Source organism: Streptococcus oralis subsp. dentisani (genome assembly GCF_002096335.1).
Classification (GTDB): Bacteria; Bacillota; Bacilli; order Lactobacillales; family Streptococcaceae; genus Streptococcus; species Streptococcus oralis_Z.
In genome coordinates this window covers 1-57,671 of the sequence record NZ_NCUW01000030.1, presented here as the reverse complement: position 1 = coordinate 57,671, position 57,671 = coordinate 1, and the positions used below count along the sequence as shown (strand labels likewise).

53 protein-coding genes, 1 tRNA gene and 5 pseudogenes are annotated in these 57,671 nt (G+C 37.5%); 15 read left to right on the top strand and 44 right to left on the bottom strand.

The window, feature by feature from the left end:
• Nucleotides 1–291: 291 nt before the first annotated feature.
• The 30 genes and pseudogenes from csm6 (B7709_RS06785) to B7709_RS06640 form a co-directional block, all read right to left on the bottom strand.
• Nucleotides 292–1,221, bottom strand: a complete 930-nt coding sequence (gene csm6 / locus B7709_RS06785) for a type III-A CRISPR-associated CARF protein Csm6 (protein ID WP_394334464.1) — start codon at nucleotides 1,219–1,221, stop codon at nucleotides 292–294.
• Nucleotides 1,222–1,578, bottom strand: a complete 357-nt coding sequence (locus B7709_RS10380) for a CARF domain-containing protein (RefSeq protein ID WP_394334463.1) — start codon at nucleotides 1,576–1,578, stop codon at nucleotides 1,222–1,224. It lies immediately after the preceding gene.
• A gap of 16 nt (nucleotides 1,579–1,594) precedes the next feature.
• Nucleotides 1,595–2,755, bottom strand: a complete 1,161-nt coding sequence (gene csm6 / locus B7709_RS06780; RefSeq protein ID WP_084972199.1) for a type III-A CRISPR-associated CARF protein Csm6 — start codon at nucleotides 2,753–2,755, stop codon at nucleotides 1,595–1,597.
• Nucleotides 2,752–3,834, bottom strand: coding sequence for a type III-A CRISPR-associated RAMP protein Csm5 (gene csm5 / locus B7709_RS06775; protein WP_084972198.1), 1,083 nt, complete (start codon nucleotides 3,832–3,834; stop codon nucleotides 2,752–2,754). The genes csm6 (B7709_RS06780) and csm5 overlap by 4 nt, the downstream gene beginning before the upstream one ends.
• Nucleotides 3,831–4,736, bottom strand: coding sequence for a type III-A CRISPR-associated RAMP protein Csm4 (csm4, locus tag B7709_RS06770; RefSeq protein WP_084972197.1), 906 nt, complete (start codon nucleotides 4,734–4,736; stop codon nucleotides 3,831–3,833). The genes csm5 and csm4 overlap by 4 nt, the downstream gene beginning before the upstream one ends.
• 1 nt (nucleotide 4,737) lies before the next feature.
• Nucleotides 4,738–5,400 (bottom strand): type III-A CRISPR-associated RAMP protein Csm3, encoded by a 663-nt coding sequence (gene csm3 / locus B7709_RS06765; protein ID WP_084972196.1) that lies wholly within the window; start codon nucleotides 5,398–5,400, stop codon nucleotides 4,738–4,740.
• A complete protein-coding gene (gene csm2, locus B7709_RS06760) occupies nucleotides 5,400–5,780 on the bottom strand; it encodes a type III-A CRISPR-associated protein Csm2 (protein WP_084972195.1) in 381 nt (126 codons plus the stop codon). The genes csm3 and csm2 overlap by 1 nt, the downstream gene beginning before the upstream one ends.
• Nucleotides 5,781–8,018: a type III-A CRISPR-associated protein Cas10/Csm1 gene (gene cas10, locus B7709_RS06755; protein WP_084972194.1), complete on the bottom strand. Its 2,238-nt coding sequence runs from the start codon at nucleotides 8,016–8,018 to the stop codon at nucleotides 5,781–5,783. It abuts the gene before it with no gap.
• A complete protein-coding gene (gene cas6, locus B7709_RS06750; RefSeq protein WP_084972193.1) occupies nucleotides 7,999–8,730 on the bottom strand; it encodes a CRISPR-associated endoribonuclease Cas6 in 732 nt (243 codons plus the stop codon). Before cas6 ends, cas10 begins: the two co-directional genes overlap by 20 nt.
• 2,578 nt (nucleotides 8,731–11,308) lie before the next feature.
• Nucleotides 11,309–12,040, bottom strand: a pseudogene (locus B7709_RS06740) (ABC transporter substrate-binding protein); the annotation flags it as partial.
• Nucleotides 12,036–12,364 (bottom strand): annotated as a pseudogene (locus tag B7709_RS06735) (type II toxin-antitoxin system HicB family antitoxin). The pseudogenes B7709_RS06735 and B7709_RS06740, both read right to left, overlap by 5 nt.
• A gap of 40 nt (nucleotides 12,365–12,404) precedes the next feature.
• Complete coding sequence (locus B7709_RS06730; RefSeq protein WP_084972190.1) at nucleotides 12,405–12,557, bottom strand: type II toxin-antitoxin system HicA family toxin; 153 nt, start codon at nucleotides 12,555–12,557, stop codon at nucleotides 12,405–12,407.
• Between the two features lie 415 nt (nucleotides 12,558–12,972).
• Nucleotides 12,973–13,974 carry a LacI family DNA-binding transcriptional regulator gene (locus B7709_RS06725; protein ID WP_084972189.1) on the bottom strand — a complete coding sequence of 334 codons (1,002 nt, stop codon included), beginning with the start codon at nucleotides 13,972–13,974 and terminating at the stop codon, nucleotides 12,973–12,975.
• Nucleotides 13,975–14,103: 129 nt separating this feature from the next.
• Nucleotides 14,104–14,466: a hypothetical protein gene (locus B7709_RS06720; protein ID WP_084972188.1), complete on the bottom strand. Its 363-nt coding sequence runs from the start codon at nucleotides 14,464–14,466 to the stop codon at nucleotides 14,104–14,106.
• 94 nt (nucleotides 14,467–14,560) lie between these two features.
• The gene (locus tag B7709_RS06715; protein ID WP_084972187.1) at nucleotides 14,561–15,271 is read right to left on the bottom strand and encodes an MgtC/SapB family protein; all 711 of its coding nucleotides are present in this window, start codon (nucleotides 15,269–15,271) and stop codon (nucleotides 14,561–14,563) included.
• A gap of 2 nt (nucleotides 15,272–15,273) precedes the next feature.
• Nucleotides 15,274–16,965, bottom strand: a complete 1,692-nt coding sequence (locus B7709_RS06710) for an ABC transporter permease (protein WP_084972186.1) — start codon at nucleotides 16,963–16,965, stop codon at nucleotides 15,274–15,276.
• Between the two features lie 11 nt (nucleotides 16,966–16,976).
• Nucleotides 16,977–17,987 carry an ABC transporter ATP-binding protein gene (locus B7709_RS06705; protein WP_084972185.1) on the bottom strand — a complete coding sequence of 337 codons (1,011 nt, stop codon included), beginning with the start codon at nucleotides 17,985–17,987 and terminating at the stop codon, nucleotides 16,977–16,979.
• Between the two features lie 103 nt (nucleotides 17,988–18,090).
• A complete protein-coding gene (locus tag B7709_RS06700) occupies nucleotides 18,091–19,170 on the bottom strand; it encodes an extracellular solute-binding protein (protein WP_084972184.1) in 1,080 nt (359 codons plus the stop codon).
• A 37-nt stretch (nucleotides 19,171–19,207) separates the two neighbouring features.
• Complete coding sequence (locus tag B7709_RS06695) at nucleotides 19,208–19,864, bottom strand: DUF1868 domain-containing protein (protein ID WP_000793817.1); 657 nt, start codon at nucleotides 19,862–19,864, stop codon at nucleotides 19,208–19,210.
• A 143-nt stretch (nucleotides 19,865–20,007) separates the two neighbouring features.
• Entirely contained in the window at nucleotides 20,008–21,021 is a 1,014-nt protein-coding gene (gene galE, locus B7709_RS06690; RefSeq protein WP_084972183.1) for a UDP-glucose 4-epimerase GalE, read from the bottom strand.
• Between the two features lie 11 nt (nucleotides 21,022–21,032).
• Nucleotides 21,033–22,508, bottom strand: coding sequence for a UDP-glucose--hexose-1-phosphate uridylyltransferase (gene galT / locus B7709_RS06685; protein WP_084972182.1), 1,476 nt, complete (start codon nucleotides 22,506–22,508; stop codon nucleotides 21,033–21,035).
• A 16-nt stretch (nucleotides 22,509–22,524) separates the two neighbouring features.
• Nucleotides 22,525–23,163, bottom strand: a complete 639-nt coding sequence (locus B7709_RS06680) for a phosphate signaling complex PhoU family protein (protein ID WP_084972181.1) — start codon at nucleotides 23,161–23,163, stop codon at nucleotides 22,525–22,527.
• Between the two features lie 82 nt (nucleotides 23,164–23,245).
• A complete protein-coding gene (locus tag B7709_RS06675; RefSeq protein WP_084972180.1) occupies nucleotides 23,246–23,977 on the bottom strand; it encodes a protein phosphatase 2C domain-containing protein in 732 nt (243 codons plus the stop codon).
• Nucleotides 23,964–26,192 (bottom strand): glycosyl hydrolase family 28-related protein, encoded by a 2,229-nt coding sequence (locus tag B7709_RS06670; protein WP_084972179.1) that lies wholly within the window; start codon nucleotides 26,190–26,192, stop codon nucleotides 23,964–23,966. Before B7709_RS06670 ends, B7709_RS06675 begins: the two co-directional genes overlap by 14 nt.
• A 482-nt stretch (nucleotides 26,193–26,674) precedes the next feature.
• Nucleotides 26,675–26,746: transfer RNA gene (locus B7709_RS06665), tRNA-Arg, on the bottom strand.
• 41 nt (nucleotides 26,747–26,787) lie between these two features.
• A complete protein-coding gene (gene rplS / locus B7709_RS06660) occupies nucleotides 26,788–27,135 on the bottom strand; it encodes a 50S ribosomal protein L19 (protein ID WP_001068669.1) in 348 nt (115 codons plus the stop codon).
• Nucleotides 27,136–27,253: 118 nt separating this feature from the next.
• Nucleotides 27,254–27,583: a fluoride efflux transporter CrcB gene (crcB, locus tag B7709_RS06655; RefSeq protein WP_084972178.1), complete on the bottom strand. Its 330-nt coding sequence runs from the start codon at nucleotides 27,581–27,583 to the stop codon at nucleotides 27,254–27,256.
• On the bottom strand, nucleotides 27,577–27,951 hold the full coding sequence (gene crcB, locus B7709_RS06650) for a fluoride efflux transporter CrcB (protein WP_084972177.1): 375 nt from the start codon (nucleotides 27,949–27,951) through the stop codon (nucleotides 27,577–27,579). The genes crcB (B7709_RS06655) and crcB (B7709_RS06650) overlap by 7 nt, the downstream gene beginning before the upstream one ends.
• The gene (locus B7709_RS06645; RefSeq protein WP_084972176.1) at nucleotides 27,948–28,214 is read right to left on the bottom strand and encodes a chorismate mutase; all 267 of its coding nucleotides are present in this window, start codon (nucleotides 28,212–28,214) and stop codon (nucleotides 27,948–27,950) included. The genes crcB (B7709_RS06650) and B7709_RS06645 overlap by 4 nt, the downstream gene beginning before the upstream one ends.
• A gap of 116 nt (nucleotides 28,215–28,330) precedes the next feature.
• On the bottom strand, nucleotides 28,331–28,774 hold the full coding sequence (locus B7709_RS06640; RefSeq protein WP_001162125.1) for a flavodoxin: 444 nt from the start codon (nucleotides 28,772–28,774) through the stop codon (nucleotides 28,331–28,333).
• Between the two features lie 103 nt (nucleotides 28,775–28,877).
• On the opposite strand from B7709_RS06640, the gene B7709_RS06635 reads away from it, so the two are divergent.
• The 3 genes from B7709_RS06635 to B7709_RS06625 all read left to right on the top strand — a co-directional run bounded on the left by B7709_RS06635 (nucleotide 28,878) and on the right by B7709_RS06625 (nucleotide 31,131).
• Nucleotides 28,878–29,822, top strand: coding sequence for a DHH family phosphoesterase (locus tag B7709_RS06635; protein ID WP_084972175.1), 945 nt, complete (start codon nucleotides 28,878–28,880; stop codon nucleotides 29,820–29,822).
• 106 nt (nucleotides 29,823–29,928) lie between these two features.
• A complete protein-coding gene (locus B7709_RS06630) occupies nucleotides 29,929–30,729 on the top strand; it encodes a lantibiotic ABC transporter permease (protein ID WP_084972174.1) in 801 nt (266 codons plus the stop codon).
• 159 nt (nucleotides 30,730–30,888) lie between these two features.
• A complete protein-coding gene (locus tag B7709_RS06625) occupies nucleotides 30,889–31,131 on the top strand; it encodes a type B 50S ribosomal protein L31 (protein ID WP_000710762.1) in 243 nt (80 codons plus the stop codon).
• Nucleotides 31,132–31,236: 105 nt separating this feature from the next.
• Here the strand turns inward: B7709_RS06625 and B7709_RS06620 are convergent, their stop codons facing one another.
• Nucleotides 31,237–32,394, bottom strand: coding sequence for a tyrosine-type recombinase/integrase (locus B7709_RS06620; protein ID WP_084972173.1), 1,158 nt, complete (start codon nucleotides 32,392–32,394; stop codon nucleotides 31,237–31,239).
• A gap of 71 nt (nucleotides 32,395–32,465) precedes the next feature.
• Entirely contained in the window at nucleotides 32,466–33,017 is a 552-nt protein-coding gene (locus B7709_RS06615; RefSeq protein ID WP_084972172.1) for a helix-turn-helix domain-containing protein, read from the bottom strand.
• 152 nt (nucleotides 33,018–33,169) lie between these two features.
• On the opposite strand from B7709_RS06615, the gene B7709_RS06610 reads away from it, so the two are divergent.
• The 7 genes from B7709_RS06610 to B7709_RS06575 all read left to right on the top strand — a co-directional run bounded on the left by B7709_RS06610 (nucleotide 33,170) and on the right by B7709_RS06575 (nucleotide 38,371).
• Entirely contained in the window at nucleotides 33,170–33,448 is a 279-nt protein-coding gene (locus B7709_RS06610) for a DNA-binding protein (RefSeq protein WP_084972171.1), read from the top strand.
• A gap of 8 nt (nucleotides 33,449–33,456) precedes the next feature.
• Entirely contained in the window at nucleotides 33,457–33,789 is a 333-nt protein-coding gene (locus B7709_RS06605; protein ID WP_084972170.1) for a replication initiator protein A, read from the top strand.
• 10 nt (nucleotides 33,790–33,799) lie between these two features.
• Entirely contained in the window at nucleotides 33,800–34,441 is a 642-nt protein-coding gene (locus B7709_RS06600; RefSeq protein ID WP_084972169.1) for a thioredoxin domain-containing protein, read from the top strand.
• Between the two features lie 292 nt (nucleotides 34,442–34,733).
• A complete protein-coding gene (locus B7709_RS06590) occupies nucleotides 34,734–35,579 on the top strand; it encodes a replication initiation protein (protein WP_084972168.1) in 846 nt (281 codons plus the stop codon).
• A gap of 282 nt (nucleotides 35,580–35,861) precedes the next feature.
• Nucleotides 35,862–37,289 carry a MobV family relaxase gene (gene mobV, locus B7709_RS06585; protein WP_084972167.1) on the top strand — a complete coding sequence of 476 codons (1,428 nt, stop codon included), beginning with the start codon at nucleotides 35,862–35,864 and terminating at the stop codon, nucleotides 37,287–37,289.
• 454 nt (nucleotides 37,290–37,743) lie between these two features.
• A complete protein-coding gene (gene relB / locus B7709_RS06580) occupies nucleotides 37,744–38,028 on the top strand; it encodes a type II toxin-antitoxin system RelB/ParD family antitoxin (RefSeq protein ID WP_084972166.1) in 285 nt (94 codons plus the stop codon).
• Complete coding sequence (locus B7709_RS06575) at nucleotides 38,018–38,371, top strand: type II toxin-antitoxin system RelE/ParE family toxin (RefSeq protein WP_084972165.1); 354 nt, start codon at nucleotides 38,018–38,020, stop codon at nucleotides 38,369–38,371. The genes relB and B7709_RS06575 overlap by 11 nt, the downstream gene beginning before the upstream one ends.
• Nucleotides 38,372–38,664: 293 nt before the next feature.
• Here B7709_RS06575 and B7709_RS06570 read toward each other — a convergent pair whose 3' ends face one another.
• From B7709_RS06570 to B7709_RS06540, 7 genes are all read right to left on the bottom strand, one after another.
• Nucleotides 38,665–39,999, bottom strand: coding sequence for an Nramp family divalent metal transporter (locus tag B7709_RS06570; protein ID WP_084972164.1), 1,335 nt, complete (start codon nucleotides 39,997–39,999; stop codon nucleotides 38,665–38,667).
• A gap of 205 nt (nucleotides 40,000–40,204) precedes the next feature.
• The gene (carB, locus tag B7709_RS06565; protein WP_084972163.1) at nucleotides 40,205–43,381 is read right to left on the bottom strand and encodes a carbamoyl-phosphate synthase large subunit; all 3,177 of its coding nucleotides are present in this window, start codon (nucleotides 43,379–43,381) and stop codon (nucleotides 40,205–40,207) included.
• 337 nt (nucleotides 43,382–43,718) lie between these two features.
• Entirely contained in the window at nucleotides 43,719–44,798 is a 1,080-nt protein-coding gene (locus tag B7709_RS06560; RefSeq protein ID WP_084972162.1) for a carbamoyl phosphate synthase small subunit, read from the bottom strand.
• Between the two features lie 49 nt (nucleotides 44,799–44,847).
• Nucleotides 44,848–45,771: an aspartate carbamoyltransferase catalytic subunit gene (locus B7709_RS06555; protein WP_084972161.1), complete on the bottom strand. Its 924-nt coding sequence runs from the start codon at nucleotides 45,769–45,771 to the stop codon at nucleotides 44,848–44,850.
• Between the two features lie 18 nt (nucleotides 45,772–45,789).
• Nucleotides 45,790–46,311, bottom strand: coding sequence for a bifunctional pyr operon transcriptional regulator/uracil phosphoribosyltransferase PyrR (gene pyrR / locus B7709_RS06550; protein ID WP_084972160.1), 522 nt, complete (start codon nucleotides 46,309–46,311; stop codon nucleotides 45,790–45,792).
• Nucleotides 46,312–46,520: 209 nt separating this feature from the next.
• Entirely contained in the window at nucleotides 46,521–47,150 is a 630-nt protein-coding gene (nth, locus tag B7709_RS06545; protein ID WP_084972159.1) for an endonuclease III, read from the bottom strand.
• Complete coding sequence (locus tag B7709_RS06540; RefSeq protein ID WP_084972158.1) at nucleotides 47,151–47,693, bottom strand: YceD family protein; 543 nt, start codon at nucleotides 47,691–47,693, stop codon at nucleotides 47,151–47,153.
• Nucleotides 47,694–47,860: 167 nt separating this feature from the next.
• Here B7709_RS06540 and B7709_RS06535 point away from each other — a divergent pair, with 167 nt between their 5' ends.
• Nucleotides 47,861–48,190, top strand: a complete 330-nt coding sequence (locus B7709_RS06535; RefSeq protein WP_084972157.1) for a helicase BlpT — start codon at nucleotides 47,861–47,863, stop codon at nucleotides 48,188–48,190.
• A gap of 337 nt (nucleotides 48,191–48,527) precedes the next feature.
• Nucleotides 48,528–50,087: an ATP-binding cassette domain-containing protein gene (locus B7709_RS06530; protein WP_084972156.1), complete on the top strand. Its 1,560-nt coding sequence runs from the start codon at nucleotides 48,528–48,530 to the stop codon at nucleotides 50,085–50,087.
• A 43-nt stretch (nucleotides 50,088–50,130) separates the two neighbouring features.
• On the opposite strand, the gene htpX is transcribed toward B7709_RS06530, so the two are convergent.
• Nucleotides 50,131–51,030, bottom strand: coding sequence for a zinc metalloprotease HtpX (gene htpX / locus B7709_RS06525; RefSeq protein WP_084972155.1), 900 nt, complete (start codon nucleotides 51,028–51,030; stop codon nucleotides 50,131–50,133).
• Nucleotide 51,031: 1 nt separating this feature from the next.
• Nucleotides 51,032–51,592, bottom strand: coding sequence for a LemA family protein (locus B7709_RS06520; RefSeq protein ID WP_061453447.1), 561 nt, complete (start codon nucleotides 51,590–51,592; stop codon nucleotides 51,032–51,034).
• Nucleotides 51,593–51,685: 93 nt separating this feature from the next.
• On the opposite strand from B7709_RS06520, the gene rsmG reads away from it, so the two are divergent.
• The 3 genes and pseudogenes from rsmG to B7709_RS06505 all read left to right on the top strand — a co-directional run.
• On the top strand, nucleotides 51,686–52,399 hold the full coding sequence (gene rsmG, locus B7709_RS06515) for a 16S rRNA (guanine(527)-N(7))-methyltransferase RsmG (RefSeq protein ID WP_061453446.1): 714 nt from the start codon (nucleotides 51,686–51,688) through the stop codon (nucleotides 52,397–52,399).
• 254 nt (nucleotides 52,400–52,653) lie between these two features.
• Nucleotides 52,654–53,937, top strand: a complete 1,284-nt coding sequence (locus B7709_RS06510; protein WP_061453829.1) for a uracil-xanthine permease family protein — start codon at nucleotides 52,654–52,656, stop codon at nucleotides 53,935–53,937.
• 82 nt (nucleotides 53,938–54,019) lie between these two features.
• Nucleotides 54,020–54,732 (top strand): annotated as a pseudogene (locus tag B7709_RS06505) (IS3 family transposase); the annotation flags it as partial.
• Between the two features lie 97 nt (nucleotides 54,733–54,829).
• Here the strand turns inward: B7709_RS06505 and B7709_RS06495 are convergent.
• The 3 genes and pseudogenes from B7709_RS06495 to B7709_RS10070 form a co-directional block, all read right to left on the bottom strand.
• A pseudogene (locus B7709_RS06495) lies at nucleotides 54,830–55,033 on the bottom strand (transposase); the annotation flags it as partial.
• Between the two features lie 511 nt (nucleotides 55,034–55,544).
• Nucleotides 55,545–56,720, bottom strand: a complete 1,176-nt coding sequence (locus B7709_RS06490) for a family 1 glycosylhydrolase (protein ID WP_084972153.1) — start codon at nucleotides 56,718–56,720, stop codon at nucleotides 55,545–55,547.
• 41 nt (nucleotides 56,721–56,761) lie between these two features.
• Nucleotides 56,762–57,671 (bottom strand): annotated as a pseudogene (locus B7709_RS10070) (MSCRAMM family adhesin SdrC); the annotation flags it as partial.

Here is a 57,671-nt window from a genome sequence, read left to right as displayed (position 1 = left end):
AAATCAAAAGACAAGCTCATATCACGAAGGGCGAAAAACCGCGGTACCACCTTCATTCAATGAACTTGTCATTCTCAAAATCTTATGCAATTGTATGATTGAGTAGCACGACTTCCTAGCTTAGATGGCTCGCAGCACCGCCATTTCTCTGGACTAAGGCAATTGAAAATCAATTCTCAACTCTAGTATTATATCGTTTTTTTAAGTTTGCGTCAACTGTGAAATTAGCTATGTAAACACACAAACGAGATAAGCTACTTACAATTAAGATATTTTAAACGCACATAATTACTAACGAAGTAGATCTAACATTTCATGATTCAATGTCCGATAACAAGTAAAATAGCTATCATCAATTTCAAATGTATTTTGTAAAATAAAGCGTAAGGTATCTATTGTCTGTTGCAATTTTCTAGAATTGACTAGTTTACTATTAATCTCTGACAAGCCATGTGCCACCTTATTTCTCTCACCATTTAAGCTATTTATTAGCTTTATGGACTTAAGTAATTCAGGAGAAACTTGATAATAAGATAGAATATTTTCATATGACAAGAGATTTAAGGTTGACTGAGGGGAATAGATTCTTTCCTTCTCATCTTTTATACCCTTGGCTTTCTTAAATTCTAGATCAATGAAATCTAATATAGCTTCAAAATCCTTGTATTCTTCATTTAACTTTGGAAAAGTTCCATCATATTTGATCAAATCTGGATAATCTTTCTTTATCTTTTCTTCGATGATAAATTCAACATAAGACTTTGATTTGATTAAGACATCAGCAACCTGCCCTCTTTCTTTCAAAACTTCAATCATTAAAAAGTAATTAAGAGCTTTTTTCTCAACTTCTGTAAGTGAATATCCCTGAATATTTTTTAAAATCGCTTGAGTTTTAAATACTTTTACAAAATCATTTAATATGTATCTTAAACGAGCTAATTTCTTTTTAGAAAGTAATTTATTGTATTCTTTTCTAGTAACTAATTCTTCCGCAGCAAGATAATCATAAGAAGAGATTAAATTTCTTAAGTGGCGCTTGATAAGAGACTGGTTAAATTTTTCAGCTTCATCTTTGATTGTACGATCTTCGTAATCCTTTTGGTTATCCTCGTTCTCGTCAAAAAGCCTCTGTTCATCTTCACTTGAAAGTGGCACATACTTTCTATTTGCTGATTTGTTTGGTGTTGCAACCTGTATAGCTTGCGTATTATAATCATTAATTCAATTTAAGGCAAATAAAGCAGAAATAATCTGAGGTGTTCCTGAGGATAGATTTAAGATTAATTGATGATCTGTTCCAGAGTATTTTTCGATAATCTGTCCCATCACTTCATACATTTTATCAAATAGATAGACTTCATCATTTTTCAATATGATTGATTCAATAACCACTTTAGGATGATAACCCTCTATTGAACATAATGCTTTCTCAACTAGATCATTTTTTACTAACATTTCTTCACTATAAACCAAAACAATCTGTTCAGGTCTGTAAGTTCGAGCAATATGTAATAAAGCTGCATCTCGATTATAACTTATCGGATCTGTCGTTCCAACTGCTGAAATTAAAATTTCCAAGATATTCTACCTCTCATTATTTCAGTAATTCTAATAATTCCTTATTAAAATCATTGTAAAAATTAAAATCCTTCTCAGTGAGTTGATACTGTTCCTTGATTAGCCCTTTTAGAGTTTTTAGAACAGGACCTAACTGTTTTAATTCCGCAGAATCTAATGGATCCAATTTGTGAGCTACAGTATTTCGAGTTGAATTCATGTTAATAATCGGTTTGATTTTTTTATATTGATTCCACTCATGTTTTTCTTTTAAGATCTTACTATAATCCCAAATCCCGAGATAATATTTCTCTGATTCACTCACGTAATTATCCAAAAATCCTGGATAACGATTTTCGATATAGTCTTCTAAGATAAACTCTGTGAGGTTTTTAATTCTAATCAGACCTTCACTAAAATTACCACGTTCTTTTTGCAAATCAATAGTCAAATAAGCATTTAATACTTTTTTCTGTTCTTCGCTCCATTTTTTCTTTTGGAGGACTTGAGGTACAGCTTGCCTGTCTAATGAATCCACAATATCTTGCAACTTTTTGCGACAATCTTTCAATCCAGGAAAGTCTGATAATTGATTAGCAACCTCTAAACTTGCTTTGTAATCATATTTCGTAATAAAATCACGTAAAGTTTTCTTCATTAAGCCTTGTTTAAACTTCTCTGAAGTATCTTCAATGGTTCGGTCGATATAGTCCTGTTTGTTATCTAAGTTCGTATCAATTAGTGCGTCAATATCTTCTGAATCATCATGTCCAACTCCTGCATTTGAATCATTTTCAGGACTTGAAACTTGTACTGCCTTGACATTGATTTCACTAAGTCTATTAATTACAAACAAAGCTGATTTTACTTGAGGAGTTGCACTTGAAAGATTAAGAATAAAATCATCGTCTTTTGTATAATACTCTTGTATAATAGCATCAAATTGATCATACATAGTATCAAAAACAAATACATCTTCATTCAAGATAATTGGTTCATGACATACAATTTCTGGGAGGTATTCAGAATCGATAGAGTGAATTACTTTCTCAATATCATCTTTCTTACTAATTGTTCTCTCTGAAAAAACAATAATAATCTTTTCTGGACGATATTTTCTCGCAATATGTACTAAAGCTCCATCGTGAAAATTACGGATTGGATCTGTATCACCCACTGCTGAAATCAAAACCTTCATTTAGTAATCTCCTTAATCATAAAGTTTGCCTTGCCCATTTCATAGAAGAATTCATCATTTTTTATTAATATGGAAGGCTGAACAGAGTCATCTTCCAAAAGGATAGGGGCTTTTGTAAGCTTTAATACACCTTTACCCTTCATCTTAGTTTGTACTGGTTTCTTGTGGTTCTCTTTTACAATTTCATATGCTTGTTTAAAAATTGTTTTTGTCCAAACTCCACTACCAGCACCCAAGTAGATAGGATATTGACTATTTGGCTGAATTTTATTTTCAGGAAAATCTGATAAGAAAAAGTTTTTATATTCTTTGTAAAAGGCTTGCGCTCTCTGTCCTAATTCTTCCATTAGGATTCCAGCTTCCTTAGTAGTTGTAGTAATGGTGAAATTGATTTTAGTTGAGGGTGCGATGGCTTCCCTGTATAAGGGAAGAGGCTTGGGAGTTAAGGACTTGGCTGAATAATCCCATTTTTGAACTAAAATAAGACTGTCATTGTTAAATGGTTTGCTATCACTAACACGAATGGCATTAAATATGTTATTGAATTCTTTACCCTTCTTAGGCACCCAAGGAATCATATTTTTATTTTCCTTAGGATTCTTACCTCTAGTATCAACCACCTTTTTATTGTTCCAGTGAGGATTTGTGTTCATTAAAATAGTTCGAATGGCTCCCTTTAACGAACTACCAGGTATATAAGGATTACCATAAGGGTCTCTCATAAACTTTGCTACTTCATTAATAGTACCTAACTGGGAATCAATGTTGTTCTTTTCGGTTTCAAAACCAGTCTCTTTAATCCTATAACCACCAAAATCACGGTCAGAAATACGGTTATCCTCTAAAAAGGAAACCAAACGATTATTACTGGCACTTGCCTTTCTCTCTTGTAAAAAGCGCTCAAACTTCTGATCATAACCTTTCTCCACCATTCGATTATAAAACTTACCCATATCAGGGAAATAAAAGTACCCATCTTCATAGATAAATTCACGAGATGTGTACTTATCACCACTGCCAGTATGGATAGGAGCCATGGCTAGGAGACTGAATTGAAAGGTTCTATACTCTGTTTTCATCTTTCTCCCTCCATCTTTAAAAATAATGGTTTAGCATAGCTTAATACTTCATGTGGAAAATCAAGAGGTCTTACATCTACAATCTGTCCTGTATAGGTTTCAGAGAAAGTAGATCCAGAAGCAAACTTATATAAATCCTGCTTACGGTAATTTTCATTAGTTTCTGTACTAAAAGCAAAACCACTTGATTTACTTAGTAAATAGGAACCAGTTTCCATAGCATATTCAAGTTCCTTTTCAACTGGTAGAGAAGTTGTCAAGGTCATGACAGGTCCTTGATGAACCTTGGTAAGACGATTTTTAAGAGAATCAGGTAGATTGTTAATTGTCAAATCAAATTGTCCATAGCCACTGGAACGTTTGCCCCCAATTCCCGTATACTGCAAGCTTGTCATGAGTTCATTTAAGAGTTCTGATTCGGTAGCAATCACATAGAGAGCAGACTTATCAGCAAATCGAACTGTAGAAACTTGATAAAGAGCTCCATCCACATGAGGTTGGTTTTTAGTGACGATGTTTGTTACTCCATGTTCTGCATCTTCAAAAAGAGTCCCATTTACATAAGAATCAAATTTCTCTAAAGGAATAAACTGAAGTTTCTTTGCCATTTTCGCTTGACGTCGCACTTCTTTGACATCTGTCGTTAAATCTGCCTGATCAAACTTTGGAAATCCTATCGGCTTAGGTAAAAATGGTCCTGACTGGTAAGGAAAGGCATCAGTCAAAACAAATTCATCTTGACCCGCTATTGACACGAATTCCTCCATTTTTCCCATTTTTTTTGCTTCTATAGCTAAGGCTGAAAACAATCGGTCCGCTGCAAAAGTCATTTTAGAACTATCCAAACTGCCTGCTCCGAAGTGAGCAGTATGGAAGTTCATAATATACATCTTGTAGGTCATACTAGACCTCCGTAGTTAAAAGTTCATTCAATCTACTAACATCATAGTTTCCGAAAACTGTATTTGCTTTAAGAGCCTCAAAAACAACTTTACCATATCCACGAGAGCCTGAACCACCTAAATAATCAAGTTCCAACAGTTTTAATCCATCAAGAATCACTTTGAAGTCTTCTTCTACTTGAGCTTGACTCTTGTCTGTCACCTCATAGATCAACTCAAATCCAAAGACACTGTCTCGGATAGCACGTTCAATCTGTCTTGGATTTGCTTCAGCAGTGATACGGTCAATAGTATTTTCAAACTTAACTTCAGTATAACTTTTGACAGCTCGTGAATCTAAGTCTTTTTTGTTAGCTAGAAAGGCATCTCTAAAAATGAGTCTTCCTACTTTATAGTTTTTGTCTGAACTATTCCCAAAGAGACGACTAATAATTTCCCCATCGTCTCCTGGTTTGTCTGCTAATTTAGTATTATATACTTTTGCTAGAAGGGTACGCATTTTCCCTTTGATACTAGATCCTGGAATAATGGGTAAATTAGTTATTGGATCTTTAATCACCGGTGAGTCCGTAGCTCCAATTGCTGCAAAGGCTTCACTTGTTCCAATATGAAGTCCTGTCTCTAGACGAATTTGTCCTGTTACTTGAATTTTTGCAAATGCCATTAATCTTTTCCTCCATAAAATTTGAAATAAGCTACTAGTGCTTCCATATAGCGGCAAAAACGTTGGAGACTTTCCTTATTGTTTATTTCTTTTAGAATGTCTAGAATCTCAGCCTTTTTCACCAAGTCTTTAACCGCAGTTTCTCGGCCCGATTGATAAACAAACTGCACTCTCAAATAAGCAATTTTATCAGCCAATTCCTTATACTCTCTGATCTTACTTTCATCAAAAAGATTACTAGTTAAATTTAGTAGATTTCGAATTTTTGTAGTTGTTAAAAGGAATGCATCAGGATTTCTAAAATTCCTAGTATTTCGATTCAATGATTTAATAACCTTTTCTGCCTTATCTACGTAATTATCATCTGTTAAAATTGCCATCTATGAATCCTTTCTAATCTCATAAATATATAGAAGTAAAGCTATCTCTGCTTCCTTACGTTCATTGTCGCTACCTTTATACCAAGAAAAGAATAAATCTTTGAACTTTCTAAACTCTTCTTTTTTATCCTTAGAAGTTTGATCTTCTAAACGGGTCAAATAATAAGCTAATCGAGCAATATTCATACGATCGTAGTTACGAAGGAGCTCAATCAGTCTGTATACAAAACTCTTTCCGCGCTCATCTTGAATATTAAAGTAGTATCGGATACTCTTAAGTTTTCCATTATAAACATTGTTAATGAATTGGTCGAACTTCAAGGTATAATTTTTTTCAAAAAGGGAAATACTATCCTTGTCGTTATCTTTGGCTGCTCCTTCTAACTTACCAGTTTCTTCAGCCATGAGGCTAACTGGAGTCTTATCTGGAAAGAGTCCGATCCCTGCTGATAGGGTTAATTTGCCATTTGTCCACTTGATAAAGTTTTGTCGGAGACAAATAGTAAACTCAATAATATCCTGCCAAGAACCGATAGCAAATACATCATCACCACCGGCATAGATGATCGATAGTTTTTTCTCCTTCGCAAACTGGTTGATATAGACCTTAAAGAAGAGACTCATACTTCTAGAGAAGGTCGCCGAGCGTGCCAGAGTATTATACTTGCCACCATCTTGATAGGAGAACCCAGCCATAAAGGCTGCTCCTAGGTCATCCACATCTAGTCGAACGACTGCCAGACGCTTGATACCTTGACCAGACTCCTGAGATAGTTTAGCATACTCGTAAATCTCATCATACTTGTAATCTCCGACAAAGACATGGGTTGCTTTTAGGATATCTGTCCTATAGCTATTCTTGACATAAACACGATCCCACTCTTCATTAGCGAGGTCGGCTTTGGAAATACCACTAATATAGGCTCCCGGACCTATCGGCAGGCCTTTTTCTTTTGTCACAATATAGTAGCTTTCTTGTATTTCCTTGGCAAAGCGATACATTCCTGCACAGATATGGCAGACCTCTTGTTCTTTATACTTGGTAAGCTTTTCGACTGAGTGGCAAATAGCACATTCTCTCTGGGAACTTTTTCCTCCTTGGTTGAGTTCAAGGAGAGTTTTAGCATCATAACGAGAGACTTTCTTTTGGGAAATCATCCGACTGGTTGTTTGATAGACTTTTCGATAGTCGGCCAGTGTCGTTGTCATATCATTGGCAGAAAACGGACTCCAACCAAATGCTACGTACAGACCTGTCTGGAAATGCTTGACCAAAAACTGATTGAATTCTGCTTCAAAGTTAGCCAAGGTTTCTCTAGTTTTTTCGGTGTTTGGAAGGATAAAGTAGGCGTGCCCGCCACCGACGTAGAGAAGATTAGCCCTCGTAAGCTCTAACTTCTCCAGTAAGCTGTCAGCGATATGTTCCCCCATAAAATCTAGATACAAGGAACGTGCTTTTAGTTGCTTGGCTGCTCCAGCTGTTGCGATATTGTAGATAAAATCCTGAATCCCTGATAAGTCAAAACTTGCTAGTAAAAAGGCCTTCTCGCTATAAAAAGCTTCTAAATCTTGCCCTAGTACCTTCTCATAGTCACGGCAATTCTTGTCTGCTAAATAGTCCTCTATAGCTAGGGCAAAGCCAGCTGTTAGACGACTGTAGGTTGCTAGAGAAATATCCGATAATTCCTGAGTTCTTGTCGAAACAGGTACATAGGAAAGAGTAGACTCAAGGAGATTCAAAAGGGTATCTATCTCAGATTGGCTAAAGTCCAATCTCTCAAACTCTTTTTCTAAGGTCTCTACTATCAAGTCATAATCTGACTGGTCAGACGGCTCACTCGATTCCTTAGCATAGTTTGGTTCCCCGTCAAGCTCTAATGGTCGTGCATCAAGATAACGCTGACTAGCGGTATCTAAAAATACATTGAAGATATCCGATTGTTTGCTTAGGAAATCTTCTTTACCTCCATGAGTATCTGCTGCTCTTTTTAGGCCTGAAGCAATCTTTGCGGCAACTGACGTGATATAGACCAAACTATCAGGAGCTAAGTCCGTCGGCAAATCACTAGAAGTCGCCTTGGCTATCTGCTGGGCTATTTTTTCATTATCCGAAAAGCGTTTAAACCATTCGGACCCAATGGTACCCAGGTCTTTCTCATCATACCTGGAACCTTGAATCACCTTGCCGATAGCGTGCAAAAGCGATCCATAAACTAAATCAATCTTTTCTTTCTTCAAGTTCTAAACCTCCCATCCCTAAGCTAGTTTTCATACCGAGACCTGAGTACTCTCCAAATTTTAGAAGCATATTAGCATAAGCTTTCAAGGTATTTGGACCTGTAATCTTAAAGGTCAGTCTCCCCCTGAAACCAGGGATTTTTTTGCCATGGACTTTAAAATAGCTAGATTCCAATCGATAGCTGGTAATCCTACTATGCTTGACCAAGTAATCCAGGGTTTCCTCTTCGATGTCCGAACGATTCTCGACCAGACGTGCATACTTCATCATCAAACTCTGAAAGATGAGACGCATGGTAGGAAAGAGTACGTACTCTCCCTGGGAGCGAAATCCTGTCGGAGTTTGAAAATGAATGGTGTAGAGTGACCGATCTTGGTTTTCATTAAAAAACTCAAAGAGTTGCTCCGAACTGAGATCTTGCATGGACAGAGACTCAACCATGAGAGTTGGTAAATCATGAAGTTCTACTTTCTTGAGCTCCAATAGAACAGGCAAAATCTGCTTGACGGCCTCATCCGTCAGGAGATGAAGGGACCATAGGGTCTTGTCCTTTTGATGGATGATTTTTAGTGAGTAGGGGTTGGTTTCCTGCTCATGTAGCCAAGTCACATAGTCTGGTTCCAGATTTTCCATAAGAAAACCTTGGAATTTTGTCGATAGGTCGCTCGGTGATTGGTCAATCCGCTTAAATGATAGTTCGATGCGTTTCATATGCCTCCTTTATTGATACAACAGCGCTTTTGCTTTCTCATGAGCGCTTTTTTCTTTTACTTTTGGAATCCTTTACCCTTATGAAACTGTCCCCTCGCGAGGTTAATAGATATCTATACTATGAAAATTGAATTTCTTAAAGACCTTTCAGGAACAACTCCTGAGTTTCCGGCCCCTCGCGAGGTAGATAGGGAGCTATACAAGGGCGAAGAGAAGCTTGAGCAAGCACGAACTAAGTTTCCGGCCCCTCCCGAGGTAAATAGGTTTCTATACCTGAATCTGCAGTTAAGCAGATTAATGATGCGTGGAAAGGGTTTCTGGCCCCTCGCGAGGTGGATAGGTTCTTATACGAAATATGGCACTGACAGATACACATGTTTTGGAGTTTCCGGCCCCTCGCGAGGTAAATAGGGAGCTATACAGACGTACAGGTATCGCAAAGAATACGATGGCAAAACCGAGTTTCCAGCCCCTCTCGAGGTTGATAGGTGGATATACATTGAAAAAGCTGTTTTATATGGAAGAACTATGACTCATTTTCCGGCCCCTCCCGAGGTAGATAGGTATCTATATCTAGTAGATGCAAACTTTAGAGTCAGTAGCGTTAGCGTTTCCGGCCCCTCGCGGGGTAGATAGGTAATGTATTCTTGCTTGATGATAAGAGTGGAACAATTCCGGCCCCTCGCGGGGTAGATAGGTAGCTATACAATTTGGTGGATGAGCATATTGAAATCAAAGTTTATAAGTTTCCGGCCCCTCGCGAGGTAGATAGGGAGCTATACCCCCTTATTAGGGCTACTAACAGCTGCTCTGGAATGGTGGTTTCCGGCCCCTCTCAAGGTAGATAGGTAGATATACTCAATTTGAGTAGTATATCAGAAAAGAGGGCTTATCTTATATGGTTTCCGGCCCCTCTCGAGGTAGATAGGTAGATATACCACATGGGCAAGCTAACGTTTAAGTTTTTACGAACACAGTTTCCGGCCCCTCGCGAGGTAGATAGGTATCTATACAGAACCAAAAGAAGATATATTCTGGTCGTTTCTGTTTCCGCCCCCTCTCGAGATAGATAGGTAGCTATACGTAATCAAGCTCCGCTCAGCACACCTGAAGTTATGTTTCCGGCCCCTCGCGAGGTAGATAGGGAGATATACGAAAAAAATCGAATCAAAGATTTCTGAAATCAAAAGGTTTCCGGCCCCTCGCGAGGTAGATAGGTAGCTATACATTGGATCAGTTCAAAATTAAAGAATTTTAGCCCTCCGTTTCCGGCCCCTCTCGAGGTAGATTGGTAGCTATACTAGCTGCAGAATTTTCGCAAATATAGCCAACAAAGTTTCCGGCCCCTCGCGAGGTAGATAGAGGGCTATACGAATGACCGATTGAACAAGAACTTTGAGCGCTACCTGTTTCCGGCCCCTCTCGAGGGAGATAGGTGGATATACGGCAGTAGCATTTACAAAAAGCGCAGAATTCTTGTTTCCGGCCCCTCGCGAGGTGGATAGGTAGCTATACATTAGCTACACTAGCACTTTCAACTATCGCACTTGCACGTTTCCGACCCCTCCCGAGGTAGATAGGTAGCTATACAATAGCAGTCTATAAACATAATTGGAAGCCCGTTTCCGGCCCCTCTCGAGGTAGATTGGTAGCTATACGACTGGATCCCAATGAACAAAGAAATCTCAGACCGGTTTCCGGCCCCTCTCGAGGAAGATAGGTATCTATACTCGAATTATTCGTGAAAATAGAAAATTCATTGAAGGTTTCCGGCCCCTCTCGAGGTAGATAGGTATCTATACTATAGCAGTTCTCACGCTACACGAACCGACAGCGCGTTTCCGGCCCCTCTCGAGGTAGATAGGTAGCTATACTCAAGCACAATTCAAAAAGTAAAAAAAGTTTCGAAAAATAGTTTCCGGCCCCTCGCGAGGTAGATAGGTAGCTATACGAATATTGCACCAACAAACGTATTGCACAAGGTTTATTCAGTTCTCGGCCACTCTCGAGGTTGATAGGTATCTATACTCATAATGCGGCGGATATTACACCAGCTTATGCCTTGTTTCCGGCCCCTCACGAGGTAGATAGATATCTATAAAATCCCACATTGAGAACAGGATTTTCTCTAAAACTATCCAGTTTCCGACCCCTCGCGAGGTAGATAGGTAGCTATACTTTCGAAGAGGTCACAGAATGAAACGATTCATAGCAATCTGGTTTCCGGCCCCTCGCGAGGTAGATAGGTAGCTATACCCATAAAAAAAGACTACATAAGCCGAATAGACAACAGTTTCCGTCCCCTTTCGAGGTAGATAGGTAGCTATACCCCATATCTTGTATGTAAACCTATAACAAGCACTAGATATAAGCTCTTGGAAACTACTATTAGTATACCATATTTTGTAAGAGTTTTCATTTCTGAATACCAAATAAATCACATATCTTTTTTATTCCTCCTAAATGTATAAAGGATACTATTTTATCATTAAAATTACTTTTGTCAAGCCCAAATATAAATTTTTTTTAATACAAAAAACGAACCAGCTTGGCTGATTCGTTTCGTGACTGCAAACTCCTACTTCCTATACATCTTAAATTGTAGGAAGAGGTCGCTATATTTGCCTGTCCATTTATGGTCAAATTTCTCATAAACTTCTAGGTGTTTCATGGTATCAGCGTCCGGATAGAAGGATTTGTCCTCACGAGTCTCCTCTAGGAGCATTTCCTTGGCTGGTAGGTTTGGTGTTGAGTAGCCCACATACTCCGCATTTTTCAGAGCATTTTCGGGTTTCAACATAAAGTTGATAAAGGCATAAGCTGCATCTTGGTTTTTCACGGTTTTTGGAATGACCATGTTATCAAACCAGAGGTTGCTGGCCTCAGTCGGCACGACATATTTGAGGTTAGGATTTTTCTCCAACATCTGGCTGGCTTCTCCTGAGAAGGTCACACCGATGGCAGCATTGTTCTGGATCATGTAACCCTTCATCTCGTCCGCCACAATGGCCTTGATATTTGGAGTCAGTTTGTAGAGCTTATCCACTGTCTCTTCCAACTGCTGAGGATCCTTTGAGTTGAGGCTGTAACCGAGCGAGTTAAGCCCTAGTCCCAGTACTTCACGCGCCCCATCAAAGAGCATAATGGAATCCTTATACTCTGGCTTCCAGAGGTCATCCCAATGCTCAGGAGCCTCATCTACCATGGTTTCGTTGTAGACAATTCCCAAGGTACCCCAGAAATAAGGAATGGAGAATTTATTGCCCGGATTAAAAGACTGGTTAAGGAACTCTGGTCCGATGTTTTCAATTCTTTTCTCGATCAGCAAGACGGACTAGCCATTCAGGAACAGTCACATTTTTCCTAATGCCTTGTTACTTCTCACAAAAGGCGCAGGATCGATTTGAATCATTGATACAAAACCATCTAAAACTTCAATCTTTAAAATATCACTTGGAGTAGGTAGCGCCATCCCTTCATCGATATAAGAAGCTAAAACATTTTCAAGTATTTCACGAGCATTTTTCATCGCTTCATCGATATTTTTTCCTTCTGTACCACCGCCAAATTCTGGGAATTCTACCCAATATCCTGTTCCTTCTTTATGAAAAATAGCTGGATACGTTTTTAACATTCTACTACCTCCGATATGAAAAGACTTAAGAATGTAAAAATTACAATCCTAAATCTTCATTTTCATGAACTGGAATCGTGACAAGATAAGAAAAAACCTCTTTCTTAAAATGATGACAACTTCCTCTTTGAAGAACTTCAACCCATCCATTCTCAAGAGCTAGTTTCACCGTTTCTTTACCTGTAAGTGGCATATATCGTTGTTACCTCCTTACATTTACTATTATATGCATTATGCGCATATTTGTCGAATTAAAACAAACCACTTTTCTCAATAAATACAAAATAAAATAGACCAGTTTCCTAATCCACTTTATTCTATATTGGTCACACTTTGGTCAAAGATTCCAAAAAATACTATCCTATCTTAAAAACTAAATTGTGATGATTACCTTTAAACTAACACTTTAAATATTCTTTGTTTTTCTTTACACTTCCCAAAATGCCCCCTATGGATATTATGAAGCCTATTTTGTTGTAGAAAAAAGTCCCATATCATCTATAATGAAAAGCGACTAAACAACTCATTAGAAACTAAATGGAGGCTAAACAGAACTTATTTTAGAACACTCCATCTTTTCCACTAGGATTTTCAAGAATTAAACAATACTAGAAACTCTGTCTCCTAACAAATTTAGGAGAAACTTCAACAGATGTGACACTTTCCCCTTTAATAATTGCTAAAACACCTTCTATCATTTTTTGGGCTAACATAGCATAATTAGGAGAAATAGTAGACAGAGCTGGAGTATAATATTGCGAAATAGGAATATTATCGAATCCAATTATTGAAATATCATCAGGAATGGTAATCCCCTTCTCATAGCACGCACGAATCAGCCCTTGAACCTTCTCATCCCCAGAAACAAATATCATATCCGGATGATTTTGATTAGATAAATTATTTATAGCATATGAATAAACTGAATCAATTGTAGTTAAACCATAAATAACTTGCAAATCCATTAAATAATTTTTATCAGTCAAAAAAGTACGAATACCTTTTTCACGATCCTTATTAACAAGAGATTCCCCTCCCATAAGTAACAACATACTTTTAATATTCTCTTTTGTTACTAATTCCATCATATCATAAGTGGCTTGAAAATTGTTATTAGATACATAAACAACATCAGGTGTTCGAGATTCTCCAAAAACTATAAAAGGCATATTATTCTTCTGTAAATAATTAATCCGAATATCGTCTTTACTTTCATAAAATACTATTACTCCATCTATTAAGCTTCCTGTACTTGAAATTATTGAATTCCTAATCGTATCTTCTTCACCAAAGTATTCAACAATAGCGTTTACTCCAAACTCTTTACAAGTTTGTAGAACTCTATCTAGTAAAGTTTGAAACCAAATCAAGGGAAAAGAATCAATCTTTTTAACGGAAATCAAAATGTTTGTAGTTTCTTTCTTAGTCAAATTTTTTGCATATGCATTTGGAACATACGACAACTCATCAATGACTTTTTGAATAGCTCGATAAGTTTCTTCTTTTACCTTTTCACCACCGTTAATAACACGTGAAACAGTTTTTGGAGAAAAACCTGATAAATGCGCAATATCATAAATAGTTACCTTTTTACCGTTTAAATTTTTCACTTTAGTCCTCCATTTATGATTTATCTAATATCATTATACAATATTTACTTTTTTTAACAAGAGAATTTAGTAAAACATTTTAATGTATCTTAACAAAAACTTTAATTTCAAAATTTTCTATTTTATACTCTATTCTTCCGATTCAAAAAAATAACATTGACAATTAAAATTTTTATTCTTTACAATTTTTTCTACTTCACAACTGATAAACTTGTATGAAAATAACTTACCACGAAAATATAAAAAATCATTTTCGGTAAAATCCATTGAAACTATAAAAGTATCTAATAACATTTGGACATAGCAGTCTAAGATCGGAATAATCTTTTCCTTAACAATAACTTTTGCTAATATATCATCAGCTGGTAAAGAAGACGAAAATACAATTTCACAAACATCATAAAAAGAATGAAATCTATATACTTGCACTAAAGAATTATATTCAAAATACGTTATTCTTCCACAGTCAAAATTAATATTATATACCTTCATTTATGTTTATCCTTATACTTTGCAAATAATTTCGAGTCAATTATCACCTAAAAAACAAAGGGACAAGAATAACTGCCCCTTTGTTTATTCTATATCAACTAACTTCTTCAACATAAATAACACCAACAATATTTGCTATTTCTTCCATCAGTCGAAGATGTTCAAATCTACCTGATAATTCCAGAGTAATAAATGACGCTATTTTTTTGTCTGGAACATCAAAGTATTCAATTCTGTCAGAATTAACATCTCCAAACGCTGTTCTTGAATCGGTCATTCTGATACCATTTTCTGCACAATAAACCAATACACGATTATAGGCTTCTGTAGATTTAACCACTATATACAATTCAATCATTTTAGAACGATTTTGTAGATATTTTTTTAGTGGTTGGAACATGGATATCACACCCCAAACAGAAATGGCTCCTAAAAGAGCACCCTCATAAAAACCTACTCCAATAGCTAATCCAATTCCTGCCGAAGCCCAAATGCCTGCTGCAGTTGTCAGACCTGTAATTTTCTTTTTATCAGTAATAAGAATCGTTCCAGCGCCTAGAAAACCCACACCTGATATAACTTGAGCTCCTAATCGTGTAGGATCTCCTGTCCCAAATTTATAAGATACGTATTCATTCGTCATCATAATCAAACATGAAGCTAGACAAACAATACTATAAGTTCGGATGCCTGCAGGCTGGGATTTGCTCCCTCTCTCTAAACCAATTATACTACCAATGACCACTGATAAAACAATCCTGACAACTATTTCAATATTTGATAACCCAAAACTAGTGGCTGTCATGATTATTTCCTTACTTTACGCCCCGGTCTTTGTGTGAAGTATAATACCGTTCCAGAAATAATCATCAGAACAATTGTATAAACAAATACCAGAGCTTGTGCATTAGATGTTGCTGTTTCATCACCTGCAGATCGAATCGTAATACCTAATGGTTGAGCTAGGGGATGGTAAAGGAATACAGATAAGTCGAAGTCAGTTAATAAAGAGTTAAAGTTTAAAGCAATAACAGAGAGAACAACCGGTAAAATATATGGAATAATAACCTTCATCATAGTATAAAAAGGTGAAGCACCCATACTTCTTGCTGCATCTTCCATCTCATCATCAACACTAAATAAAATAGCACGTACCATTCTATAAGAGAATGGAATTTTTACAACAATATAAGCGATTAGCAAAATTACTAAACTACCAACTAGAATCTGGTTAAAGACTAAAAGTTGAGGTTGGTTGAAAGTGAACAATAAACTAACTGCTAGAAGTGTACTTGGTAATAGCCAAGGAAGAAGAGCTCCGTATTCGAACAAGAAATCAAATCGAGCTTTATGTTTACGAACTACTCGCGCAAACACAACAGCAAGAACTGTTGCAGTAGTTGCTGCAATGATAGAATATATAAAGCTGACTAGGAATGGAGAAAACGCAGCACTATTACTAAAGAACAATCTGTAATTATCAAGAGTAAAGTTTGATAATGATAAGTTTCCTGTCTGTATTGCAACTGGGTCAGTAAATGAATACAATACAATGAAAATCAATGGTAACATGAAAACAGTGAACAAAGCATAAGCAACAATATGTGCAATGATATTCCATGGTTTAGATACGATTTTTTGTTTTTTCAAAGGTGCTTTCGTTTTAGAAATAGAAATATAATTTCCGCCTTTTTCGATCTTGTTCATAATAGTAAGCAAAATCGTAGTGGCAATACCCAAAATAATTGCTAGAAAGGCGGCTAAGTCACGAGAATTTCCCATTCCAGCAAATGTTATGATCATTGGGTTAATAGTTTGGAATTCTTTCCCACCAACAATCATAGGTGCTGCTACTGCTGATAACCCACTTAGAAAAACCATAATTGTCAGAGCGAATAAAGTAGGAATTAGAGTTGGCAATACTACTTTTCTAAACACTGTAAATGGTTTTGCACCCATATTACGTGCAGCTTCAATAGTATGATAGTCTACACTACGAATTGTATTCGTTAGGAATAAGGTGTGATTAGCAGTACCAGAAAATGTCATAATAAATAGAACTGCACCATAACCAATAAACCAGTTAGGATCTAAAGATGGAATAATACTTTGTAAAAATTTGGTAATCATTCCATATGGTCCATAAACGAATTTATAACCAGTAGCCAAAACTACTCCACCGTAGATTAGTGACGTCATGTATCCTAGTTTTAATATTTTAGCTCCTTTAATATCAAAATATTCTGTAAACAATACACAAAGTACACCAACAACATTAACAGTTATAATCAGTGAGAATGCTAACTTAAAACTGTTCATAATACTCTGAATCGCACGTTGAGATTTAAAAGCTCGTTGTACGACATCAAGTGAAAACTCCCCACCTTTCACAAATACATTAACTACTAAATCAAAGTTTGGATAAATGATGAAAGTTACCAAGAACCAGATTAAGCCTAAACGAATGAGCCAATCTTTCCAATTTAATTTATGACGCATACTGCACCTCCTTAAAATTGCAGAACGTCTGATGGTGTGATAAATAATTCCACACTTTCTCCGACAGATCTAATAGCTGACTGACTATCAATACTTGTTACATTAAGAATTTGATTTTCAGATACCTGAACAGTATAGTGAATTGTAACTCCTGAAAATTCTACATCAATAATTGAACCTTTTAAGACAAAATCCTGATCCGTTTCACGTTTGAAGCGAACTTTTTCTAAACGAATGTAACCTTTTTTATCTTCCAAAAGAACATGAGCATTATTTAGAAGAATTCCGTGAACAGTTTCATCTGTAAGTACGTTAATGTCTCCAATGAAATCACATACAAATTCTGTTTGAGAATTATGATAAATTTCTACTGGTGTTCCCACTTGTTCAATAAAACCATTATTAAAGACAGCAATCCTATCAGATAGCGTTAACGCTTCCTCTTGGTCATGTGTAACATATAGAGTTGTAATTCCCAATTCTTTTTGAAGACGTTTCAACTCTTTTCTCAAATCCACACGTAATTTTGCATCTAGGTTTGACAAGGGTTCATCCAAACATAGGATTTTAGGTTCCAAAACAAGAGCACGAGCTAAAGCTACACGCTGCTGTTGTCCTCCAGATAATTCTGAAACGTTACGTTGCAATTGTTGATCTGAAATCTTAATTTTAGCAGCCACTGCAGAAACCTTGGCTTTAATAACATCTGGAGCAACTTTTTTAACTTTTAAACCAAATGCAATATTATCAAAAACTGTCATTGTTGGAAATAGTGCGTAAGATTGGAATACGATCCCGATTCCACGTTTTTCAGGTTCCAAGTGCGTAACATCTGTGCCATTAACCTCAATACTTCCAGATGAAGGGTCTAGAAAACCTACCAAAGCTCTCAAAGTTGTTGATTTACCACATCCAGAAGGTCCTAGAAAGGTAAAGAATTCTCCTTCCTGAATATCTAAATTAAGATTATCAATCGCGATAAAATCACCATATTTAATTTGAATATTATCAAATTTAATCATATTATTAACTTCCTTTACTAATATATAAAAAGTCCCTCTTAATTTCTTTTGTGTGTGCAGAAACATTAGAGAGACTTAGAATTTTAAAAATTACACTTATGCCCTATTTTACATATTCTAGTTCAGCTTTTTCGACCCATTCGTCCAAATGTTTTCCAACAGCTTCCCAATCAATACTTTGTGGTTTCACTTGATCAACAAATTTCTTAGTAGCTTCTGGTAACTCTTTCACTGCCTCAGTATTTGCAGGAATAGAACCAAAGTTTTTGCTATACTCTACTTGAATTTCTGTTTGACCAAACCAGTTGATGAATTCTTTTGCTAAAGCTTGTTTCTTACTAGTATTCAAAATCATTGTTTGTTCAGTTACAAACGGGACACCAATTTCAGGAGACATTACTTTAAATACAACATTGTTTTCTTTCTGTCCAACTAATGCACCAGAACCCCACATCATTCCATACTGGATTGGGTCATCCTTATCCAACATTTTAACAATTGAACTTTCACCCTTTTGAAGAGTGTACGCATTTTCCAAATATTCTTTAGCTACTTGCCAACCTTTTTCAGAAACACCCAATTCTCCTTTATCATCTAGATAACGAACAAGGATACTTGCCAAGATAGCACGCCCTGTTCCACCTGAGAGCCCAGAAATTGAATATTTACCTTTATACTTGCTACCTAACTCAGTCCAATCTTTAGGCATTTCAGTAACATCAGGAGCACCAATCAAAACTAATGGTTGAACAATTACAGGATTGTAATAATTATCTTTATCTGATAAAGATTGGTCAATTTTATCTAACCATGTAGGTTTAAACTGTACCAATAATTTTTGATCTCTAATTTTATTTGAATCAACAGCTCCAATACCAAATACCATATCAGCAACTGCATTATTTTTTTCAGCAATAACACGATCTGCCAACTGAGCACCTGGAATGTCAACCATTTTAATATTGAAACCAGCTTCTTTTGCTTTAGCAGTTAGCCAATCTCCACGTCCGTTTGAAACAGAGTTAGAATAAATTACTAATTCTTGGCTCTTATCAGCTTTTTCTTCTGATTGAGGTGTATCGCTCGAAGAATTTGATGAATTAGTTGAACCACCTGAACATGCTGCCAATGTTGTAACTGCAACCCCTGCAGCTAAAAGCGATAATAATTTAGATTTTTTCATATGAAATCTCCTTTTTATTTTTAATTATAATTTTATTTTAAAATTTTTCGCAATATGGAACAAAGCGTCTCATATCTTCAAATACTGTGTAATCGATACGATTTACTGTAATGACAGGAATCTTTTCAAGCAGAACTTCGGTTAATTCCTTTTTCACTTTAGTAAACTCTTCATTTTCTTCTTCAGTTAATGGAACTCGAAGATATCCAATTGAGATATGGAATTGATAGCGATCATGATTAGGGAATCGAACACCTGCTTTTTCAGAAACATATGTTCTAATTTCTTCTAATCGTTTAGCTGATTTTTCATCGGCTGGTTCTACTAAAATGTTTTGATTTCCCATTTCAGTCACACGCATATGAATATCTTCGTTTAGCAATGGGAAAATTTCTAGTTGTTTTGCAAAGTAATCATGAATTTCTTGTAATGGCGTATCCAATGGTAGATGGCTACTCCAAAATTCAGGCTCACGATTTTCATGGCAAAGCAATTCAATTACAGTCATATGAATAGAATCTCTTGGAGTTAATGTGAATTTGTCTATAAATGGTAACTCTCTATAGCGTGATTGAATGATATCAACAACTTCCATCAAATCTGAATTAGTATAAAGATTTGCTACAACTGTATTTCCGGGAAAATGATTAAATTCCCCGTTCTCTTTGAACTTAATTTTTGTTAAGTTTTTCATAAAAAGACCTTCTTTTTTATTTTTGACATCGGTGTCATTCATGTTTACATTATACAATGTAAACGATTACTTTGTCAAGCGCTTTCATAATTTTTTTTTTGATTTTTTTTTATATATACATATCACAAGACTATTGTGCTTTATTATTTATTGTATCCATTAGGATTTTTGGATTGCCAATTCCATGTATCTCTACACATGTCTTCAACCGTTTTCGTAGTCTTCCAATTTAACTCCTTATACGCTTTGTCTGCATTTGCATAACAAGTCGCAACGTCTCCTGATCGTCTTGGAACAATTTTATAAGGAATTGGAACCTTATTGACACTTTCAAATGTATTTACAAGTTGTAATACACTAGTTCCCTCTCCTGAGCCCAGGTTATAAATATAAACATCTGTTTTTTCGGATACTTTTTCTAAAGCTTTTATATGCCCTATCGCTAAATCCACTACATGGATATAATCGCGAACACCAGTACCATCTACCGTATCATAATCATCTCCAAAAACACTTAGCTCTGATCGCTTGCCTACAGCTACTTGTGCAATAAAAGGCATCAAGTTGTTGGGAATTCCAGAGGGGTCTTCACCAATAAGCCCAGACTCATGAGCCCCAATCGGATTAAAATAACGAAGCAATGCAATACTCCACTCTGAATCTGCTACATGAACATCTTTTAAAATTTGTTCAAGCATCACTTTGGTGTACCCATAAGGGTTTGTTGCACTTGTCGGCATTGTCTCAATGAGGGGTGATTGATTGTGAATGCCGTATACAGTCGCACTCGATGAAAATACAATCTTCTTAACTTTAAACTCTGACATCACTTCAACAAGAGCTAATGTGCTCATAATATTATTTTCGTAGTACATCACAGGCTTTTGCACGGATTCGCCGACAGCTTTGTATCCTGCAAAATGAATTGCAGCGTCAATTGATTCTTGTTCAAATACTTTTCTCAATGATTGTTTATCGCAAACATCAAACTCGTAAAACGTAGGACGTTTTCCTGTAATTGCTTCAATACGATCTAACACTAAGATGCTGGAGTTCGAAAGATTATCAACAATGACAACTTCCTTCCCTAAATTTAATAATTCTACTACGGTATGGCTACCTATATAACCAGCTCCGCCTGTCACCAATATTGCCATTTGGGTTCCTCCTAATTAATTCCAACCGACTTAACAAATCTCATAAATGCTTCATGTCCAAACGGAGTATTCTTATAAACGCCAGCATCTTCGAGAACTCTCGCAAACACTTGTCCTACTTCGTGTTGAACTACGCGATTAACCTCTTCTTTTTTAATATTAGGATATTTTTCTTTCAATTGATCAGCCCATTCTAAATGATAGTTTGCAATTGAATTTTTTTCTCCTAAAAGATATTTTTCAACTTCTTCTAACTCTGTTTTCAAACGAGGTGGTAAAATCGCAAGTCCCATCACTTCGATTAACCCGATATTTTCCTTTTTAATATGTTGTACATCTTGATGAGGGTGGTAAACACCATCTGGGTATTGTTTAGTAGTATGGTTATCTCTCAGAACAATATCCAATTCATATCTTCCATCCACTTTACGAGCAATAGGAGTCACCGTATGGTGTGGAATATCTTCAGTCTTAGCAATGATGTCTACTTCTAAATCTGAATATTCTCTCCAGATATTTAGGATTTTAGTAGCTAATTCTACCAAACGATTTTTATTTTCACCTTGTAGCCTAATCACTGACATCGGCCACTTTACAATACCTGCTTTAACATCCTCAAAGTCTTTAAAAAGAAATTCTCTCTCAATTTTTGCTTTTTCCATTGGGAAAATATGTTTTCCTCCCTGGTAGTGATTATGACTAAGAATAGAACCTCCTGAGATAGGAAGATCAGAATTTGAACCAGCAAAATACCCTGGTAAAATATCAACAATCTCCAATAATTGTTCAAATGTTTTGGACGTAATAGCCATTGGTACATGTTGACTATTCAAGAATATCGCATGCTCATTAAAATATGAGTATGGGGAATACTGGAAACCCCATACTTCGTCTCCCAGTTCCAACCGAATAATTCTATGATTAGCACGTGCTGGATAATTTATTCTCCCCTGATAACCTTCATTTTCCATACAAAGTAAACATTTTGGATAATTAGATGACTTTACCAATTTCTCTGCTGCGATTGTTTTCGAATCTTTTTCCGGTTTTGATAAATTGATTGTAATTTCAAGTGAACCATAATTAGTTTCAGTATGAAAAGCTATATTTTTAGCGATAGCTGACAATTTAATATAGTCGCTATCTTTACTTAACTGATAGAACTCTTCAACTGCTTCCTGTGGCGAAACATCATATGAACTCCAAAAAATATCATTAAGACGACTTGGTAATGGAACGATAAAATTCATCAGCTCTGCACCTAAACATTCCTTTGCCTCAGCTAAATCAGCAATTTTACCATTCTTTAAAGCTATTTCTACTAAATTGTCTTTTAATTTTTTAAGATCACTATCATTTGAAATCTTATCAGTTCCTTCTTCACCGATTAAAGCCAATATTCTATTTTTTATATATATTTGGTCCATCGATTTATAAATTCCATATTCAATAACTTTATTAGCAAAATTATCTACTATTGTCTGCATATATACTCCTCTTTAACTATAATACTCCAATTTCCTGATAATCTAACCATTTATAAATAGATTTTGTTGTATGGGACATCTTATCAAGAATATTAATAACTTCTAAAAATACAATAGCTTCATCAACATTTGAGGATTCAATAAGAAAGTTCTCTACTACTTTGTCTCCTAGTTTCTGACATAGACCAGATATCAACTTACATTTTTTATTATAGTCATATACGTCAGGTTCATAGTTTCTATTCTTATACCATGTTAGAGTTTTCTTTAAGTGATCCCCTAGAATAAAATGTATTTTTAGCATTTCATAAAATAATGGTCCCCATTCATGCATTGTATGAATATTTTTTAAATTCTTAACTATTTCAATGATTCGATCACCAATACGTTCAATATCTGTGGATAATTTTACTATAGTTATAATTTTTCTCAAATCAACAGAAACAGGATGTTGTAAACAGATAAGTTCAATACCTTTCATATCTATTGTAACAACTGCTTCATTAATAACTAAATCATTATCTATAATACTTTGTTTTTGAACTTCGGTTAAGTCATCAAATATCATTTCATATTTTTTTATTATAGAAACCCATATATCTTCTAGATTATTAGACAACTCAATAATTTCATTGTCAAAATGCTTTCTCAACATTATCTAACCTCAATAATCAATTGCACTATAAAGAACTCGTATAGATAACTGTCTTTATAGTTCATCATATGATGAAATTATTTTAAACATTAATTATCAAAATACTTGCATCATCTTTTTTACCATAAATAGGATCAATATTTGTAGATTCTTTTCTCATTTCAATTAACTCTCCAAAATTGTAGCCTGAATTTTGAGTATAAAAATCGTAAAAACCATCAGTCATTAAAACAATATGATTACTAGTCACTTCCAAACTACCATTGATAACATGATTTATACTACTTTTGTCTAGTGAACCTATCCAATATCCATCTGGTTTATTAGCTAGCTTCCTAATATTTTGTAATATAGTCTTTTTATCAACTTCATCATTAGATTTGATTGAAAATTTTCCTTGTTCAAAAAGGCAATCTACTCTATGGTCTGTAATAGTTTGATTGTTGACTATCATAACACAATCGCCAATCATTATGTATTCTAATTTTAAACCAGATAATTTCGCAAAAATAAAGGCAAAAGTTGGTAACTGGTAATAATCATCAAACTCACACTTATCTATCTCTATTATTTTTCTAACGTCATCCAAAACAAGCTCGAAAATTTTCTTCAATGATAACGAATCGTCACAATACTGCTTGAGACATTCAGAAATAAGGTGAGATACTTCTGAAACTGAATAACCTATAGAGTCTTTTGAATTAAATAAATCTGTTGCTCCATCTATAATCCAGAAATATTGATTTTTGTAATCTACGCTATCTTCGTTCTCTATAGTGCTACCTTGTATTGAGCATATTCTATCTATCTTCATAATGACGTTTAAAACTCCTTTGTCCAAATAGAAGGCAAATTCCAATAATAGTTAAAAGCAACTCAACCATTTTATTTAATCCAGTTTTTGGTAATGCATGTTGATTATTTTTTGTCTTAACTACTTCACTAACATTAGTTACGTCATATTGTTTTTGTGAAATTTCTCCTGTTACTACATTACCTGAATCATGATTTGATTTTTCAATTTTATCATCTACACTATTTACTGAGTAATTATTAGCTAAATTATTATTGTTTTCAGCTACAGGTTTTATTTCCTCTACATGCTTATCTGAGTGGTTATCTGAGTGATTAACTGAATTTTGCGAAAAGATTTTATAACTTTCATTCTCAGTTATAATATTAAAATCACCGACACTATTATTTGTGTCTGAACTGGTCCCATTAAAATCAGTTTTAAGTAAAGAAACATGATTTCCAGTTAAATTGGAAAGTTGGTTATTTAAGACAGTGATACTTCCAGCGGATTCTTCAATTACGATTCCGTCTTTACCTCCTGAAATGATATTATCAGACACTACCAAATTGTCGCTGACTCTTAACATTTCAATATTTGGCTGTTCAGGATTTTTCGAATTATTACGAATGATATTCTTTGTTACAGTAATATCAGTTACTTTTCCAAGATAATCTGCACTATCTTTTGCAACTCGTATTGCTTTAGTGTTAGAATCAGCAATATTAAATACATTTCCAGTAATAGTCACATGTTTATTCAAATCTAATATATCTTTAACATTTTTATAACTATAAGCATTAACTAAAGCGGCACCATTTTCACGATAGTGTCCACTTTCCTCTTTAGTTTTCTTATCAAACCTATTTCCTTTTATTAAAATATCAGTAAATCCTGTAAAGCGAACACCCGCATACATCATATTATCAAAATGATTATTTAGAATTTTAATATTTGAAGGATTTTCAGTTGTTGCAGTTTGATAATGTGTCCCAATTGCAGTTACTAATTCACCTGATTTTTCACTTTTACCAAAATAAGAATTTTGAATTGTTACATTTTCAGATTTTTGACCATTATCATTTAATGCATATGGAAAGCCTTTTCTGGTTAATGGCTCTATTTGAATAGACTCCTTACTGATAATCTGACCATCCTTCATAGTCTTAGGGAGAGCTTGTCCCAAAAACCGAGAGTTGTCTACTAGTACATTTTTTGAACCTGCAATTTGAATGGCATGTCCCTGATAGCTATCTTTAAAGGTTACATTACTTATTGTTACGTTTTTTGAATTTCCTATAGCAAAGGCTCCTGAAGAATTAATCAAAGGGAGATTCTTAGCTTTTGTCCTCTCTTCATTCAAAGCTCCGTTCATATCAATTGTTCCACCAGAGTAACTGATATCTTCGGTTGGTTCCCACTCAACTTGATCTCCATCATCAGTGAATAAACCTGTCATGAATACAATAGAAGGATGATTTTTGATATTGATACCATTTAATATTGTAGCTTTTTCATGTACTTCTAGGTGTGTATGACTTCTCAAAAAGACAATTTCTTTAACTAAATAAGTCCCCTCAGGAAAATATACTTTTCCTCCACCTAATCCTTTAGCAGCTGCATCTATTGTATCTTGAATTGCTTGTCTGTCATCATTAACCCCATCGCCTACTGCACCATAATCTTTTACATTTAAAGCCGAAACTTCAATTCCTTTTTCTAAGGCAGTGTTACTCTCTCGCACTTCATTACTATTAGAGGTATCTGCAACTTCGTTCTCAGAACTAACTGACTTTGAATAAGTACTAATAAAATCAGTCAAACTGTCATGTTTACTAGTTAAGGAACCTTCTAAAGTTTTGATAGTTGAATTAGAAAGGGCACTATTAGAAACAAGAGGAGAATCTTTCATTTCATCTTCAAAAGTTCCAGTATTTACCCCATCTTCTTTATATTCTTTATTAGATATCAAAGGAGAATCAACATTACTATCAGTTAATTGTGAAATAGAAGAGTCAATCCCAGTAGGTTTATCATAATTATTAGTTGATGAGCTTTCTAAACTATTGGTGGTTGAAGTAGAAAGCTTATTCATAGATATCTGTGAAGTACTTGTAATAACTTCATCAGCAAAAACACTTTGTACCCCCAAGAATGAAACCGCTACCAAAACAGAGCACAATCCAACCTTAAGTTTCCGAATACTAAAAACCTCATTGTGAACAAAATGCTTCATAAAACACCTCCAAATTTTTTATTGTTTTTTTACTATGTATCACTAAATTTTTTTACATCAGACAAAATGACACCGCTGTCATTATCCTTATCATATATTTTCTAAATAAAATTGTCAAGGGATAACACAATAAAATACAACATTTTTTTAAAGCGTAATCATATTTAAAACTTTATATCTGTTCTATAAACCAAAAATATTATTTAGTCTCTTCCAACATTTTTAAATGGACAGAACAATTTCATAGTGAAAATGATAAAATATTTTTTAATAGCTCTTAATACTGTTTCACAAAAAATAGACCAATTTCTTGATCTACTTTACTTTATATTAATTTCTAAAAATTTAATTTTGGTCAAAATTTGGTCATGATTTGGTCAAAAAAACAAAAAATACTAAATTATTTTTAAAAATTAACTTGTGATGATTGCCTTAAAATAAACACTTTGCATATTCTTTGCTTTTCTTTGCATTACTTAAAATGCCCCCTGCTGGAATCGAACCAGCAACTACTCCTTAGGAGGGAGTTGTTATATCCATTGAACTAAGGGAGCTAGAGAAAAACCCTGCTGGGTGAGCAGAGTTTTTAGTCGAATTAACGACGGATTTCTTTGATACGAGCTGCCTTACCTTGAAGTGCACGCAAGTAGTACAATTTCGCACGACGTACTTTACCGTAACGAACAACTTCGATCTTTTCAACACGTGGAGTGTGGATTGGGAAGATACGCTCAACACCTACACCGTTAGAGATTTTACGAACTGTATAGTTTTCTGAGATGCCAGCACCTTTACGTGCGATAACAACACCTTCAAAAATCTGGATACGTTCACGGTTACCTTCGACAACTTTTGCATGTACACGAACAGTGTCACCAGGACGGAATGATGGGATATCTGTACGAAGTTGACCTTCAGTCAAGCTTTGGATTAATGGATTCATTTTATTCTCCTATCTTTGTCAATCTTGAGGAACCTTCCTCAGCGGATAAACTGTATTTTTGTGCGTCCATTACACACAAGATACAGTTTACCAAATTTCCACCTAAAAGTAAAGAAATTTATAGCAGAATTCCTAAAAAAATCGCTAGAAAACCACCTATGTAGGTTAAGACTAAATAGCTATAAAATACCTTCTTGTCACTAAGTAGTCTTTGCAGCTCATCATTCAAGGTTGAAAAGGTCGTCAACCCACCACAGAAACCTGTCGCTAGGATGGCATAGACTTCCTTGGACTCCACATGGTTGTAGAGCAAGCCAATCAAAAAACAACCGAGAAGATTGGCTATGAGAGTTCCTAGGGGCAATTTCGAGGATTGATTGTATTGGGAAAAGAAATAGCGCACTAGGGCTCCAAAGCCACAGGCGATTGCAAGATAGATGATTACCATTTCTTCCTCCCTAGATAATAAGCCAAGAGCAAGCCTCCACCGATACTCAAAAGCAAATACATGACTAAACTAAGATAACGCCCGGTATCAAGCAATTTCACAGCATCAAGCATTAGACTAGAAAAGGTTGTTAAACCACCGCAAAAGCCTGTACTCAGCGCCAAAACCAAACCTTTACTGCTTCCCTTATAGACCAGATAGCCTTTTACCAGATAGACCAAGCAGAAAATCCCCAGATAGTTGACAAGGAGGGTTCCCCAAGGAAAGTCAGGACTGGCTGGCAACTGACTAGATAGAAAATAGCGGACAAGTCCACCCAACATAGCAGCTAAAAAAATCCCTAGCGGATAGAATTGTTCTTTTTTCATTTGATGTTTTGATCCTGATATTCACGCGAACGTTTGAGTATGTCCGAAAAAGTTGCGACAATAGTCTCCTGATAGCGCCTATCTTCTACACGACTTCTGACTTTTTCAAAAATAACTTCTTCTCTCTTAGTATCTAAGATTGGCTTACCAGATGCTTTTTTATAAGCGACAACCCCTTCAACTAAGTGCATCCGTTCTTCTAGGAGCTTGACGATTTGGTCGTCTATTTGATCAATTTCTTGCCGAATACTATTTAAATCCATAGTGCCTCCTCCTTTATTTGAATTATTGTATCAAAAAGCCACCAAATAGGCTAGTGAAATCCCAAAATAACTAATAAAAAACGCACTGACTCCTTCCAGTCAGCGCAGTTTGATTCTTATCCTACTTTTGCAGCCAATTCTTCTGCGAATTGTTCCAAACGTTCGATGTCTTCTTCTTCGGCAGAAAGATCCACTTTAACACACTCTGAACCTTTTTCTGCTCCTGTCGCTACAAAAACGCGATCAAAGTCATCAACAGCCTTACAGAATTCGTCGTAGAAGGTGTCACCTGAACCGACCACTCCGTAGATTTTACCATTCAAGTTGAGGTCTGCTAGGTCTTCGTAGAAGTCCATCATCTCATCTGGCAACTCTCCATCGCCATAAGTATAGGTCGCAACGATTGCGATGTCAGCTTCCAAGAAGTCTGAAGCGTCAACAGTCGTACATTCATCCACATCGACATCCAAACCCAAGTCACGCAATTTATCTGCAACAATATCTGCAATTTCTTCGGTATTACCGGTCATACTGGCAAATACAATTTTTGCTAATGCCATATCGTCCTCCTCAATTTATCTTTCTCCATTATATCATATCTTTTTCATTTTAAAAATAAAAATTCTTGTGCTACAATGAAATGAGAAAGAATTGAGGTTATTTATGGAAATTTGCCAGCAAATTTTAGAGAAAATCAAAGAATACGATGCCATCATCATTCATCGTCATATGAAACCAGATCCAGATGCCTTGGGAAGTCAGGTAGGCTTGAAAGCTCTTCTCAAACACCATTTTCCAGAAAAGACCATCAAAGCAGTCGGTTTTAACGAACCAACTCTAGCTTGGATGGCAGAAATGGACACTGTACAAGATAGTGACTACCAAGGTGCTCTTGCTATTATTTGTGATACAGCGAATCGTCCTCGTATCGATGATAAACGCTATGAACAAGCTGATTTTACCATCAAAATCGATCACCATCCAGATGATGATGTTTATGGTGACCTATCTTGGGTGGATACAAGTTCAAGCAGTGCCAGTGAGATGATTACTCTATTTGCTCAAGAAAATCAGCTGGCTTTGTCTAGTGAAGCGGCACGACTTCTCTATGCAGGAATTGTCGGGGATACGGGGCGTTTTCTCTACCCGTCAACTAGTGCTCGTACCTTTAGAATAGCTGCCCAGCTTCGAGAAGTTGATTTTGACTTTGCTGGATTGTCTCGTCAAATGGATACCATGAGCTTCAAGATTGCAAAACTTCAAGGGTATGTCTATGATTACTTAGAAGTTGATGAAAACGGAGCCGCACGCGTTCTGCTTACTCAAGAAATCTTGAAAAGATATAAGGTTACAGATGCTGAAACAGCAGCGATTGTTGGAGCACCTGGTCGAATTGATACTGTTAAGGCTTGGGCCATCTTTGTTGAACAAGCTGATGGTCACTTCCGTGTGCGTATGCGCAGTAAAATCACCCCTATCAATGAGATTGCCAAACGCCACGATGGGGGCGGACATCCATTAGCCAGTGGCGCCAATTCCTATAGTCTAGAAGAAAATGAACAAATATACAAAGAGCTTAAAGATGCTCTGCAGATTCACCAAGGCTAAGAAAGAATTTTCTTGGCCTTTTATATGCACTATTCTTAAAATATACGGTTTCTTTGTACCTCAGTTTATGGTATAATAAGTCAAACTGAAAAAAGGAGACTTAGTAATGGAAAAAAATCGTTTGTTTATCCTCATTTCTGCTGGAGTAGCAATCCTTGGTTCTCTCTTGCCATGGGCTAGTATAAATGCGGGTGCTTTTGGGTCCTATAGTATGAATGGTTACCAAGGAGATGGGTGGCTTGTCATTATCGCAGCTATTGTATCTATTGTTCTTGCGTGCTTGAATAATATGAATAAAGCAATGTCTAAAGGGTTCTCAATTGGTGTCATTGTTTCGGGTGCAATTGCAACTCTCGTCACACTAATTAATCTTTTTAATGTAAATAAGTACATGTCTAACTTTGGTGGATATGGCATTTCAATCGGCTTTGGTTTGATTCTGGCTCTTCTTGCTAGTATTGCACTAGTTGTAACTGGTCTCTTGGCAATGTCAGGCGGTAAAATCACAAAAGATTCATTTGCAGAATTAGCTGAATCAGGAAAAGATTTTGCTCAAACAGTCGGACGCGTAACGACTACTACCGTAAAAACTGCAGTTGAGGAAATCAAAAAAGAAACTCAAGAACATAAAAAAGAAGAAACTACAGCTGAAAAAACAGAGACCACACAAGAGGAAACTGAGCAAAAAGAAGAAACTACAGAACCAGCTCATGTCGAAGCTGAAACAGAAAACAAAGAACCTGTTAAAGAAGAACCAGTTGAAACTGAACTAGCTGAAGAAGAAAATACTGAAAATAAGACTGTTGAAGAAAGTGAAACAGTAAAAGAAACAGCCCAAGAAGAGACAGCCGAATCTAAAAATGAAAAGAAAGAAGAACAAAAAGATCCAAGTCAGGCGGACCAATAATTCTTCTCCTATCACCTCAGTAAAAACTGGGGTGATTTTTATCGATATTTTTAATAAAATCAGGGAAAAGACTTGCCAAACTTATCAGAATCTGATAGACTAGTAAGGTAACAATCTATGGCTCGCAAAGAGACCATGGCAGAAAGGAAATATTGCAAAATGAAAAAAGATATCCATCCAGAATATCGCCCAGTTGTCTTCATGGACACAACTACTGGTTACAAATTCCTTAGCGGTTCAACAAAACGCTCTAACGAAACTGTTGAGTTCGAAGGCGAAACTTACCCATTGATCCGTGTGGAAATTTCATCAGACTCACACCCATTCTACACTGGACGTCAAAAGTTCACTCAAGCAGATGGACGCGTGGATCGTTTCAACAAAAAATACGGTCTCAAATAATCAACCGCATTTATTGCTTAAAAACGTTGATACAAAGCCTTTTCCAAAAAGTTGGAATTGGCTTTTTTTTGTTTTTAGTACCGTTTTTGGTACCGTCTTGGAAAACTAACCTTTTGCACTATCCAGATAATCTACAAATTTTGTGATAGCTTTCTTCTCTCCTGCTACTGTAGAATGGCTATAAGTATCCAAGGTCATCTGACTACTTGCATGCCCTAACCTTTTGGCCGCATTGACAGGGTCAACCCCTACTTCAATCATCAAGGTAGCATGAGTATGTCTGAATCCATGAGGAGTTATCTTCTTCAAGTCATGTTTCCTAATAATGCGCTTTAGAACACTATTGATATAGTCCTGATATAAAGGCTCTATCTTTCCATCTCGGCCAACAAACGTAAACATGTAATCACTATCAATCAATGGGGTAACTGACAGTTGCCCCTTTTCTTTTCTGCTCTTTTGTTTCCACTCTTTCAAAATCGAGACTGTCTCAGTATCTAAAGGAATTTGCCGTATTGAAAACTTGTTTTTGGTGCTTTTCTCAACGGCTTTCCCCTTGATTCTACCTAGGTTTTTGCTGATAGAAAGTAATTGATTGTCAAAATCGATGTCAGACCACCTCAAAGAATACAGCTCCCCTTTCCTTAAACCACTATAGGCCAACAAACGAAATAAGGCATAGTTTTTATAAGGCTCTTCTGCCTTAATAATGGCTAAAAACTCATGCAACTCCTCAACGCTAAAGAAGTTATCTGACTTCTTCCGCTCTCTTTTTGGGAGTATCACTTGTTTCATTGGGTTGTCTGTAATCAATTTCATTTTCAAAGCAAAATCAAACACTTGACTAGTGTAAGATTTGACCTGTTTGATATTCCTAAAAGTCTGACCTTTTTCGGTAATAAAGTCCTGACATTGCCAAGGAGTAATTTTGGAAATTTTCACCTTTCCAAGAACTGGCAAGATATGAATTCTAAACAAATCATCTGTACGGACGCTTGTCGTCCTCTCTACTGTGTTTTGATAAGTTTTGAACCATTCCTCAAAAACTTCATCAAAACGTCTCTCAGAGACTCTCAGAAGTTCTGAGAGGTCTCCTGACGCTTTTTTGTGGTAAATCATAGCTTCATACTGTCTAGCTTCTCTACGGCTCTTAAAACCGCCTTTAAAGAAGTCTTTACGTTTGCCATCAATCACCCTGTAGATTCTGACCTTATAAAGATACCCTGATTTAGACTTTTTAGCCTTATATTTAATAATAGACATTCTAATTTCTCCTTTATTTTTTAAGGTTTCGGAGCTTATAAAATAAAGAAATCATGATTGTCTGTTATTTCTTATTCTTCTTGCAATCTCTTGTATTCGTCAGAATTTATCCATGCCTCCCAGACATAATGATAAGGAGAGTCTTCTGCACTTGATTTGTTAATCATGAAAGGAATAAGGCCTTGTTTTTCATCAGCTATAAATTCCTTAATAGCTTTAACCAAAACAGGGTTGAAGCCTTTTTTGCTTGCTAGAAAATCAATGTAGTCAGACAAGGATTCTGATTGATTGAGTTCTGCAAGTATAATAGCAAGATCTTCTCTAAAAGGTGTCCATTTAGTAATTTTATTTTCTATACTTGTACCTTTTGTCAACACTTTATAGAAATCTTTGATCATTTCTTTAGGTGCTCCTGGATCTTTTAGTACAGGATTATCATCAAGCCCTAGTAAGTAAGGGATAGATACTCCAAAGTATTCTGATAGAATTTGCGCATTTTTAGCATTTGGACTTCTACTCCCTTGATTGTAATTTCCGAGAGTAGAGTAGCCTATACCTGTAGCCTCACTTATTTCTTTAAGAGATAATTTACTGTTTTTAACAAGTGTTTGAAAGTTTGTCAAATAATAATCCTCCTTTTTGACATATTATAACACAAATTACACAAAAGAGAAAAAACTCTTGACACAAAACACAAAAGAGATTATAATTTAATTCAAGATACACATTTGTGTATTTGATTCGGAGCTTATAAAATTAAGAAAGGGGTCAGAATATGACAGAAAACTTTACCATCCACTTCCCAAAAGCAACCGAAAAGAAGTTGCTTGCCCGTTACGATACCATGCTTCAGAAAGCTATCGAAAAAGCTTTTGAAGATCAGGAACTTTATAAACCTATGCTACGAATGTCAGGTTTATGCCGTTGGTTGGACATCTCAACGACAACTTGCATAAAATGGCAACGCGAAGGCATGCCCCACATGGTCATTGACGGAGTGACCTTGTACGATAAACACAAAGTCGCTCAATGGCTACAACAATATGAAAGATAGGAAATACTATGACTTACATTTTTGAAGATAATTGTTACTATATCCCTAAAATTCTCTTTCAAGAGACTTATTACCAAGATTTGAGTATCGATGCTATAGTAGTTTATACAATCCTGAAAGATAAACAAAAGGAGGTTACAAGTAAAGGATGGATTGATTCTGAAGGCAATATTTATCTGGCCTATCGTTTGTCTGAAATGCAAAAGATGTTCGGTGTAGGAAAAAAGAAAATGATTAATATCCTACGTATGTTGGAGGAGCACAATCTGATTGAACGAGAAAGAGAAGTTGTATTCTACGGATACAGCTTACCTTATCGGATTTATATCAACGAAATATGAGGTGATGAAAATGATAAAAATATTCTTTGGCAATGATCCTGGTATTCGAGCACAGTTAACCCAACAGCTAACTTCCTACTCTATTAATTTTCAAAGCTATGAAGAGGAACAACTTACTGAACAAGTCTTTCTGGAAATGTTGAAACAGACAAGTGATTTCTTTGATTTGCTAAATCCTAATCTAGTACACTACAAACTGGATAATCGGCTTAGTCTCAAACAATTTATCCATCGAATTTTATCTGATAAGGATAAATATTTAAGACTACCAATTGCGATTGTCAATGACCGAGTTTACTCTGGAGTATCAGTAGAGGATGTTCGCATGTTTATTCCTAAAGAACGTAGAAAAATTGAAAGACAGCACCTCTTCAGAAAGTTCGAAGAATTGGAGGCAGGAGCCCTATTCTGGAGAAACTTTGACTCATTCAGAAAACAGTCAGAATTACGTTGGTTTGAACTATATGATTTATTATTTGCTGATGAATCTGACGATTTAGGAGAGATCAAAAAAGCTAAAGACCGATTCTTTACATATAAGAATAACAAGCAAATTCCTCCTGAAGATATCATCGAAAAAATTCAAAAAATATTTTTGATTGAGAGAGTAGATTTTTTCAAAAAATCTATTTCAAGTTTGCAAAATTTCTAGTCCCAAAACAGTTATGAAAACGACTATGAAAATATTTTGAAAATGAGATTTTGAGACTAAATTTTTGAGCTTTCTCAAAATTTATAACGCGTGCGCTTCTAACAGCACGCTGTGTTCCCATTTCGTGGGATTTTACTACACCCATTTTTTGGCAAGTTTGACCGTAGCAAAATGAAAATGGTCCGACGTAGTCGGCTTGGGGTTGCTCCCCCAAGAATGTCATTTTACGGAGGTCTTTACGCAGACAAAAAAGAGGCGCCGATAGGCGACCTCTAAAAGAAAGGAGGTTTATTTGGATTTAAAAGTTAGTTTAGATAATATTACTATAACTGCTGAAATACGCCACAGTAGTTTCAATAATTTTAAAAAATTAGTTAGCAACCATATTGCAATCATCACTCAAAAAGCTATGACAGATATGTTTCAAGCCTATACCAAGTCTGGGGGGCAAGTTATCCTCCATTTAGAGTATGATAAACTAAAAGGACAAGCTCGAAATGCTCGCCCTTTCCGAATGGAGTTTAATCCTAACAAACTCCGAACAGTTGATACTGAAATTCTTAATACGATTATACCATATCTAGAAGATATTTCAATCACTCGAGCTGACTTAGCTTTTGATTTTTTTAATCTTGATTGTAGTGAATTCATTTTAGAAAAGAAGGGACGGCCTACTGCAACAAAAGAATGGAGAGATAAAAATGGTAAGCTTGAAACAAAATATCTAGGAGCTTCAAGGTCAGAAAAACAAATTCGACTATACGATAAAAAAGTTGAACAACTGACGAACGGAAGTGAAGATGAACGACAAAACGCACAACAATATGAACATTGGTGGAGATTAGAATTTCAGTTACGAAGTCGCTCCGTTGAAAATATTTTTGAGGTTATTGACACTATTATTTTCAAACCGTTTTATTTTGAAAGTCTCGAAATTGAAACTCAACTTTATCTATTAGCTTTAACACGTGATAAAGGAATCTGGAATAAAGTTAGCAAAAACACTAGAAGTAAATACAAGAAAATTTTGGAAACCCATCAAACTTCCGATACTGATTATTTGCAATTGATGAAAAATCTGTTACATAAAGAACGACCCAAACTAGAAAAACAACTTGCTTTTTATGGGGGTCGTTAGGCATTCTTCGGAATGCCTTTCGCTCTTCGGAGCGAAACAAAAAGAGAAGTTTATGGCTCGAACTTCTCTTTTCATCGGACTGTTTCGACAGTCCGATTGCTCTCTTTCGAGAGAGCAAAACCGTCGGAGACCGCACACTTTTCCGGAGGTAAAGTATAGTGCGTTATACTTTACTTGGAAGTAGTGCCGTTCTCAGTAAAGAACACCGCATAAAGGCTTGCTTATGTGTGGCAATTTTTAGCCACACGCTCGGCGACCCTTTGAGCCGAGAAAGGATGAATTATGAGTTATGTTGTAGCCAGAATGACGAAGTACAAATCAGGTAATTTAGGTGGAGCTTACAGACACAATGAACGTATTTTTAAGCAACACAGTAACAAGGATATCGATATCGAACGCTCACATTTAAATTATGAATTGACAGATAGGGATCGCTCTATGTCGTACGAAAAGCAAATCAAAAACTATATAGACGAGAACAAAATTTCTAAACGAGCTATTCGAAAAGATGCCGTTCTATGCGATGAATGGATTATAACATCTGATAAAGATTTTTTTGCTAAACTTACTCCCGAAGAGACAAAACGATTTTTTGAAACTTCTAAAAATTATTTCGCTGAAAACTATGGTTTAGAAAATATTGCTTATGCTAGTGTTCACCTAGACGAAAACACACCACACATGCACATGGGAATTGTACCAATGAAGCAAGGAAAGTTATCGTCCAAATCAATTTTTAATCGTGAAGAGTTGAAAAAAATCCAAGATGAACTCCCAAAGTATTTATCTCAACATGGTTTTCATCTCCAACGAGGAGAACTTGATAGTACAAAAAAACATTTATCAACACAGGAATACAAGGACAAGCAAGAGGTTCTTCAAAAAATCGAAAAACAAATTGACGAAAAATTCGATAAAATGATAGAATTTAACAGCGAACTAAAGCAAATGAATAAAGCTTTGACAAATAAAGTTAACGATTTAAAAATGGTTGACGAAGAAAAAAATAAAATGCTATCTAACCTAGATCATGCTCTAAATGAAAAACAAGATACACTATCAAATCTTGAAAAAGAAATTAATATCAAAAAAGAAGATCTAGATATCGTAGACAGCATCATAGGTAGTAAAAGTGAAACAATTGACAGTATGAACCAAGATATAAAGACAAAACAAGGTACTATCAACGAACTCACCAAGCAACTTCGAGAGCACCTTCAAAAATATCAAAGCTTCGACGGACTGAATATCAGTCAACTTGAGAATGGAACGATAGGTAAACAAACTCTCGATGGCAAAATTAAACTCTCCCCTGAAACACTCAATAATCTAATAAAATCTGTAATCCAACACTTCTACGAGAACCGCCAACTGTCACAAACTATCCAGCAACAAAACAAGGAATTGAATATGCTGAGAAATGTATCAAGTAATAAAAATCATATATTAGACGAACTCCGAGAAACTAAAAATCAAAAACGAATTTTAGAAATTGAAAACAATAGCTTGAAAAATAAAATTTCACAACTTCGTGACCGTCTAAATATAGCCAGCAGAAAGCTTGGGGTATGGCGAAACCAGGCTCAAAACTACATGAAACAAAAGGAATTCCAAAACCTTACAAAACAACTAAATGCTTTCAAGCCTATTAAACTTGTTAATACTGTCAAAGTCATCAAAAAAATCTATGAACAAACCCTAGAACGCTGAATAACCTCTTTATGCCGAGAAAACTTTTGACAACAAGCTATGATGAATTAGACTAGTTGGGTCGTGTCGGCAGACTGAAAAGCTGCCGACCGATTACAACAGGAATAAAAAGTCATAGGTTACTTGTTGTCAAAAGGAAATTGGAATAAATCAATCAAGGAGAAGTCAAATATCATAAACACCTAAGTTAATAAAAATTATTGTTGACATTCTCTCTTATTTATCCTAAACTATGGATAAGGATAGGATGATGTCGGGTGACTGGTAACAGTTTGCTCAAAGGTACTTGTTTCAAGTACAGGTGAGGTACTGCCTTCAGCTTTAGGCTGTAAAGAACCCGTGCCACCACTGGTCCTGTTCGTTTCACTCTTGGATTATATTCAAGAGTTTTTTCTTGCCTAAAAAGTATAAAAGATATATACTAGCTATATAAGATATAGATTGGAGATATACCATGACTACATCACTTGCTAAGCAATACAATTTTAAAATAAATGAAGTAACAATGGAGCAAGCTAGATCCATTATCAAGGAAAAAGGAATGACCATGACTGAGGCTATTAGCCTTTTTGTAGAGCAAATAGTCCTGGAGCAAGATTTGCCTATTAAGACGGCCGAAGATCTACATAGAGAACAGTTGATTGAAGAATTACAAGCTCAATCTGAACGTGCCTTGAGAGAATACGAGGCAGGAGAAGGTACTTCCCTAGACAATATGAGGGTACGCTATGGCTTATAAAGTGATTGCTTCAAAAGAAGTCGAGGAAGCTATCGACAATATACACGACTATATAGCTACGGTGCTTCTATCTCCTCAATCTGCTAAAAATACTGTGGCTAAAATTTTAGACAGCTTAAAAAGTTTAGAAATTTTTCCTGAAGCAGGTTTTGACGCTGATGAGAAAATCGGAGTAAAGATTAACAGTAAGTATCCCACACGAGGAAAAATTATTGACCAATATGTTTTGCTTTACTTCATTGACCAAAATCGAAACACCGTTTTTTTATCTCACCTATTCCACACTAAAAGTGACTATGTCACTTTGCTACAAAAAGGCAATAAAAAAAGCTCAACTGATTGAGACAACTTTCATTATTTTATAAGCTCCGAAACCTTAATTTTTGGTACCTTTTTGGTACCGTCTTGGTTTAACAATACGGTATATATATAATATTTTACAGCTATATCCCTTTAGAAACGTTGATTTAATAAGGATTTAAACACTATAGAGTATATCTTTGTAAAATACGGTCTCAAATAATCATAAAAAGAACAGTTTCAACTGTTCTTTTTTTACTTCTTTTTATGAATCAACTACGACTACTTCCTCTTTACCAATCTTCCCGATGCCGTGACTTGACTTCAAAACCACTCTTAAAAAATATCAAAAAGAAGTTTGATGTTAAGAATGGTCAAGATGATTGAAACTGCGTAACCTAGGATTGTGTTCCACTTGGCATTGGTAAATTCTCCCATCAGTGACTTCTTAGAGGTCAGATAAATCAAGGGGAAGATTGAAAACGGAAGAGCGATCGAAAGAAAGACCTGTGAATAGACCAATAACTGATCCAAGATTTTTTCTTGATGCCCAAACAAAACGGCGACAATAATCACAGGTAGCAAGGCAAAAATACGTGTACCGATACGGATAATCCACTGAGGCAATTTCAGATGCAAGAAACCTTCCATAACGATCTGTCCAGTTAAGGTACCTGTAATAGTAGAATTTTGGCCACTTGCTAAGAGAGCCAGAGCAAATAAAGTTGACAGAGTTGAGCTGGCTATTGCTCCTGCTATTTTCGAATCCTGTAAAGCATTGTACATTTGGGAGAAAGCTGAAATTTCGGACGCATGACCAAAAAAGAGGGAGGCCCCTAAAATAAGAAGTAAGGAATTGACAATAAAAGCTAGGGACAACTGAAGATTTGAATCCCAGGTCATAAAACGAACAGCTTTTCGAACGTCCTTCTTATCTTTGTGGTTGATTTTCCTTGTTTGGGATAGAGAAGAATGGAGATAGAGATTATGGGGCATGACTGTCGCTCCTACAATCCCTAGAGCCAAGGTCAATTGGCTTTCATGACCTGGCAATGGTGTTTCAAATAATGTTGAAGTCGGTAAATAACCACCAAAAATACCCTGAATATTTGGATTGGATAAAGCCACAAGATAAGTAAAGATACCTAATATGGTTAAGATAAGAGTCGTAACAATAGCCTCAATTTTTTTGAAACCAAATTTCATCAATAAAAGTAACAAAAATACATCCAAAACGGTTAAAAGAATAGCAACCATAATCGGTATTTTAAATAAAAGATTTAAGGCAATCGCTGAACCTAGAACCTCGGCTAAGTCTGTTGCCATTAAAGCTAATTCTAAAATCACCCACAGACTATAGCGAAGCCACTTGGGAGCATGATGAGCTGTTGCCTGTGCTAGGTCCATCTTAGTTACGATACCGAGCTTTCCAGCCATCTGTTGTAGCTGCATGGCAATGATGGATGAAATTAAAATAACAAATAAAAGGCTGTACTTGTAGGAGGCGCCACCAACCACACTGGTGATCCAGTTTCCTGGATCCATGTAGCCAACTGCCACAAGTGCACCAGGTCCTAAAAATGCTTTTAGATTTTGCCAAAAATGGTTGTTATTTGGAGTTTCAATAGATTGATTGATCTCAGAAAGAGAGACTTTTTCATAAGAGGACATAGGGATTTCCCACTTTCTAATCTGTCTTTACCAGTTTCCTTAATGGAATTTTTGAAAATAGTTTGCCTATTTCCAATCTTTCCTTATTATATCACATTTTGGAATGATTCTTAAGGAAAGAATGATAGTTGAAATAAGCAAGATCAGTATTGTAAAAGCCAGCGTTTTCTACGCTGACTTTTTAACTGTGAAATTTTTTTCTCAACTAGATTGCTTCTGTGACAAAACTACGGCTTTCCAGCACTTTGAGCATGGCATTAGCTGTATCTAGGGCTGTGAAGAGGGGCACCCCGTGTTCAATGGCTGAACGGCGGATTTGCTCTCCATCTTCGTCAGCAGTTCGTTTTGTTCCGACAGTATTGATAATCGCTTGGATTTTTCCTTTGCGGACAAAGCTTGGAATGTCCTTCTCATCGTCACCAATCTTACCAACAGGTTGGGCATGCAGTCCATGACTGGCAAAGAAGGCTGCAGTTCCTTCTGTCGCAAGGATACCGTAACCGATATTTTGGAAACGTCGAGCCAAGTTCAAGGCTTCTTCTTTGGCATCATCTGCGATGGTAAAGACTACATTTCCAAAGGTTGGCAAATGGAGATAAGAAGCTTCAAAGGCTTTATAGAGAGCTTTTTCGAGAGTCGTATCAGAACCCATAACTTCACCTGTTGACTTCATCTCAGGACCGAGCAAGCTGTCTACCTTAGCTAGTTTGGTAAAAGAGAAGACAGGTGCCTTGATATGAACGCGAGTGCTTTCAGGATAAAGTCCATCTTGGTAGCCAAGTTCTGATAAACTTTGCCCAAGAATGAGCTTGGTTGCTACCTGAGCCATCGGAATATTGGTCACTTTAGAAAGGAAAGGAACCGTACGGCTGGCACGTGGGTTAACCTCAATAACATAGACTTTCTCATCCTTGATGACAAACTGAATGTTCATCATACCAAGACAGTTAAGACCGATTGCAAGACGTTTTGTGTAGTCTGCAATGGTTTCCTGAACCTTTTGCGACAAAGTTTGTGGCGGGTAAACGGCCATTGAGTCACCTGAGTGGACACCGGCACGTTCGATATGCTCCATGATACCTGGGATAAGGACATTTTGTCCATCTGAAATGGCATCAACTTCACACTCTTGCCCAACGATGTAAGAGTCAACAAGCACTGGATGGTCTGGACTAGCCTTAACAGCCGTACGCATGTAAGAACGGAGGTCCTCTTCGTTTTCAACAATTTCCATGGCACGTCCACCCAAGACATAAGATGGGCGAACAAGGACTGGGAAACCAATCTTGCGTGCTGCAAGCACTGCTTCTTCTTCATTGGTTGCTGTCTGTCCTGGTGGCTGTGGAATATCCAAGTTTTTAAGGGCTTGCTCGAAGAGGTCTCGGTCTTCGGCACGGTCTAAGTCAGCGACTTGCGTACCAAGGATGGTCACACCTGCTTTTGCCAAAGGCTCCGCAAGGTTGATGGCTGTTTGACCACCAAACTGAACGATAACGCCTTTTGGTTGCTCCAAGTCAATGACATTCATGACATCTTCAAATGTCAATGGTTCAAAGTAGAGCTTGTCAGATACTGAGAAGTCTGTCGAAACGGTCTCTGGGTTTGAATTCATGATAATAGCTTCATAACCAGCAGCCTGAATAGCCTTAACTGAGTGAACAGTTGCGTAGTCAAACTCAACTCCTTGCCCGATACGGATAGGACCAGAACCGAGAACTAGAACGGATTCCTTGTCAGACTTAATAGACTCATTTTCCCAACCATAGGTTGAATAGAAATATGGCGTTTCAGAGTCGAACTCTGCCGCACAAGTATCTACCATCTTATAAACTGGAATAATCTTGTTTGCCAAGCGAAGTTGGCGAACTTGGTCAGCTGTCGTTTCCCATAGTTCAGCAATCTTACGATCTGAGAATCCGTTTAGTTTGGCAGTTTTTAAGACGTCTAAATCTTGAGGATGAGCGCCCAATTCTTTCTCAATTTCAAAGATATGCAAGAGTTTATCAAGATAGAAGATATCAATCTTAGTCAATTCTGCAATTTCTTCTGGTGTGTAGCCACGTCGAATGGCTTCTGAAACGTAGAAGAGACGATCATCTTGAGCTTTGACAACTTTTTCAATCAAGGCATCATCTGAAACCGCTGCAAGCTCAGGCATTTCATTGTGGTGGACACCAATTTCAAGGGAACGACAAGCTTTAAGAAGAGACTCCTCGATGTTACGACCAATCGCCATGACTTCTCCAGTCGCCTTCATCTGGGTACCAAGACGACGTTCACCTTTTTCAAACTTATCAAATGGGAAACGTGGAATCTTAGCAACCACGTAGTCAAGGGCTGGCTCAAACATGGCATAGGTTGAACCTGTAACTGGGTTGATAACCTCATCTAGGGTCAAACCGACGGCAATCTTGGCAGCTAACTTAGCAATCGGATAACCTGTCGCCTTAGAAGCAAGGGCAGAAGAGCGCGATACACGGGGGTTTACTTCGATAACATAGTACTTAAAACTGTGGGGATCAAGTGCTAGCTGAACGTTACATCCACCTTCAATCTTAAGGGCACGAATGATGCTCAAGCTCGCGTCACGTAGCATTTGGTTTTCATAGTCTGACATGGTTTGCGCAGGTGCAAATACAATGGAGTCACCTGTGTGAATCCCAACCGGGTCAAAGTTTTCCATGTTACAAACAACGAGGGCATTGTCAGCCGAGTCACGCATGACTTCGTACTCGATTTCCTTGAAACCTGCAATGGAACGCTCAATCAAACATTGGGTAACAGGTGACAGTTTCAAACCATTTTCAGCGATTTCACGCAATTCTTCCTCGTTGGCACACATACCACCACCAGTACCACCTAGGGTAAAGGCTGGACGAACGATGACTGGGTAACCAATTGTCGCTGCAAAGGCAACTGCTTCTTCTACTGTATTGACAATTTCAGATTCAGGAATTGGTTGCTCAAGCTCTTCCATCAATTGTTTAAAGAGGTCACGGTCCTCAGCTTGGTCAATAGCAGACAGTTTAGTACCGAGAAGTTCGACACCAAGTTCATCGAGAATACCATTTTTAGATAATTCCATGGCCATGTTGAGTCCTGTCTGACCTCCAAGAGTAGGAAGTAAAGCATCTGGACGTTCCTTACGGAGAATACGCGTCACAAACTCGAGTGTAATCGGTTCGATGTAGACCTTGTCCGCAATCTCCTTATCCGTCATGATGGTTGCAGGGTTTGAGTTAACCAAAACAACCTCATAGCCTTCCTCTTTCAAAGACAAGCAGGCCTGGGTCCCAGCGTAGTCAAACTCAGCAGCCTGACCAATAATAATCGGACCAGAACCAATCACCATAATTTTTTGAATATCAGTACGTTTAGGCATTTATAAGATATTAAGGGCGTCAAGCGGACAAAGCTAAAATAGGAGTTATGACGAAGAACTGTCAGTTCTAGGAATAACTGTCTTTTTAGCACCGTCCGTAGCCCGTATTCAGTTCAGCAAATACGGACCACCCTTCTCCTTTCTATTCGTCGCCTCACAGGGCGACATTAAATAAATTCTCCGACGATTTTTTAGAGAAACGATATTTTTCGATAAAAAATCTAGTGCAGGGAGTTTTTAGTTCGCCTGATAGCGACTAAAAGAAACGACCTGCCTTTCTATTCGGCAACTCTCAGGTTGCCATTAAATAAATTCTCCGACGAGCTTTTACTCGTCCTTAGTTTGATTGTTTAAAAGCTTCCATCATCTCGATAAACTCGTCAAAGAGATAGCTAGCGTCGTGTGGACCAGGAGCTGCGTCTGGGTGGAATTGTACAGAAAAACCTGGTTGGTATCTGTGGCGCACACCTTCAACTGACTTGTCATTGATTTCTTCGTGGGTAATGATCAAATGTTCTGGTAAGTCCTCACGGCTAACCGCATAACCGTGGTTCTGGCTGGTAAAATCTACTCGTCCTGTAGCAATTTCACGTACCGCGTGGTTAAATCCACGGTGACCAAATTTCATCTTGTAAGTCTTAGCTCCATTGGCCATGGCAAAGAGTTGATGCCCCATGCAAATACCGAAAATTGGAATTTTCCCTTGCACACCACGAATCATGTCCAATGCTTCTGGAACATCTTCTGGGTTACCTGGACCATTTGACAACATAACCCCGTCGGGATTGAGGTGGAGAATTTCTTCCGCCTTTGTTGAATAAGGAACAACCGTCACGTTACAGTTACGCTTAGAAAGTTCGCGTAAGATTGAGTGCTTGAGACCAAAGTCCACTAGCACCACGCTCAAGCCAACCCCAGGAGCTGGATAGGATGTTTTAGTAGAAACCTGCTTGATATTATCAGTTGGCAAGACTGTTGCTTGGAGCTGGTCCGTCACATGGTCTATACTGTCCCCAACATGGGTCAAGGTTGCACGCATAGTACCATGCTTACGGATGATTTTAGTAAGTGCACGCGTATCAATTCCTGAAATCCCTGGAATTTTCTTAGCTTTCAAAAATTCATCCAAGGTCATTTGATTGCGCCAGTTGCTAGCTCTACGTGCTTCTTCGAAAACAACGACTCCCTTACAAGTTGGAATAATGGATTCGTAATCATCACGGTTAATTCCATAATTTCCCACTAAAGGATAAGTAAATGTCAAGATTTGTCCATTATAAGACTGATCTGTAATGGACTCTTGGTAACCGGTCATCCCTGTATTAAAGACGATTTCGCCTGTTACATCAATATCTGCTCCAAAGGCCTTGCCTTCAAAAATTGTGCCATCTTCTAATACTAGAAGTCTTTTTGTCATATTTTCACCTCTCGTGGACGCTCACTGGCGTCTTTTAACGTTTTGTGTCTCATTTGGCTTTTCTATTTGCCAATACGGATTCTAAGATTGCCATTCGAACAAAGACACCATTGGTCATTTGTTGGACAATCCGTGATTTTGAAGCTTCAACCAAGTGGTCAGCAATTTCCACATCTCGATTGACAGGAGCTGGATGCATAATGATTGCTGTTTCTTTCAAACGATCATAACGTTCTTGGTTCAAGCCATGTTGGGCATGGTAGTCTTCTTTTGAAAAGATTGTTCCACTTTCGTGACGTTCATGTTGAACGCGGAGTAACATCAGAACATCAACCTGATCGATGATTTCATCAATGGTTACAAACTGTCCATAGTCCGCAAACTCTTGACTTCTCCATTCCTCAGGTCCCGCAAAGAAAAGTTCAGCTCCCAAACGCTTCAAAATCTGCATATTGGACTTGGCAACACGTGAGTGGTCTAAATCACCTGCAATAGCAATTTTGAGCCCCTCAAAGCGGCCAAATTCCTCATAAATAGTCATCAAATCAAGCAAGCTCTGACTGGGATGCTGTCCTGAGCCATCTCCACCATTGATAATAGAAGTCGTAATCGTCGGACTTGCAATCAACTCTCTGTAGTAGTCGACCTCTGGGTGGCGAATCACACAGACATCCACTCCTAAAGCAGACAGAGTCAGGATGGTATCATAAAGTGTCTCACCCTTGTTTACTGAACTTGTCTTCACATCAAAGTCCAGTCGTTCCAGCCCTAGTTTAATCTCTGCCACTTCGAAAGACTTATGCGTTCGTGTAGAATCTTCAAAGAAGAGATTGGACACGATAGTTTTGTTCTCGTAGGGAAGCTGGGTTCCATTTTTAAACTCGATTCCTCGCTTGATCAATTTCATCACTTGATCAACTGTAAGGTCTTCCATGGAAACCACATGGTTCAATGCTTGTTGATTTTCTGACATAGCTACTCCTTTAGCTTTCTAAGCTTCTTCAGTAATCAGAACTCTATCTTGGCCATCAAGTTCTGCCATCTCTACAATGATTTCTTCAGAACGACTGGTTGGGATATTTTTTCCAACGTAATCTGGACGGATAGGCAATTCTCTATGTCCACGATCGACTAGAACCGCAAGACTTACGCGCGCAGGACGACCATGACCAACAATATTATCAATAGCAGCGCGGATGGTACGGCCTGTATAGAGCACATCATCCACTAAAATGACCTCACGGTCTGTCACATCAACAGAAATCAAAGAAGTATCTTCTCCGCTTTTAACGTCATCACGGAAAGGTTTGGTGTCTAATTCCACAACAGGAACAGTGATATTTTCCAATTGCTCCAAACGTTCTTTGATACGATGAGCTATGAAAACACCACGCGTTTTTATCCCAGCTAGGATAATCTTATTCAAATCTTTATTGCGCTCGATAATCTCATAAGTAATTCGCGTAATCGCTCGTTTGACAGTCAATTCGTCTACAACTTCTTTTGTCTTCATGACAAACCTCCAAAAAGAAAAGTCTCCTTCTACAAGGAGACTCGAAATGTATAGCCAAGCGAGCCTTACTGCAAACAGTATAGACTTCACCCTTCTACTTAATCCAGCTCCTTGTCTGCCTCACGGGACAGGTTTAAAGGAATATTTTATTGTCATTACTATATCACAAAGACCCGTTCAAATCAAGTAAAAACATTCATTATTTTCACTTATAACGAACTAAAATCATATAATTGAGGATAGTGATCGCATTCTGGATTTTTTGGATGACAGATAGCCCGTCCAAAGTATATCATGGCTTGGTGGGCTGCCAACCATTTCTCTGGTGGCAGAATGTCCATGACACGTTTTTCTACTTCGAGGGGTGTAGCCGATTTTTTGACAATACCATGGTGCTTGCAGATACGCTCCACATGAGTGTCCACTGCAAAGGCTGGAATCCCAAAGCCCACGCTCATGACGACATTTGCTGTTTTGCGACCAACACCTGCTAGGCTTTCTAATTCCTCGCGAGTCTGAGGTACTTGGCCGTCAAAATCGTCTAATAGTTGTTGGGCACATTTTTTAAGGAATTTAGCCTTATTTCGATACAGTCCCAGACGAGAAATGTGTGAAGCAATTTCACTTTCAGTTGCCACAGACATGGCTTGAGGCGTTGGAAAAGCAGCAAAGAGACCTGGTGTAGCCTTGTTGACTGCAGCATCTGTCGTCTGAGCTGACAACATCACTGCAACCAATAGTTCAAAGTGATTGGTAAAATCAAGACTAGGCTTAGCATCTGGAAAGAGGGCAATAATTTCCTCTATGACATGACGGGCACGTTTCTTGGATAAAACCATCTACTCGTCTCCGTCAAATAGTCCTTGCAAGCCAGCAAATGGACTGTTTTCTTCTTTCTTGACTGCTTGTTGGGCTTGGTATTCTTCCTCAGTCATGATTTGCCAGTCATTACCTGAAACAAATCCTTGACCAGCCTCTTCTTCAGCTGTCAAGACTTTGATTGGAATGTTTAGCAAGATATTATCTGACACACTCTCAGCAAGGTCGATTTCCCCATTTTCGATAGGCAAGACCAGGTCATCATCAAGAACTTCCTGATCTAGTTGGTTGGTTGCGCCTTCCATGAAAACCTCTGTCACTGGATAAGACTCTGACAACTCAACTGGCTCCATACTACGACTGGAAGCAAGGACAATGGTGTAAGATAGTTGATAATCTAAGAAATACATGCGGTCTTCGTATTGGACCTTCCCTACCGCAAGGATATCTTTGACATCTAAAATTTCTTGATTACGGGCACACAAGTCTGATGCCAGGTCTAAAGCTTGTTCAAAATGTAGGCCTTCAGGCTGCTTACGAATTTCTTGAATATTTAACTTCATATTTCCTCCATAAAGATGTACTCACTTGATTATACCATGAAAAGGCTACAAGTCAGCCTTCCAAACTTTGATATTAAAATCTCCTTTTTAACATATTTACTATGACATATTTTCTGTTTAGTGCTATACTATAGACAAGAATACATCAGAGCAAGGAGGATGCTCATATGGAAGACAAAGCACTAATCAACCAAGCTTACCAACTCCTATCCGAGTTAAATAAAAGCTACCAAAGTTGCAAACAAGGTACAGCCGATGATTTCCGTCTACAAGAACTGCTGAACAGCACTCTCAAGGAACTTAAAAAAGCGGAAAAGCTTGACAACACTATCTTAATCGACCTTGAGAAATTTTACCAACGTACCAGTCTACTGATCGGACTGGGGAGCCTAAAACTAAACGATCAAGCTCGTACTGCTTGGCGCAACTATGACAAGTTCCATTACGAGCACGTCAAACACGTACTGACTCTTTATGGACCTGTTTTCGGATTTTAGAGTTTAAAATTTTGAATTTACTATTGACAAAATATCCTTAAAGGTATAGGATAGAGGTACTAATACTTGGAGGTAAAGGAGACATGAACAACTAAGTCTATCAAATAAAGAACTTTATTTAGTAGATCTTGTTTTTGTCTCTTTTTGCATGCTCTTTTTGTACTAGATCTTCTGGTACTTTATCCTCTTTGAAAATCAAAAAACTAGAAAGCTAACCATCTGCTCCTCTTAGGTTGGATAAGGCTAGATTGACCTAGTTTGACGGGATTTTCGACATGGATAATGGAGTTTTTGACAGTGACTTTGGGCTCTACTAGGTAAAGTAGAGCTTTTTGTTATGCACTATGGACATTCTAGAAAGGGCAACAATATGATAAAAATCAATCATCTGACCATCACACAAAACAAAGATTTACGAGACCTTGTATCTGACTTAAGCATGACTATCCAAGACGGGGAAAAGGTTGCTATTATTGGTGAAGAAGGAAATGGCAAGTCAACCTTGCTACGGGCTTTGATGGGGGAAGCATTACCTGATTTCACTATCAGGGGAGACATCCAGTCTGATTTTCAATCACTGGCCTACATTCCTCAAAAGTTAGCTGAGGAGCTGAAAAATAGAACTCTACACGACTACTTCTTTTTAGATTTCGCTGATTTAGACTACAGTCTCCTCTATCGTTTGGCTGAGGAGTTGCATTTTGATAGTGATCGCTTCGCTAGTGACCAAAAAATTGGGAGCCTCTCAGGTGGCGAAGCTTTAAAAGTTCAACTCATACATGAATTGTCTAAACCTTTTGAAGTTCTATTTTTAGATGAGCCTTCAAATGACCTGGATTTGGATACGGTTGATTGGCTAAAAAGGCAGATACAGAAGATTGGGCAAACTGTCATTTTCATTTCCCATGATGAAGACTTTCTTTCTCAGACGGCAGATACTATTGTCCACTTGCGACTGGTCAAACACCGAAAAGAAGCGGAAACACTAGTAGAGCATTTAGATTATGAACGCTATAGCAACCAGAGAAAGGCTAGTTTTGCCAGACAAATCCAGCAAGCTGCTAACGACCAGAGAGCCTATAATAAAACCATGGAAAAGCATCGCCGCGTTAAACAAAATGTGGAAACTGCCTTGCGTAACACTAAAAACGATGTTGCTGGGCGCCTATTAGCTAAAAAGATGAAAAATGTTCTCTCTCAAGAAAAACGCTACGAAAAATCAGCTCAGTTGATGACCCAAAAGCCCCTTGAAGAAGAGCAAATTCAACTCTTCTTCTCAGATATACAACCATTAGCAGCTTCTAAAGTCTTAATCCAACTGGAGGAGGAAAATTTGTCCATTGACGAGCGCATTTTAGCACAGGGGTTACAACTAACTGTCCGTGGCCAAGATAAAATCGGTATCATCGGGTCAAATGGTGTTGGAAAATCGACTCTATTAACCAAGTTGCAACAACTACTAAGCGCCAAAAGAGAAATTTCGCTTGGTTTTATGCCACAAGATTACCACAAAAAACTGGAATTAGATCTATCTCCAGTAACCTATCTCAGCCAAACTGGACAAAAAGAGGAACTACAGAAAATCCAATCTCACTTAGCCAGCCTCAATTTCAGTTATCCAGAGATGCAACACCAAATCCGTTCCTTATCTGGTGGGCAACAAGGCAAACTACTTCTGTTGGATTTAGTACTGAGCAAGCCAAACTTTCTCCTTCTGGATGAGCCTACCCGAAATTTCTCTCCCACCTCTCAACCAGAGATCCGAAAACTCTTTGCCACTTATCCCGGTGGGCTGGTCACTGTTTCTCATGATCGACGTTTCTTAAAAGAGGTCTGTACGAGCCTCTATCGATTGACAGAACATGGTTTTGAAGTCGTTGATTTACAAGATTTATAAATTTTGAATATAGCAAAAATCCAGAGACGAGCTCTGGATTTTTTTACATCTGTTTCAAGCGTTCGATTCGTTCTGAGATAGGTGGATGAGTGTAAAATAGTTTTTGTAGTCCGCCACCTTTCTTAGGATCATTGATATAAAGAGCGCTGCTGGCATCGTCAACGTGGTGATGCATTGGCTCGCTATTGTCCAACTTGCGCAAGGCATTGATCATCCCTTGAGGATTGCGAGTCAGCTCCACACTAGATGCATCCGCTAAAAATTCTCGCTGACGAGAGATAGCTAGTTGTACCAAGGTTGCAGCGAGAGGTGCCAGAATAATGGCTAAGAGAGAGATTACAAGCATGATAATCTCTAGTCCATTTCCGTCACGATCATTATCATTCCGTCTGCGGTCTGCGCCACCCCACCACATCATCCGACCAGCCATACTAGATAGCAGTGTAATAGCACTAGCAAGGGCAACAGCAATGGTCGAAATGCGGATATCGTAGTTTCGGATATGACTGACTTCATGCCCCATAACTGCTTCTAGCTCCTCACGATTCATGATCGCTAGAAGACCCGAAGTGGCCGCAACTGCCGCATTCTGCGGGTTGGAACCTGTTGCAAAGGCATTTAAAGAAGAATCCTCAATGATGAAAACACGTGGCATAGGGATCTGAGCGACCATGGCCATATCTTCCACTACATGGTAGAGATCTGGTGCCGTTTGCTCATCAACCTCACGCGCCCCATTCATAGACATGACAATCTCTGTTGATTGAAAGATCATGGTTAAGGCATAGACAAGACCGATGATTAGAGCTATGATGATGCCTCCAAGACCTGAACACATAAAGAGATAACCGGCCGCATAGCCAACCAAGGCCAAGAGCAGGAAGAAAACCAGCAACAAAATCCAGGTTCTTCGCTTATTGCTTGCAATTTGATCAAACAACATCTTAGTCACCTAAACCGCTAAAATCGACTTTAGGAACCGCCTTTTCCTCTTCTGGAGTTTGAAGGAAGTCTGCTGCTTTAAATCCAAATAGTCCTGCAATAATATTACTTGGGAAGGTTTGTAGTTTGAGATTATAGTTGCTAACAACACTATTATAGAGTTGACGCGAGTAAGAAATTTTATTTTCTGTATTGGTCAACTCCTCTTGCAACTTGATAAAGTTGGTACTAGCTTTCAAGTCAGGATAATTTTCAGCAACTGCAAAAATACCTGAGACTTGGCGAGTAAGGGCATCACTGGCCTTCATAGCCTCTGCAGGAGAAGTTGCTGCTGCTACTTGATTACGAAGTTGAGTCACCTTTTCAAGAGTTGAACCTTCATACTTAGCATATCCTTTGACTGTTTCAATCAAATTTGGCAAAAGATCATTTCGACGTTTCAATTGAACATCAATCTGACTCCAAGCCTCCTTTGTTTGCATGCGATTTTTAACCAAACCATTATAGCTAACAATCACAAAAATGACGATAAGAGCTAAAACTCCAAGAACAATCCAAATCATATTCTATTCCTTTCTACTTTTAGATTAGTACTAGTATATCAAATTTTCTATTATTTGTGGTAAAATAAGATTAGACTAAAGAAGGAATCTACTATGAAACCAGAAACATTTTACAGCTTGCTTGCCGAACAAAATCTTCCACTTTCAGACCAGCAAAAAAAACAATTTGAACGGTATTTTGAACTCTTGGTCGAGTGGAATGAAAAGATGAACCTGACCGCTATTACTGACAAAGAAGAAGTCTACCTTAAACACTTTTATGATTCGCTTGCGCCCATCTTACAAGGCTTGATTTCAAATGAAACTATCAAACTTCTTGATATCGGAGCTGGGGCAGGATTTCCTAGCCTTCCTATGAAAATCCTCTATCCCCAGTTAGATGTGACCATCATTGATTCGCTAAATAAGCGCATCAACTTCCTCCAACTATTGGCTCAGGAGCTGGATTTGGATGGTGTTCACTTCTACCATGGTCGTGCAGAAGACTTTGCCCAAGATAAGAACTTCCGTGCTCAGTTTGATGTGGTAACTGCCCGTGCTGTTGCCCGTATGCAGGTCTTGTCTGAACTGACCATTCCCTATCTTAAAGTTGGCGGAAAACTCTTGGCACTCAAGGCCAGTAATGCCCCCGAGGAATTGCTAGAAGCCAAGAATGCCCTCAATCTCCTCTTTAGCAAGGTAGAAGACAACCTCAGCTACGCCCTACCAAATGGAGATTCACGTTACATCACTGTGGTAGAAAAGAAAAAAGAGACCCCAAACAAGTATCCTAGAAAGGCTGGCATGCCCAATAAACGCCCGCTTTAAATTTTTTAGTAAAAAAATGTTTACAAAATTAACCTCGCTCTCGCATTTCTGGGCTTGGGAAAAAATGATTTACAAAATCATTTTTTTCTGCTATACTATCACAAGCAAAGGTTTTTAATGTCATCCTGTGAGGTGACGAAGGCGCAGATTTATATAAATTTTTAAAAGGTAGCTATTTTTTAAAAAGTCTTACTCTGAGAGCCTATTGCTGTAAAATAATGGGTTCTTTTTTGGTGCCCAAAAGTGAGGTTTATATGACACAAGAATCAACTGTTGATTTGTTACTAGACGTTGATCAACGTCCTTCAGCTGGGAAAGGTATCCTCCTCAGCTTCCAGCACGTTTTTGCTATGTTTGGTGCGACCATCCTAGTTCCTTTGATTTTGGGAATGCCTGTATCCGTTGCCCTCTTTGCATCTGGTATCGGAACCTTGATTTATATGGTTTCAACTGGCTTTAAAGTCCCAGTTTATCTAGGTTCTTCATTCGCCTTTATCACGGCTATGTCTCTAGCTATGAAAGAGATGGGTGGGGATGTATCTGCTGCTCAAACAGGGGTTATCTTGACTGGTTTGGTCTATGTCCTTGTAGCCGCAAGTGTTCGTTTTGCTGGTACGAAATGGATTGACAAACTCTTGCCACCAATCATTATCGGACCAATGATTATCGTTATCGGTCTTGGTCTTGCTGGTTCTGCTGTAACGAATGCTGGGCTTGTGGCAGACGGAAACTGGAAAAACGCTCTTGTAGCCGTTGTTACATTCTTGATTGCCGCCTTTATCAATACAAAAGGAAAAGGGTTCCTACGAATCATTCCCTTCCTCTTTGCCATCATCGGTGGTTATATCTTCGCTATGATGCTTGGTTTAGTTAATTTTACACCCGTTCTAGAAGCTAACTGGTTCGAAATTCCTGGTTTCTACTTGCCATTTAATACTGGTGGTGCCTTTAAAGAGTACAACTTATACTTTGGTCCTGAAACTATCGCAATCTTGCCTATTGCTATCGTAACCATTTCAGAGCACATTGGTGACCATACCGTTTTAAGCCAAATCTGTGGCCGTCAATTCTTGAAAGAACCAGGTCTTCATCGTACCCTTCTCGGTGACGGGATTGCAACATCTGTATCTGCCTTCCTCGGTGGACCTGCTAATACGACTTACGGAGAAAATACAGGGGTTATCGGAATGACTCGCATCGCTTCTGTCTCTGTTATCCGTAACGCAGCCCTTATCGCAATTGCTCTTAGCTTCCTAGGTAAATTCACTGCCTTGATTTCAACCATTCCAAATGCTGTGCTTGGTGGGATGTCCATCCTTCTCTACGGAGTTATCGCCAGCAACGGTTTGAAAGTCTTGATTAAGGAACGTGTGGACTTTAGCCAGATGCGTAACCTAATCATCGCAAGTGCTATGCTGGTACTTGGACTTGGTGGAGCAATTCTTAAACTCGGTCCAGTAACCCTTTCAGGTACTGCCCTATCAGCGATGACAGGTATCCTTTTAAACTTGATCCTGCCATACGAAAATAAAGACTAGTCATCTAAATACAAAAGCTCCACTCAGTTTGACCTGCACCCCAAAAGTTAGACAGAAAACTCTAACTTTTGGGGATTTTATTATGAAATTGAGTTATAAAGATAAAGTTCATATCTATGAACTAAGAAAGCAAGGACAAAGCTTCAAACAGCTTTCAAAAAGATTTGGAGTGGATATTGCTGGCCTAAAATATATGGTGACATTAATTGGCTGTTATGGAATAGAAATCGTTAAAAAAGGGAAGAATCGTTATTGTTCTCCAGAACTAAAACGAGAAATAATGGATAAAGTTCTTCTTGAAGGTCGTTCGCAAAGAAGTGTTAGTCTTGATTATGGCCTCCCAAACCAAGGAATACTTCCAATTATAGTGAGCACAAAGGAAATTATGGCTATCGGAGAGTTACTCTTGAACTAAAAAATCGTGGCTTCATGGTGAATCATAAGAAGGTTCAACGTCTGATGAAGATCCTTGGTTTAAAAGCTCGAATTCGTCGGAAACGAAAGTATTCTTCCTACCAAGGAGAGATTGGCAAGAAAGCAGAGAATCTCATTCAACGCCAGTTTGAAGTATCAAGGCCAATGGAAAAATGCTATACGGATGTGACAGAATTTGCCATTCCAAATAGCGCTCAGAAACTGTATTTATCGCCTGTTTTAGATGGCTTTAACAGCGAAATTATTGCTTATCATCTTTCTACTTCGCCCAACTTAGAGCAAGTAAAAACGATGTTAGAACAGGCATTTACAGAAAAACACTATGAAAATACCATTTTACACAGCGACCAGGGCTATAAGCCCAAATTACCAGCCAGCGCCTAAAGACGCTGGCTTTCACTTTGTTCAAGCCTTATTGCTCTTGACTCGTCACTTGCCTCTCAAAGAGGCGTGAGTATTACTTACCACTATCCCTAAAGGGTTCTTCATATTCTTTTACACTCAACTTATCTAGTGCTATATCATGCTTTTCCTGATTTTGAATCTATTTCTTAATTGTGGCTTCATTAAGCCCTACTGTACTTACATAATAACCTTCCGCCCAAAAATGCCTATTCCCAAACTTGGACTTGAGATTGGCGAGTTTGTCAAAGATCATGAGTGTACGTATATTGTATATTCAAGAGGCGAAAAGATCTCCTCAATGCACACTACCCATGACAGATTGAACAGTATAGTTAAGTTAAGAATAAAGTTCAGCGTTATGCTAGACAGCATATCGTTTTTTTTATTTTCTGCTTGAAGATTTCCTAATTCTTTCATTTAATCCCAACTTATCTTTAGATATGTTCCATTTTAGATAGTCTTCCTCTTCTTTTAGAAGCAATAAGTATAGACGTTTTTCTCATATTGTGCAGACAAGGCGGAAGCATTTCACGATTCGTAAGATCAAATTCAATCCAAACACTTAGTTGCAAACAGCCTTCAACCAGAAGATTCGAAAGAATAAGCTTATATTTTTCTATAAGCGATTAAATCTAGTTGCTTTTATCCTTAGCTAATAGATATGGACTTTAGGCTCATAAATTACGGCATCAGAAAACACCCCAAAAGTTAGACACAAATAATCTAACTTTTGAGGTGCTGTTCAATAGAATAGCTCCAATTTTATTTTAAAAATCAAGTTCCACCCAGCTGAGAGGTGTATAACCCAGGAGTTCAACACCATCAAACTCTACTGTTTTAACGATTTCTTGAATATTTGTTTTCAATTCTTCCATAACAGAGTTATCTGGACCATCCAAGACTAGTTCATCTTCTACGACAAACAATGCTTTTTGGTAACGGTCATATAGACTATTCATAACCAAACGAAGACCAACTGGATCAGCTGATTTTTCTGTGCTAGTCTCAGCTACATACTTATCAGCAAAAACTTCTTCAGAGTTATTCGATGCATGATAACTAAAGCTTATAAAATCAACTGTACCTCTGTTTAAGCTAGAAAGATCTTCATCTGAAATATCCAAAGCAATCTGCTCACGTTCCAAGCGACGCAAGAAGTGGTTCGGATAGTAACCGCGAACTTGAACGTCCGTAAATACATAGTTTTCACGATTCTTAACTTCAGCTTCCATAGCATCTATAGCATTGTCAATTTGCTGGCTATAGTTTTGACTGACGACAAGCATTCCACCAAACTGAAACTCTGGATTGATTGTTTTTCCTAGTTGAACAACACGAGCAGATGCAACTAATTGATAATGAGCCGCTTGCCAGATTAACTGTTCACGATTATCTCTATTTTCAAATAACAAGCCTCCACCCAAAAATGGTAAATGGTGCAAAATATTAAATTCATTGAATGTAATCCAGTATTTTACCTTGTCTTTAAAATAATGGAAAACAGCTTCTGCGTAGCGCTCAAATAGTTCAATCATCTGGCGACTTCTCCAGGCACCGTACTTTTCATGTAGGTTAAGAGGGATATCAAAATGACTGAGCGTAACAATTGGTTCGATATCTTTCTCCAGAACTTCGTCAATGATCGTTTCATAGTACTTCAATCCTTCTTCGCTTGGCTCTAACTCTTCTCCAGTTGGAAATAGGCGAGCCCAAGAGATAGAGATACGATAGGCATTAAAGCCCATAGATTGAATCAAATTCAAATCCTCAATATAGTTTCTTGAACTAATCGGTTTAGATTGTCCTAGTAAATCGTAAAAACCTAGTGGTACTGTTTTATAGTCGATTTTCCCGTGCAATACTCCTCCACGAAATTCACCAACTGGAAGAACATCTGTTGTTCCTAAACCTTTCCCACTATTTGACAAAAAATTTCTAATCATGACGACTCCTTTTATTTTTTTCTTTATAAACTAGATTGTTATTATTCAAAAATATCATTAGCTATTGAATGATTCTTTCCGCCCTTGTTATGAATAATAGAGCTCAAACCAGATAATCCACTTACGACATTTTTAAATTCACGAGATAGCTGCTGAGAATCCGATTTCTGCAAGTCCTCTTCCTTCTCTTGCCCTATCCATGAATTCCCATTCTCAGAATCCTCCCACGGCTGAGTTTCTTGAATACTTGCCTCATACACAAACTCGCCTACATTATCTGCAACTTCTACTAAATTAACTAGATGTTTCGAATCTACTTCATCTGAATCATTTTCTGCGATAAAATCTGAAGAAATTTCAGAGATTGATTCTGATGCTAAATCGCTTGGGTCTTCACTTGCTGAGATAAAGTCTGATGTGGTGATGGAAACAGAGTTGATGTCTTGCTCCAATTCGGAGTCACTGTGGCTCTCGCTTGCTGAGATAAAATCTGAAGAAATTTCAGAGATTGATTCTGGTTCTAAAACACTTGGGTCTTCACTCTCTGAGACAAAGTCTGATGTGGTGGTGGAAACAGAGTTGATGTCTTGCTCCAATTCGGAGTCACTGTGACCCTCGCTTGCTGAGATAAAGTCTGAAACACTTTCAGAGATTGATTCTGATACTAAAACGCTTGGGTCTTCACTCTCTGAGACATAGTCTGATGTGGTGGTGGAAACAGAGTTGATGTCCTGCTCCAATTCGGAGTCACTGTGACCCTCGCTTGATGAAATAAAATCTGAAGAAATTTCAGAAATTGATTCTGATGCTAAATCGCTTGGGTCTTCACTTTCTGAGACAAAGTCTGATGTGGTGATGGAAACAGAGTTGATGTCTTGCTCCAATTCGGAGTCACTGTGACCCTCGCTTGCTGAGATAAAGTCTGAAACACTTTCAGAGATTGATTCTGAT

Excerpts from the sequence above, each read along its gene's own strand:
- B7709_RS06680 (WP_084972181.1), bottom strand. The coding sequence starts at position 23,163 with ATGTTGAGAAAGCATTTTGACAATGAAATTATTGAGTTGTCTAATAAT.
- B7709_RS06635 (WP_084972175.1), top strand. The coding sequence starts at position 28,878 with ATGGAAATTTGCCAGCAAATTTTAGAGAAAATCAAAGAATACGATGCC.
- B7709_RS06605 (WP_084972170.1), top strand. The coding sequence starts at position 33,457 with ATGACTTACATTTTTGAAGATAATTGTTACTATATCCCTAAAATTCTC.
- B7709_RS06675 (WP_084972180.1), bottom strand. The coding sequence starts at position 23,977 with ATGAAGATAGATAGAATATGCTCAATACAAGGTAGCACTATAGAGAAC.
- carB (WP_084972163.1), bottom strand. The coding sequence starts at position 43,381 with ATGCCTAAACGTACTGATATTCAAAAAATTATGGTGATTGGTTCTGGT.
- crcB (WP_084972177.1), bottom strand. The coding sequence starts at position 27,951 with ATGAAAAAAGAACAATTCTATCCGCTAGGGATTTTTTTAGCTGCTATG.
- B7709_RS06670 (WP_084972179.1), bottom strand. The coding sequence starts at position 26,192 with ATGAAGCATTTTGTTCACAATGAGGTTTTTAGTATTCGGAAACTTAAG.
- B7709_RS06555 (WP_084972161.1), bottom strand. The coding sequence starts at position 45,771 with ATGTCAGAAAATCAACAAGCATTGAACCATGTGGTTTCCATGGAAGAC.
- crcB (WP_084972178.1), bottom strand. The coding sequence starts at position 27,583 with ATGGTAATCATCTATCTTGCAATCGCCTGTGGCTTTGGAGCCCTAGTG.
- B7709_RS06695 (WP_000793817.1), bottom strand. The coding sequence starts at position 19,864 with ATGAAAAACTTAACAAAAATTAAGTTCAAAGAGAACGGGGAATTTAAT.
- rsmG (WP_061453446.1), top strand. The coding sequence starts at position 51,686 with ATGAAACCAGAAACATTTTACAGCTTGCTTGCCGAACAAAATCTTCCA.
- csm5 (WP_084972198.1), bottom strand. The coding sequence starts at position 3,834 with ATGAAAACAGAGTATAGAACCTTTCAATTCAGTCTCCTAGCCATGGCT.
- csm6 (WP_084972199.1), bottom strand. The coding sequence starts at position 2,755 with ATGAAGGTTTTGATTTCAGCAGTGGGTGATACAGATCCAATCCGTAAT.
- B7709_RS06630 (WP_084972174.1), top strand. The coding sequence starts at position 29,929 with ATGGAAAAAAATCGTTTGTTTATCCTCATTTCTGCTGGAGTAGCAATC.
- B7709_RS06535 (WP_084972157.1), top strand. The coding sequence starts at position 47,861 with ATGGAAGACAAAGCACTAATCAACCAAGCTTACCAACTCCTATCCGAG.
- B7709_RS06560 (WP_084972162.1), bottom strand. The coding sequence starts at position 44,798 with ATGACAAAAAGACTTCTAGTATTAGAAGATGGCACAATTTTTGAAGGC.
- B7709_RS06720 (WP_084972188.1), bottom strand. The coding sequence starts at position 14,466 with ATGAAGGTATATAATATTAATTTTGACTGTGGAAGAATAACGTATTTT.
- B7709_RS06570 (WP_084972164.1), bottom strand. The coding sequence starts at position 39,999 with ATGTCCTCTTATGAAAAAGTCTCTCTTTCTGAGATCAATCAATCTATT.
- galE (WP_084972183.1), bottom strand. The coding sequence starts at position 21,021 with ATGGCAATATTGGTGACAGGCGGAGCTGGTTATATAGGTAGCCATACC.
- B7709_RS06575 (WP_084972165.1), top strand. The coding sequence starts at position 38,018 with ATGGCTTATAAAGTGATTGCTTCAAAAGAAGTCGAGGAAGCTATCGAC.
- B7709_RS06600 (WP_084972169.1), top strand. The coding sequence starts at position 33,800 with ATGATAAAAATATTCTTTGGCAATGATCCTGGTATTCGAGCACAGTTA.
- B7709_RS06700 (WP_084972184.1), bottom strand. The coding sequence starts at position 19,170 with ATGAAAAAATCTAAATTATTATCGCTTTTAGCTGCAGGGGTTGCAGTT.
- B7709_RS06620 (WP_084972173.1), bottom strand. The coding sequence starts at position 32,394 with ATGTCTATTATTAAATATAAGGCTAAAAAGTCTAAATCAGGGTATCTT.
- csm3 (WP_084972196.1), bottom strand. The coding sequence starts at position 5,400 with ATGGCATTTGCAAAAATTCAAGTAACAGGACAAATTCGTCTAGAGACA.
- B7709_RS06510 (WP_061453829.1), top strand. The coding sequence starts at position 52,654 with ATGACACAAGAATCAACTGTTGATTTGTTACTAGACGTTGATCAACGT.
- B7709_RS06530 (WP_084972156.1), top strand. The coding sequence starts at position 48,528 with ATGCACTATGGACATTCTAGAAAGGGCAACAATATGATAAAAATCAAT.
- mobV (WP_084972167.1), top strand. The coding sequence starts at position 35,862 with ATGAGTTATGTTGTAGCCAGAATGACGAAGTACAAATCAGGTAATTTA.
- relB (WP_084972166.1), top strand. The coding sequence starts at position 37,744 with ATGACTACATCACTTGCTAAGCAATACAATTTTAAAATAAATGAAGTA.
- B7709_RS06610 (WP_084972171.1), top strand. The coding sequence starts at position 33,170 with ATGACAGAAAACTTTACCATCCACTTCCCAAAAGCAACCGAAAAGAAG.
- B7709_RS06705 (WP_084972185.1), bottom strand. The coding sequence starts at position 17,987 with ATGATTAAATTTGATAATATTCAAATTAAATATGGTGATTTTATCGCG.
- csm2 (WP_084972195.1), bottom strand. The coding sequence starts at position 5,780 with ATGGCAATTTTAACAGATGATAATTACGTAGATAAGGCAGAAAAGGTT.
- B7709_RS06640 (WP_001162125.1), bottom strand. The coding sequence starts at position 28,774 with ATGGCATTAGCAAAAATTGTATTTGCCAGTATGACCGGTAATACCGAA.
- pyrR (WP_084972160.1), bottom strand. The coding sequence starts at position 46,311 with ATGAAGACAAAAGAAGTTGTAGACGAATTGACTGTCAAACGAGCGATT.
- B7709_RS06520 (WP_061453447.1), bottom strand. The coding sequence starts at position 51,592 with ATGATTTGGATTGTTCTTGGAGTTTTAGCTCTTATCGTCATTTTTGTG.
- nth (WP_084972159.1), bottom strand. The coding sequence starts at position 47,150 with ATGGTTTTATCCAAGAAACGTGCCCGTCATGTCATAGAGGAAATTATT.
- B7709_RS06645 (WP_084972176.1), bottom strand. The coding sequence starts at position 28,214 with ATGGATTTAAATAGTATTCGGCAAGAAATTGATCAAATAGACGACCAA.
- csm4 (WP_084972197.1), bottom strand. The coding sequence starts at position 4,736 with ATGACCTACAAGATGTATATTATGAACTTCCATACTGCTCACTTCGGA.
- B7709_RS06715 (WP_084972187.1), bottom strand. The coding sequence starts at position 15,271 with ATGACAGCCACTAGTTTTGGGTTATCAAATATTGAAATAGTTGTCAGG.
- B7709_RS06730 (WP_084972190.1), bottom strand. The coding sequence starts at position 12,557 with ATGCCACTTACAGGTAAAGAAACGGTGAAACTAGCTCTTGAGAATGGA.
- galT (WP_084972182.1), bottom strand. The coding sequence starts at position 22,508 with ATGCAGACAATAGTAGATAATTTTGCTAATAAAGTTATTGAATATGGA.
- htpX (WP_084972155.1), bottom strand. The coding sequence starts at position 51,030 with ATGTTGTTTGATCAAATTGCAAGCAATAAGCGAAGAACCTGGATTTTG.
- B7709_RS06710 (WP_084972186.1), bottom strand. The coding sequence starts at position 16,965 with ATGCGTCATAAATTAAATTGGAAAGATTGGCTCATTCGTTTAGGCTTA.
- B7709_RS06540 (WP_084972158.1), bottom strand. The coding sequence starts at position 47,693 with ATGAAGTTAAATATTCAAGAAATTCGTAAGCAGCCTGAAGGCCTACAT.
- cas6 (WP_084972193.1), bottom strand. The coding sequence starts at position 8,730 with ATGAAACGCATCGAACTATCATTTAAGCGGATTGACCAATCACCGAGC.
- B7709_RS06625 (WP_000710762.1), top strand. The coding sequence starts at position 30,889 with ATGAAAAAAGATATCCATCCAGAATATCGCCCAGTTGTCTTCATGGAC.
- rplS (WP_001068669.1), bottom strand. The coding sequence starts at position 27,135 with ATGAATCCATTAATCCAAAGCTTGACTGAAGGTCAACTTCGTACAGAT.
- B7709_RS06490 (WP_084972153.1), bottom strand. The coding sequence starts at position 56,720 with ATGATTAGAAATTTTTTGTCAAATAGTGGGAAAGGTTTAGGAACAACA.